At 63.3% G+C, this 55,265-nt stretch carries 60 protein-coding genes (1 of these 60 cut by a window edge); 29 read left to right on the top strand and 31 right to left on the bottom strand.

Annotated features, from left to right (window positions below; translation table 11 throughout):
- Positions 1-98: 98 nt before the first annotated feature.
- Positions 99-722 carry an LOG family protein gene (locus E2A64_RS11385; RefSeq protein ID WP_244598259.1) on the top strand — a complete coding sequence of 208 codons (624 nt, stop codon included), beginning with the start codon at positions 99-101 and terminating at the stop codon, positions 720-722.
- Positions 723-786: 64 nt separating this feature from the next.
- Here the strand turns inward: E2A64_RS11385 and rarD are convergent, their stop codons facing one another.
- From rarD to E2A64_RS11320, 13 genes are all read right to left on the bottom strand, one after another.
- On the bottom strand, positions 787-1,722 hold the full coding sequence (gene rarD, locus E2A64_RS11380) for an EamA family transporter RarD (protein WP_133284608.1): 936 nt from the start codon (positions 1,720-1,722) through the stop codon (positions 787-789).
- 116 nt (positions 1,723-1,838) lie between these two features.
- On the bottom strand, positions 1,839-2,660 hold the full coding sequence (locus E2A64_RS11375) for a carbohydrate ABC transporter permease (RefSeq protein WP_133284607.1): 822 nt from the start codon (positions 2,658-2,660) through the stop codon (positions 1,839-1,841).
- Positions 2,657-3,532: a carbohydrate ABC transporter permease gene (locus E2A64_RS11370; protein ID WP_133284606.1), complete on the bottom strand. Its 876-nt coding sequence runs from the start codon at positions 3,530-3,532 to the stop codon at positions 2,657-2,659. Before E2A64_RS11370 ends, E2A64_RS11375 begins: the two co-directional genes overlap by 4 nt.
- A gap of 75 nt (positions 3,533-3,607) precedes the next feature.
- Positions 3,608-4,252, bottom strand: a complete 645-nt coding sequence (locus tag E2A64_RS11365) for an MSMEG_1061 family FMN-dependent PPOX-type flavoprotein (protein WP_158285748.1) — start codon at positions 4,250-4,252, stop codon at positions 3,608-3,610.
- Between the two features lie 155 nt (positions 4,253-4,407).
- Positions 4,408-5,124 carry a 3-keto-5-aminohexanoate cleavage protein gene (locus E2A64_RS11360; protein ID WP_133284604.1) on the bottom strand — a complete coding sequence of 239 codons (717 nt, stop codon included), beginning with the start codon at positions 5,122-5,124 and terminating at the stop codon, positions 4,408-4,410.
- Positions 5,125-5,148: 24 nt separating this feature from the next.
- Positions 5,149-6,765 (bottom strand): citramalate synthase, encoded by a 1,617-nt coding sequence (gene cimA, locus E2A64_RS11355; RefSeq protein WP_133284603.1) that lies wholly within the window; start codon positions 6,763-6,765, stop codon positions 5,149-5,151.
- A 1-nt stretch (position 6,766) separates the two neighbouring features.
- Positions 6,767-7,726, bottom strand: a complete 960-nt coding sequence (gene pip, locus E2A64_RS11350) for a prolyl aminopeptidase (RefSeq protein ID WP_133285040.1) — start codon at positions 7,724-7,726, stop codon at positions 6,767-6,769.
- Positions 7,719-8,237: a GFA family protein gene (locus E2A64_RS11345; RefSeq protein ID WP_244598258.1), complete on the bottom strand. Its 519-nt coding sequence runs from the start codon at positions 8,235-8,237 to the stop codon at positions 7,719-7,721. The genes pip and E2A64_RS11345 overlap by 8 nt, the downstream gene beginning before the upstream one ends.
- Positions 8,234-8,716, bottom strand: a complete 483-nt coding sequence (locus E2A64_RS11340) for a GFA family protein (RefSeq protein WP_133285038.1) — start codon at positions 8,714-8,716, stop codon at positions 8,234-8,236. Before E2A64_RS11340 ends, E2A64_RS11345 begins: the two co-directional genes overlap by 4 nt.
- Positions 8,713-10,122 carry a cysteine--tRNA ligase gene (gene cysS / locus E2A64_RS11335; protein ID WP_133284602.1) on the bottom strand — a complete coding sequence of 470 codons (1,410 nt, stop codon included), beginning with the start codon at positions 10,120-10,122 and terminating at the stop codon, positions 8,713-8,715. Before cysS ends, E2A64_RS11340 begins: the two co-directional genes overlap by 4 nt.
- Positions 10,123-10,326: 204 nt before the next feature.
- Entirely contained in the window at positions 10,327-10,950 is a 624-nt protein-coding gene (locus tag E2A64_RS11330) for a LysE/ArgO family amino acid transporter (protein ID WP_133284601.1), read from the bottom strand.
- An 11-nt stretch (positions 10,951-10,961) separates the two neighbouring features.
- Complete coding sequence (locus E2A64_RS11325) at positions 10,962-11,744, bottom strand: SOS response-associated peptidase (RefSeq protein ID WP_133284600.1); 783 nt, start codon at positions 11,742-11,744, stop codon at positions 10,962-10,964.
- A 39-nt stretch (positions 11,745-11,783) separates the two neighbouring features.
- Positions 11,784-12,749, bottom strand: coding sequence for a cation diffusion facilitator family transporter (locus tag E2A64_RS11320; RefSeq protein ID WP_133284599.1), 966 nt, complete (start codon positions 12,747-12,749; stop codon positions 11,784-11,786).
- A gap of 81 nt (positions 12,750-12,830) precedes the next feature.
- Here E2A64_RS11320 and E2A64_RS11315 point away from each other — a divergent pair, with 81 nt between their 5' ends.
- The 9 genes from E2A64_RS11315 to E2A64_RS11275 all read left to right on the top strand — a co-directional run bounded on the left by E2A64_RS11315 (position 12,831) and on the right by E2A64_RS11275 (position 18,408).
- On the top strand, positions 12,831-13,244 hold the full coding sequence (locus tag E2A64_RS11315; protein ID WP_133284598.1) for a MerR family transcriptional regulator: 414 nt from the start codon (positions 12,831-12,833) through the stop codon (positions 13,242-13,244).
- A gap of 3 nt (positions 13,245-13,247) precedes the next feature.
- Positions 13,248-13,682, top strand: a complete 435-nt coding sequence (locus tag E2A64_RS11310; protein WP_244598257.1) for an NUDIX hydrolase — start codon at positions 13,248-13,250, stop codon at positions 13,680-13,682.
- 68 nt (positions 13,683-13,750) lie between these two features.
- The gene (locus tag E2A64_RS11305; protein ID WP_244598256.1) at positions 13,751-14,179 is read left to right on the top strand and encodes a TIGR02301 family protein; all 429 of its coding nucleotides are present in this window, start codon (positions 13,751-13,753) and stop codon (positions 14,177-14,179) included.
- Between the two features lie 91 nt (positions 14,180-14,270).
- Complete coding sequence (locus E2A64_RS11300) at positions 14,271-14,540, top strand: hypothetical protein (protein WP_133284597.1); 270 nt, start codon at positions 14,271-14,273, stop codon at positions 14,538-14,540.
- 87 nt (positions 14,541-14,627) lie between these two features.
- Positions 14,628-15,341 carry a hypothetical protein gene (locus E2A64_RS11295; protein WP_133284596.1) on the top strand — a complete coding sequence of 238 codons (714 nt, stop codon included), beginning with the start codon at positions 14,628-14,630 and terminating at the stop codon, positions 15,339-15,341.
- A 79-nt stretch (positions 15,342-15,420) separates the two neighbouring features.
- Entirely contained in the window at positions 15,421-16,257 is an 837-nt protein-coding gene (gene ygfZ, locus E2A64_RS11290) for a CAF17-like 4Fe-4S cluster assembly/insertion protein YgfZ (RefSeq protein WP_133284595.1), read from the top strand.
- A gap of 11 nt (positions 16,258-16,268) precedes the next feature.
- Positions 16,269-16,901 (top strand): YfbR-like 5'-deoxynucleotidase, encoded by a 633-nt coding sequence (locus tag E2A64_RS11285; RefSeq protein ID WP_133285035.1) that lies wholly within the window; start codon positions 16,269-16,271, stop codon positions 16,899-16,901.
- Positions 16,898-17,419: a tyrosine phosphatase family protein gene (locus E2A64_RS11280; RefSeq protein WP_133284594.1), complete on the top strand. Its 522-nt coding sequence runs from the start codon at positions 16,898-16,900 to the stop codon at positions 17,417-17,419. Before E2A64_RS11285 ends, E2A64_RS11280 begins: the two co-directional genes overlap by 4 nt.
- Positions 17,416-18,408 (top strand): NUDIX hydrolase, encoded by a 993-nt coding sequence (locus E2A64_RS11275; protein ID WP_244598255.1) that lies wholly within the window; start codon positions 17,416-17,418, stop codon positions 18,406-18,408. The genes E2A64_RS11280 and E2A64_RS11275 overlap by 4 nt, the downstream gene beginning before the upstream one ends.
- Before the next feature lie 2 nt (positions 18,409-18,410).
- Here E2A64_RS11275 and nadC read toward each other — a convergent pair whose 3' ends face one another.
- The 4 genes from nadC to E2A64_RS11255 all read right to left on the bottom strand — a co-directional run bounded on the left by nadC (position 18,411) and on the right by E2A64_RS11255 (position 24,944).
- Positions 18,411-19,277, bottom strand: a complete 867-nt coding sequence (nadC, locus tag E2A64_RS11270; protein ID WP_133284592.1) for a carboxylating nicotinate-nucleotide diphosphorylase — start codon at positions 19,275-19,277, stop codon at positions 18,411-18,413.
- Entirely contained in the window at positions 19,274-20,881 is a 1,608-nt protein-coding gene (locus E2A64_RS11265) for an L-aspartate oxidase (protein ID WP_133284591.1), read from the bottom strand. The genes nadC and E2A64_RS11265 overlap by 4 nt, the downstream gene beginning before the upstream one ends.
- A 75-nt stretch (positions 20,882-20,956) precedes the next feature.
- Entirely contained in the window at positions 20,957-22,039 is a 1,083-nt protein-coding gene (gene nadA / locus E2A64_RS11260; RefSeq protein WP_133285034.1) for a quinolinate synthase NadA, read from the bottom strand.
- A 181-nt stretch (positions 22,040-22,220) separates the two neighbouring features.
- Positions 22,221-24,944: a DUF2339 domain-containing protein gene (locus E2A64_RS11255; RefSeq protein WP_133284590.1), complete on the bottom strand. Its 2,724-nt coding sequence runs from the start codon at positions 24,942-24,944 to the stop codon at positions 22,221-22,223.
- 212 nt (positions 24,945-25,156) lie between these two features.
- Here E2A64_RS11255 and E2A64_RS11250 point away from each other — a divergent pair, with 212 nt between their 5' ends.
- A complete protein-coding gene (locus E2A64_RS11250) occupies positions 25,157-26,392 on the top strand; it encodes an MFS transporter (protein ID WP_133284589.1) in 1,236 nt (411 codons plus the stop codon).
- A gap of 208 nt (positions 26,393-26,600) precedes the next feature.
- Here E2A64_RS11250 and rpmE read toward each other — a convergent pair whose 3' ends face one another.
- Positions 26,601-26,822 (bottom strand): 50S ribosomal protein L31, encoded by a 222-nt coding sequence (rpmE, locus tag E2A64_RS11245; protein WP_133284588.1) that lies wholly within the window; start codon positions 26,820-26,822, stop codon positions 26,601-26,603.
- A gap of 184 nt (positions 26,823-27,006) precedes the next feature.
- Between rpmE and E2A64_RS11240 the strand changes: the two genes are divergently transcribed.
- The 3 genes from E2A64_RS11240 to E2A64_RS11230 are packed head-to-tail and all read left to right on the top strand — an operon-like array spanning position 27,007 to position 29,426.
- Positions 27,007-28,806, top strand: coding sequence for an ABC transporter transmembrane domain-containing protein (locus tag E2A64_RS11240; protein WP_133284587.1), 1,800 nt, complete (start codon positions 27,007-27,009; stop codon positions 28,804-28,806).
- 49 nt (positions 28,807-28,855) lie between these two features.
- On the top strand, positions 28,856-29,140 hold the full coding sequence (locus tag E2A64_RS11235) for a type II toxin-antitoxin system RelE/ParE family toxin (RefSeq protein ID WP_133284586.1): 285 nt from the start codon (positions 28,856-28,858) through the stop codon (positions 29,138-29,140).
- Entirely contained in the window at positions 29,112-29,426 is a 315-nt protein-coding gene (locus E2A64_RS11230; RefSeq protein ID WP_133284585.1) for a HigA family addiction module antitoxin, read from the top strand. The genes E2A64_RS11235 and E2A64_RS11230 overlap by 29 nt, the downstream gene beginning before the upstream one ends.
- Here the strand turns inward: E2A64_RS11230 and E2A64_RS11225 are convergent, their stop codons facing one another.
- The 6 genes from E2A64_RS11225 to E2A64_RS11200 all read right to left on the bottom strand — a co-directional run bounded on the left by E2A64_RS11225 (position 29,427) and on the right by E2A64_RS11200 (position 34,934).
- Positions 29,427-30,458 (bottom strand): peptidoglycan -binding protein, encoded by a 1,032-nt coding sequence (locus E2A64_RS11225; protein WP_133284584.1) that lies wholly within the window; start codon positions 30,456-30,458, stop codon positions 29,427-29,429.
- Between the two features lie 2 nt (positions 30,459-30,460).
- Complete coding sequence (locus E2A64_RS11220; protein ID WP_133284583.1) at positions 30,461-31,483, bottom strand: MotA/TolQ/ExbB proton channel family protein; 1,023 nt, start codon at positions 31,481-31,483, stop codon at positions 30,461-30,463.
- Between the two features lie 179 nt (positions 31,484-31,662).
- On the bottom strand, positions 31,663-32,457 hold the full coding sequence (locus tag E2A64_RS11215) for an inositol monophosphatase family protein (RefSeq protein WP_133284582.1): 795 nt from the start codon (positions 32,455-32,457) through the stop codon (positions 31,663-31,665).
- 48 nt (positions 32,458-32,505) lie between these two features.
- Positions 32,506-33,069, bottom strand: a complete 564-nt coding sequence (efp, locus tag E2A64_RS11210) for an elongation factor P (protein ID WP_133284581.1) — start codon at positions 33,067-33,069, stop codon at positions 32,506-32,508.
- A gap of 102 nt (positions 33,070-33,171) precedes the next feature.
- Entirely contained in the window at positions 33,172-34,272 is a 1,101-nt protein-coding gene (locus E2A64_RS11205; RefSeq protein WP_133284580.1) for a tetratricopeptide repeat protein, read from the bottom strand.
- A gap of 8 nt (positions 34,273-34,280) precedes the next feature.
- Complete coding sequence (locus tag E2A64_RS11200) at positions 34,281-34,934, bottom strand: thiamine phosphate synthase (protein ID WP_133284579.1); 654 nt, start codon at positions 34,932-34,934, stop codon at positions 34,281-34,283.
- Positions 34,935-35,026: 92 nt separating this feature from the next.
- Here E2A64_RS11200 and E2A64_RS11195 point away from each other — a divergent pair, with 92 nt between their 5' ends.
- The 3 genes from E2A64_RS11195 (at position 35,027) to E2A64_RS11185 (ending at position 37,877) form a co-directional block, all read left to right on the top strand.
- Entirely contained in the window at positions 35,027-35,794 is a 768-nt protein-coding gene (locus tag E2A64_RS11195) for a sulfite exporter TauE/SafE family protein (RefSeq protein ID WP_133284578.1), read from the top strand.
- Between the two features lie 90 nt (positions 35,795-35,884).
- On the top strand, positions 35,885-37,534 hold the full coding sequence (locus E2A64_RS11190) for an acyl-CoA synthetase (protein WP_244598254.1): 1,650 nt from the start codon (positions 35,885-35,887) through the stop codon (positions 37,532-37,534).
- An 85-nt stretch (positions 37,535-37,619) separates the two neighbouring features.
- The gene (locus E2A64_RS11185) at positions 37,620-37,877 is read left to right on the top strand and encodes an ArsR/SmtB family transcription factor (RefSeq protein WP_133284576.1); all 258 of its coding nucleotides are present in this window, start codon (positions 37,620-37,622) and stop codon (positions 37,875-37,877) included.
- 201 nt (positions 37,878-38,078) lie between these two features.
- On the opposite strand, the gene E2A64_RS11180 is transcribed toward E2A64_RS11185, so the two are convergent.
- On the bottom strand, positions 38,079-38,258 hold the full coding sequence (locus E2A64_RS11180) for a YdcH family protein (RefSeq protein WP_133284575.1): 180 nt from the start codon (positions 38,256-38,258) through the stop codon (positions 38,079-38,081).
- Between the two features lie 233 nt (positions 38,259-38,491).
- On the opposite strand from E2A64_RS11180, the gene E2A64_RS11175 reads away from it, so the two are divergent.
- The gene (locus E2A64_RS11175; RefSeq protein WP_133284574.1) at positions 38,492-38,695 is read left to right on the top strand and encodes a YdcH family protein; all 204 of its coding nucleotides are present in this window, start codon (positions 38,492-38,494) and stop codon (positions 38,693-38,695) included.
- Positions 38,696-38,697: 2 nt separating this feature from the next.
- Here E2A64_RS11175 and E2A64_RS11170 read toward each other — a convergent pair whose 3' ends face one another.
- Positions 38,698-39,234 (bottom strand): hypothetical protein, encoded by a 537-nt coding sequence (locus E2A64_RS11170; protein ID WP_133284573.1) that lies wholly within the window; start codon positions 39,232-39,234, stop codon positions 38,698-38,700.
- Here E2A64_RS11170 and purE point away from each other — a divergent pair.
- The 4 genes from purE (at position 39,233) to E2A64_RS11150 (ending at position 41,771) form a co-directional block, all read left to right on the top strand.
- The gene (gene purE, locus E2A64_RS11165) at positions 39,233-39,724 is read left to right on the top strand and encodes a 5-(carboxyamino)imidazole ribonucleotide mutase (RefSeq protein ID WP_133284572.1); all 492 of its coding nucleotides are present in this window, start codon (positions 39,233-39,235) and stop codon (positions 39,722-39,724) included. The two genes, E2A64_RS11170 and purE, sit on opposite strands and share 2 nt — an antisense overlap.
- Positions 39,725-39,727: 3 nt before the next feature.
- On the top strand, positions 39,728-40,837 hold the full coding sequence (locus E2A64_RS11160) for a 5-(carboxyamino)imidazole ribonucleotide synthase (RefSeq protein WP_133284571.1): 1,110 nt from the start codon (positions 39,728-39,730) through the stop codon (positions 40,835-40,837).
- Positions 40,838-40,925: 88 nt separating this feature from the next.
- On the top strand, positions 40,926-41,051 hold the full coding sequence (ykgO, locus tag E2A64_RS11155; protein ID WP_133284570.1) for a type B 50S ribosomal protein L36: 126 nt from the start codon (positions 40,926-40,928) through the stop codon (positions 41,049-41,051).
- Positions 41,052-41,132: 81 nt separating this feature from the next.
- Positions 41,133-41,771, top strand: a complete 639-nt coding sequence (locus E2A64_RS11150) for a tetratricopeptide repeat protein (protein ID WP_133284569.1) — start codon at positions 41,133-41,135, stop codon at positions 41,769-41,771.
- A 12-nt stretch (positions 41,772-41,783) separates the two neighbouring features.
- On the opposite strand, the gene E2A64_RS11145 is transcribed toward E2A64_RS11150, so the two are convergent.
- Entirely contained in the window at positions 41,784-42,443 is a 660-nt protein-coding gene (locus E2A64_RS11145; RefSeq protein WP_133284568.1) for a TetR/AcrR family transcriptional regulator C-terminal domain-containing protein, read from the bottom strand.
- A 312-nt stretch (positions 42,444-42,755) separates the two neighbouring features.
- Here E2A64_RS11145 and E2A64_RS11140 point away from each other — a divergent pair, with 312 nt between their 5' ends.
- Positions 42,756-43,766 (top strand): alpha/beta fold hydrolase, encoded by a 1,011-nt coding sequence (locus E2A64_RS11140; protein WP_244598253.1) that lies wholly within the window; start codon positions 42,756-42,758, stop codon positions 43,764-43,766.
- Between the two features lie 23 nt (positions 43,767-43,789).
- Here E2A64_RS11140 and pyk read toward each other — a convergent pair whose 3' ends face one another.
- Both pyk and E2A64_RS11130 read right to left on the bottom strand, forming a co-directional pair.
- Positions 43,790-45,229 carry a pyruvate kinase gene (pyk, locus tag E2A64_RS11135; RefSeq protein WP_133284566.1) on the bottom strand — a complete coding sequence of 480 codons (1,440 nt, stop codon included), beginning with the start codon at positions 45,227-45,229 and terminating at the stop codon, positions 43,790-43,792.
- Positions 45,229-45,648: a DUF1036 domain-containing protein gene (locus E2A64_RS11130; RefSeq protein WP_133285033.1), complete on the bottom strand. Its 420-nt coding sequence runs from the start codon at positions 45,646-45,648 to the stop codon at positions 45,229-45,231. Before E2A64_RS11130 ends, pyk begins: the two co-directional genes overlap by 1 nt.
- 243 nt (positions 45,649-45,891) lie before the next feature.
- Between E2A64_RS11130 and E2A64_RS11125 the strand changes: the two genes are divergently transcribed.
- Complete coding sequence (locus E2A64_RS11125; protein ID WP_133284565.1) at positions 45,892-46,692, top strand: N-formylglutamate amidohydrolase; 801 nt, start codon at positions 45,892-45,894, stop codon at positions 46,690-46,692.
- A gap of 124 nt (positions 46,693-46,816) precedes the next feature.
- Positions 46,817-47,089 (top strand): DUF2312 domain-containing protein, encoded by a 273-nt coding sequence (locus E2A64_RS11120; RefSeq protein ID WP_133284564.1) that lies wholly within the window; start codon positions 46,817-46,819, stop codon positions 47,087-47,089.
- A gap of 95 nt (positions 47,090-47,184) precedes the next feature.
- Here E2A64_RS11120 and E2A64_RS11115 read toward each other — a convergent pair whose 3' ends face one another.
- Positions 47,185-48,876 (bottom strand): peptidoglycan L,D-endopeptidase MepK, encoded by a 1,692-nt coding sequence (locus E2A64_RS11115; RefSeq protein WP_133285032.1) that lies wholly within the window; start codon positions 48,874-48,876, stop codon positions 47,185-47,187.
- A 355-nt stretch (positions 48,877-49,231) separates the two neighbouring features.
- Positions 49,232-50,758 (bottom strand): sigma-54-dependent transcriptional regulator, encoded by a 1,527-nt coding sequence (locus E2A64_RS11110; protein ID WP_133284563.1) that lies wholly within the window; start codon positions 50,756-50,758, stop codon positions 49,232-49,234.
- A 219-nt stretch (positions 50,759-50,977) separates the two neighbouring features.
- Between E2A64_RS11110 and E2A64_RS11105 the strand changes: the two genes are divergently transcribed.
- From E2A64_RS11105 to E2A64_RS11090, 4 genes are all read left to right on the top strand, one after another.
- Positions 50,978-52,822, top strand: a complete 1,845-nt coding sequence (locus E2A64_RS11105; RefSeq protein WP_133284562.1) for a M3 family oligoendopeptidase — start codon at positions 50,978-50,980, stop codon at positions 52,820-52,822.
- Positions 52,823-52,844: 22 nt separating this feature from the next.
- On the top strand, positions 52,845-53,990 hold the full coding sequence (locus E2A64_RS11100) for an aminodeoxychorismate synthase component I (RefSeq protein ID WP_133285031.1): 1,146 nt from the start codon (positions 52,845-52,847) through the stop codon (positions 53,988-53,990).
- 110 nt (positions 53,991-54,100) lie between these two features.
- Positions 54,101-54,772 (top strand): aminotransferase class IV family protein, encoded by a 672-nt coding sequence (locus E2A64_RS11095; protein ID WP_133284561.1) that lies wholly within the window; start codon positions 54,101-54,103, stop codon positions 54,770-54,772.
- Positions 54,772-55,265 carry the 5' portion of a heme-dependent oxidative N-demethylase family protein gene (locus E2A64_RS11090; protein ID WP_133284560.1) on the top strand. The gene runs 385 nt beyond the window's last position, so 494 of the gene's 879 nt are visible here — the first part of the coding sequence; the start codon lies at positions 54,772-54,774; its stop codon lies off the right edge, out of view. Before E2A64_RS11095 ends, E2A64_RS11090 begins: the two co-directional genes overlap by 1 nt.

Here is a 55,265-nt window from a genome sequence, read left to right as displayed (position 1 = left end):
CTCCTGGGTTTTTCACGCCCTGGCCGGGTCAAATGGCGCAATTGCGGGAGCTTGCGCTTTTGCTTGACGGAATCCTCCGCCTGATGTTCTTTCGCAGCATGAGCATTCCTTCAGATTCCCCCCACACCAGCATCTGCGTCTATTGCGGCTCCCAGTCCGGCAGAAATCCCGCCTATGGCGAGGCCGCCCGCATTCTCGGCCGGACCATGGCCGCCAACGGCATCGGTCTCGTCTATGGCGGCGGCACCAGGGGCATCATGGGCACGGTGGCCGATGCGGTGATGTCGAACGGCGGAAAGGTCACCGGCATCATCCCCGAATTCCTGATGGACAAGGAAGCCACCCGCCATTCGCTGGGCCAGCTCGACGAACTCGTCGTCACCGCCGACATGCATGAGCGCAAGCACCTTATGTTCGATCGCTCCGACGCATTCGTGGCCCTTCCCGGCGGCATCGGCACGCTCGAGGAAATCATCGAGATCATGACCTGGGCGCAACTCGGACGGCATACCAAGCCGATCGTGCTTGCCGATGTGGGCAACTTCTGGAAACCGCTCGAAAGCCTGATCGATCACATGAAGGACCAGGGCTTCATCCACACCGCACATCTGGTGCAGCCGCTGGTGATCAGCGATCCTGCCGAAATCGTGCCCGCAGTGCTGGACCTGCTTGCACGAACTGCGCCTCAGGAAGGCGTTTCGGAAGTGATCGAAAACCTCTGAAAGCCCGGACCGGCTGGATCGCAGCAGCAAAGCCCATGAAGAGCAGGCGGCCTGCGTTTCACCCTCAGGCGCGCCGCGCCCGATGCTGGCGGAACAATGACACGCTGTAGATCGCAAGAGCCGTCCAGATCAGGACGAAGGCCAGAAGCTTCTCCACGCCGAACGGCTCCTTGAAGACGAAGACCGCGATCAGGAAGATCATGGTCGGCGCGATGTACTGCATGATCCCGATCGTCGAGAGCTTCAGCAGCTTGGCGCCGTTGGCATAGACCATCAGCGGGACCGCCGTGACGACGCCGCAGCCCAGAAGCAGAAGCACGTCCGTCGCGCCTGTCGGGCCGAAATGGCTCTGCCCGGTCGCAACCAGATAGGCGATATAGCCGAGCGCCGGGATGGTCAGCAACAGCACCTCGAGAAAGAAGCCCTGATTGGGGCCGACCGGCAACGTCTTGCGGAAATAGGCGTAAAAACCCCATGACAGCGCCAGGCAGATCGAGACCCACGGCAGACCGCCCGCCTCGTAGCCAAGGACGCAGACGGCCAGAAACGCGATTCCGAGCGCGATCTTCTGCAACATGTCGAGCTTTTCGCCCAGAAGAAGCGCACCGAGAAGCACCGACAGCAGCGGATTGATATAGTAGCCGAGCGCTGTCTCCACCGCCCGTCCCGCACCGATCGCCCAAACGTAGATACCCCAGTTCACCGAGATGATCGACGCCGTCAGGAAACCCATGGCAAGCGTCCGCGGCGTCCTGAGCGCGACCTTGATGTCCGCGGTGCGGCCGAGCCAGATCAGCACGATGCCGGCGAGCGGCACTGACCAGATCACCCGGTGGGCAACCACTTCCGACGCCGGAATATGGGCCACAGCCTTCATGTAGAACGGCAGGAAGCCCCATAGAAGATAGGCCGTGAGCGCGAAGGCGAAACCACGCGGGCTGTCATGGTCGCCGATCTGCTTGGGCGGCGGCGTGAGCGAGGTCTCTTCGGCACTGGTCATGAAATCATCCTGTCGGCGGCGGGCGGCATGGCCTTCCGCAAGCCGACAGCTTTATCCCGCCAGGGCATCACCGGCAATGCGCGGCGCGTGATGGATCCATCAACAACGCTGATGGATCACATGCGGATGACAAATCCCTTGGCGAGATGGTTGCGGACGAAATAGATCATCGCCAGCCCCGGCACGAGCGAGAACACCGTCATCGCCATGACGAGCCCGATATCGGTCTGGAACCCGAAAAGGCTGTTGATCGCCATGGTGATCGGCTTGCCCGCAGTCACCGTCAGGATGCGCGCGAACACCACCTCGACCCACGAAAAGACGAAGCAGAAGAAAGCCGCCACGCCGATACCGGGCGTGATTGCGGGCAATAGCTGGGTGAGAAAGAAGCGCGGCACGGAATAGCCGTCGAGGAACGCTGTCTCGTCGAGCTCGCGCGGGATCGCGGAGATAAAACTCTCGAGAATCCAGATGGCGATCGGGATGTTGAAGAGACAGTGGACGAGCGCGATCCCGACGGGCGAATTGATCAGGTTGAACTTCGCGAACAGAATGAAGACCGGCAGCGACAGCACCACCGGCGGCGTGATCCGGAAGGCGAGCAGCAGGAAGAAGATGTGCCGGTCGCCGACGAACTGGAACCGCGAAAAGGCGTAGGCCGCGGGCAGCGCCGCGATCAGCGTGAGAGCGACGTTGAGCGTTACATAGAGGATCGAGTTGAGGATCGACGAGGTCAGCGCGTCGGATCGGAAGATGTTGAGATAGTTGATCAGGCTGAACTCGCCCTCCGCAAGCCCCTCTCGCGGGATGGTGTTCATGAAGGACAGCATCACCGTCTGGGCGAGCGGCGTCAGGATGAAGAGCGCCAGCGCCAGATAGGCGAGACCGCGTAGGAGCGCACCGCGGCCCGTGCGCGTCCGGGTGACGGGATTGCTCATGCGATCGCCTCGCTCGATGCCCTGCCCCGCCGGTCCATAGCCGTGCGGAAGGCCCAGGCGATCGTCAGCACCATGAGGAAATAGATCACCGAATGGGCCGCCGCCGAGCCGTAGCTGAAACCGTTGATCGCTTCGCCGAGATCGAGCGACAGGAAGGTCGTCGCATTGTCCGGTCCCCCGGCATTGATCCGGAACGCCTCGATATAGATCATGAAACTGTCCATGAAGCGCAACAGAAGCGCCATGAACATGACGTCGGCGATCTTCGGCAGTTCGATATAGCGGAACACCTGATAGCGCGACGCCCCATCGATGGCGGCGGCCCGGTAATAGGCCGGCGGAATCCCCGACAGCCCCGCATAGGCGAGTACGGCCACGAGACCCGTCCAGTGCCACGTATCCATGGCGACAAGAACGATCCAGGTGTGAACGGCATTGAACTTGTAATCGAAGCCGATGCCGAGCTTGGCAAGCGCCATGCCGAGAAGCCCGTTTTCGGTGTTGATGAGGCTTAGCCACATGGTCGGGATCATGTTCCATGGCACCACCAGGGGAACTGCGAGGAGCATCAGAACGAATACGCTCACCCGGCCCGAGCGCCGCAGCAACAGCGCGATGCCGACCCCGAGCGGCATCTGTACCGAAAGCACGATGAGAGAGAACAGGAGACTGCGCCCGAGGCTCGCGTAAAAGCGCTCGGAAGACAGGATTTCACGATACCATTCTCCGCCGATCCAGAAGGCGGAATCGAGCGTGAAGATATCGAAGAAGGAATAGTTGAAGACGGCCACGAGCGGCACGACGCCGGCAAAGCCGAGGATTGCCAGGGCCGGCACAAGATAGAGCCATGCGCCGTTGTTCTGCGGTTTCATCGATACAATCCGGAAAGGGAAACGGGATCGCCGGCCGGCAACCGGTCGGCGGGAGGAACAGGCCGTCAGCCAGGGCTAATAGAGCGTCGTCCTGTTGGCGTTGTCGACATAGGTTTCGAGATCCGGCAGCGGATCGTCGATGGCGCAATGCGCCTTGAGCATCTCTGCCAGGCTCGGAACGTCACTCGCGTCCGGCCAGGCTTCGGGATACCAGGCCCTGGAACGCATGAACGCCTTCGGGCAGTGGCTGAGGAGACGCTGGACGCGCACAAGCGTCACGAGCCCTGCCGGACGGCCGTCGACGGCGAGTTCCTCCGACAGTCTTTCGTCGCGCACGACCGCCCCCTGCCCGCTCACACGCACCGTGTCGTCGACACCCGGGATCATGAAGAGAAGACCAATCGCGCCGTCGGTGAGCACGTTCTCGATATTGTCCATCCGGTTGTTGCCCGGACGATCGGGAATGGCGAGCGTCCTGGAATCGAGAACCTTGACGAAACCGGCCGGATCGCCTCGCGGGGTGAGATCGACACCGCCATCGGCGCGGCGCGTGGCGAGCACGACCAGAGGCGAAGCCGCAATAAACCGCGCAGCCGTCTCGTCGACATGGTCGATCACCTTGCCCGAAGGAAGGCGCCCCGGTGGCGGCACCTGCTCACGCAGCTCCTCGACGGAAGCGATGCGCTGGCCCACCTCCCGGCCAAATACGGTTGTACTCACGGCGTCCTCCTCACGCGCTTCGCTCATAGAGCCAGCATGCGCCGAAATGGATCGCGGTCAAGTCCGCCCGCTGCCCAAAGGTCCCCGCCTCGCCGTCTTTACCCGGATCGCACCTGCGCCCGCGCGCGGTGCCGGACCGCGGGCCGTGACGGGTTTCACTGCCCGCGGCAGATCGCGATTGCCGCCGCGACGAGTGCGCGATTACCCGATGCCTGGCTGCCGTCCGGCATGTGCTTGCCGTCCTCCAGACCGATACGCGTCGACCAGTTGCAGCGCCGTGCCATGCGGACGAGATCCCAGATGGTGGCGTCGAAGCCGTGCAGCAGGATCGGCCTGTTCACCTGGCTGCGGGCGAGAACGGCGGAAATTTCCTCCGCAAGCGCCAGCGCATCGGGCGGGTTCTGCTCGTTGATCTCGATAAGGATGCGCAATGCCGGACGCTGCCGCGCGAGGGAAACGAAGCGCTCGGCGCCCTCGACGGTCGCGATTCCTGCCTCGATGCCCACACCGATCCGGTCCAGAATGTCCATGACGGCAGGCGCATCCGGTTCGGACAGATTAACCGACGCATAATCCGGCAATTCCGACCAGCCGGAAATCAGATCCCGGGTGCGGGCCGCGTCCTTCTCGATCCACGCACCGGTGGAGACGCCGACGAGCGTTCCGGGACAGGCTGCGCGCACCGACGGAATTGTCGCGTTGATGGCCCCCAGGCTTTCAGCCAGATCGGGCCCACGCGGATGGATGTGCAGTTCATTGGCGCCGGTGGCCACGCAAATGGCGGCATCACGGGCAATCGCCTCCGGCGTCAACGGCAATGCGGGATGGTAGCCGGCCGTCCTTGCGCCGTTGAGGCAAGCCTGCACGATCATGGTGCCCTCCCGCTATCCCTTCACTTACTCCGCAGCCACGCGCCCCGCCAGGTCGCGGTTCTTCATCAGCTTGTAGACGATGGAATCCTGCAGCGCCTGGAACGAGGCGTCTATGATGTTGTCGGAAACGCCGACGGTCCACCAGCGCGCACCGGTGCCATCGGAGGATTCGATCAGGACCCGGGTGATCGCCTCGGTGCCTCCGTTGAGGATACGCACCTTGTAGTCGGCAAGCTCCAGATCGGCGATCTCCGCCTGATAGGCCCCCAGATCCTTGCGCATGGCTATGTCGAGCGCATTGACCGGACCATGGCCTTCGGCCACCGACATGTGCTCGGCTCCATCGACCATGATCTTGACCACGGCCTCCGATACCGTGCGCAATTCACCCCTGGCGTCGAACCGGCGCTCGACCATGACCCGGAAGCTCACCACCTCGAAGAAATCCGGCACGCGACCGAGCGTGCGGTGGGCGAGCAGTTCGAAGCTCGCATCAGCGCCCTCATAGGCATAGCCGGTCGCCTCGCGTTCCTTGACGATCTCGATCAGCCGGTCGAGTTTCGGATCGTCCCGGGAAACCGTGATGCCGCGGCGCGCCAGCGCATCGACGAAATTGGACTTGCCGCCCTGATCGGACACCATCACCTTGCGGTAGTTTCCGACGCTTTCGGGCGTGACATGCTCGTAGGTGCGCGGATCCTTGAGAATGGCGGAGGCATGGATGCCGGCCTTGGTCGCAAAGGCCGAAGCACCGACATAGGGCGACTGCGCACCCGGCGACCGGTTCAGCATCTCGTCGAAGGCGTGGCTGAGCGCGGTAATCTCCTTGAGCTTGTCCTGGGAGAGACCGGTATCGAACCGTTCGGCAAAATAAGGCTTGAGCGCAAGCGTCGGGATCAGCGTGATCAGGTTGGCATTGCCGCAGCGTTCACCGATGCCGTTGAGCGTGCCCTGCACCTGCCGCACGCCCGCTTCGATTGCCGCAAGCGAATTGGCGACAGCCTGTCCGGTATCATTATGCGCGTGAATGCCCAGATGATCGCCCGGAATGCCCGCCGCGATCAGCGTCTTGACGATCCCGGCGATTTCGCCCGGCTGCGCGCCGCCATTGGTATCGCACAGCACCACCCAGCGCGCGCCGGCTTCATAGGCTGCCCTGGCACAGGCGATCGCGTAATCCGGATTGGCCTTGTACCCATCGAAGAAATGCTCGCAATCGAGAAGCGCTTCCTTGCCGGACCTGACCACCGCCTCGACGGATTCCCGGATCGAGGCGAGATTGTCCTCATTGGTGATATTGAGCGCGACCTTTACGTGATAGTCCCAGCTCTTGGCGACGAGGCACACCGCATCCGCCTTCGACTGGATGAGCGCGGCAAGCCCCGGATCGTTGGACGCCGACACCCCTGCCCGCTTGGTCATGCCGAAGGCCGTGAAGGATGAATGGCCGGTACGTTTCTTCGCGAAAAAGGCCGTATCCGTCGGGTTTGCGCCCGGATACCCGCCTTCGACATAGTCGATGCCGAAATTGTCGAGCAGCGCCGAAACGGCAATCTTGTCCTCGAGCGAAAAGTCTACCCCGGGGGTCTGCTGGCCGTCGCGCAGGGTGGTGTCGAACAGATAGATGCGCTCCTTGCTCATTCTATTGCGCTCCCTTCGCAAAACGTTCAGTCGCGCGGATCAACTGGTCGAGAATGCCCGGTTCCGAGAACGCATGGCCGGCGCCCTCGATCAGGTGAAAATCCGCCTTCGGCCACGCCTTGTGCAGCTGCCAGGCATATTTTGCCGGGCACGGCATGTCGTAACGGCCATGGACGATCACGCCGGGAATATCGGCAAGCTTGTGCGCGTCGCGCAGCAATTGTCCATCCTCGAGCCAGCCGCCGTGAACGAAATAATGGTTCTCGATCCGCGCGAAAGCGAGCGCAAACCCGTCTTCGCCGAAGTGATCGCTCGTCTGCGGCTCGGGCATGAGCGTGATGGTTTCCCCCTCCCACTTGCTCCAGGCGAGCGCACAGCGCAATTGCTCTGCCGGATCGTCACCCACCAGACGCTTGCGATAGGCCGCCATCAGGTCGCCGCGTTCGCCCTCCGGGATCGGCGCGATGAACTTCTCCCACTTGTCGGGGAACATTTCCGAGACGCCGAACTGATAGTACCAGGACAATTCCGCTTTCGTGAGCGTGTAGACACCGCGCAGGATGAGTTCGGAGACACGCCCGGGATGGGCTTCCGCATAGGCGAGCGCCAGCGTCGAGCCCCAGGAGCCGCCGAAGACCAGCCATTGCTCGAAGCCTGCCATCTCGCGCAGCCGCTCCATGTCGGCGACCAGATGCCAGGTCGTATTGGCCTCCAGCGAGGCATGCGGCGTCGATTTTCCGCAGCCGCGCTGGTCGAACAGGATCACGTCGTAGAGATCGGCGTCGAACAGCCGGCGATGCTGCTCGCTGAAGCCGCCGCCGGGCCCGCCATGCAGGAACACGGCAGGCTTGCCGCCCGGCGTCCCGACGCGTTCCCAATAGATGAAATGCCCTTCTCCCGTATCAAGATGGCCGGAATCGAACGGCTCGATTTCCGGATAAAGGCCCCGCAATTCAGTCATCGGCTTGGACATCTGTCGTCTCATTCTCCTCCGGCCAGCGATCCGTGTCGTGATCGGGATGCTGGTAACTTTGAACTGAGGCGAAGAAAGCGCTCATCTCTTCGCTCTCGAAGGCCGGCTTTTCGAACAGCCTGTCGATCCACGGCAACCGCTGGCGATGGTTGACCTGCACTTGCGGCTCGAACAGCTCGGGATGATCGAAGGAACCGATGCTCAGTTCAAGACCGCCGGGATGGCGATAGGCAAGCGGCGTGCCGCAGTTCCTGCAGAAGCCGCGATGCACCTTCCGGGAGGAGCGGAACCAGGCCGGCTGGCCGCGGGTCCACTGAAGATGCGCCTGGTCCGCGGTCACGAAGGCGCCGAACAGGCTGCCGAACTGTTTCTGGCACATGCGGCAGTGACAGATCGACGGACGCCCCAACCCGCCGGCGCGAAACCGGACCGAGCCGCATTGGCACCCGCCGCTGTGAACCGTTCCGGCGGCCCGCGATGTCTGGGTGTCACCGCTCACGCATTGTCCTCCGTTGGCCACTCGGCGGTATCGCGATCGGGATGCTGGTTGTTGACGAGTTCTGCCAGGAACGGCGCGGCCTCCTCGTCCTCCATTGTATGGCGTTCGGGTAGCGACGGCACCGAATCGCACCAGATCCGCTTGCCCTCGACGCCATAGGCGACGACAGGCGGAAAGCGGTCCGGATCGTCGAAGGCAAGAACGGAGAGCGCCAGCCCGTCGGGCGCCTCGTAGGCCAGCGGCGTGCCGCAGGCGCTGCAGAACCCGCGCCGCGCCGCGTTCGAGCTCTGGAACCATGCGGGCCGGCCGCGCGTCCATTCCACCTCGAAACCACGCACCGAAACGAGCGCCAGAGCGTGGGAAGCCGAGGCCTTCTGGCACATGCGGCAATAACACACCGAGGAATCGGCCGGTGTTCCCTGCACCCGGAACCGCACCGCTCCGCACTGGCATCCGCCGCTATGCGTTTCGGACGTCACCGCTTCATCTCCCACGTCGTCGTCCGCTCGCCGGTTTCCGGATCCTTTCCGTCCTTCAGCTGGATCCCCTTGGCAGCAAGATCGTCGCGGATCTTGTCCGCATCGCCCCAGTTCTTCGCCTTGATCATCTCGAGCCGCATGTCGACAAGCGCGCCGACGGCTTTCGCCAGATCGTCGTTCACCTCGACCTGTGCGGGCAGAACACCGAGCAGCGCCGCGCTGGCGGCAAATTCGGGCGCACCGGAGGTCGCCAGATGATGCAGGGCCTGGATGGCGGCCACGGTGTTGAGATCGTCCGCAAGTGCTGCGATCACGCTCGGATGCACACCAGCCGAGGCATCCCCGCCCGCGGGCCATTTGGCGAGCATGCGTTCGGCCTCCTCCAGCCGCTTGGCGGAAAAGTCGATCGGCTCGCGATAATGCGTCATCAGCATGGCAAGGCGCAGCACCTCGCCCGGCCATTTCCGGCCCGCGAAGGTCTCCGTCTCCAGAAGCTGGGCGATGGTGTAGAAATTGCCGAGGCTCTTGGACATCTTCTGCCCTTCGACCTGCAGGAAACCGTTGTGCATCCAGACATTGGCCATCCGGCTGTTGCCATGGGCGCAGGTCGACTGGGCAATCTCGTTTTCGTGGTGCGGGAAGATCAGGTCCAGCCCGCCGCCGTGAATGTCGAAGGTCTCGCCCAGATGCGCTTCGCTCATCACCGAGCACTCGATGTGCCAGCCGGGACGGCCATGGATGGCGACTGCCTTGCCGCCTTCCGAGAAGGCGCCTTCCCAGCCCGGCTCGTCGGCGGCGGATTCCTTCCAGAGCACGAAGTCCGCCGGGTTCTTCTTGTGCGCCTCGATGGCCACCCGCGCCCCGGCCTGCTGGTCTTCCAGCTTGCGGTTCGACAATTTGCCGTAACTCGGCATCGAGCCGACGGAGAAGAGCACCTCGCGCCCTTCCTTGCCCTCGGCCAGATAGGCATGGCCGCGCTCGATGAGCGTCTGGATCATCCCGACCATGCCGGCGATATGGGCTGTTGCCCGCGGCTGCACGGTGGGCTCCAGGCAGCCGAGTGCGGTGACGTCGGTCATGTACTGCTCGGCGGTGCGGCTGGTGACTTCCGCAATCGCGTCATTGAGCGGCAGGTTGGGGTGATCGCGCAACGCCCGCGCATTGATCTTGTCGTCCACGTCGGTGATGTTGCGCACATAGGTCACATGATCCGGGCCATAGACGTGGCGCAGCAGCCGGAAGAGCACGTCGAAGACGATCGCCGGGCGCGCATTGCCGATATGGGCATAGTCGTAGACGGTGGGCCCGCACACATACATGCGCACGTTCTCGCGATCGATGGGGGCAAAATCCTCCTTCGTCCGTGTGAGCGTATTGTGGAACCTGAGCGTCGGTGTCTCGGTCATTTCTGACATAAATCCCCTAATGCCGGCCTCCCGCTGGCCGGGTCGGTTTTCATGTCGAACGAGGAGACGAAAACGGCCGAGCCAGCGATGGGGCTAGCTGATAATGATCCGGCAAATGCAGATGGCAGTGGCGCCAAACGTTTTCATGCTCGTCTTATGGCGCGTCGCTGCTGAACGGTCAAGATGTCTGCAAGACCCGGCTTGTCAACCGGCGAAGAAGCGGTGGACGAGCGAGGCGGAAAGCCCAGCCATGACGAGCGCGATGACCAGATCGAGCACCCGCCAGGCTGAGGGCCTGGCAAACAGCGGCGCGAGCAGCCGCGCCCCGTAGCCCAGGCCGAAAAACCAGACGAAGGATGCCGTCATGGCACCGATCGCATAGGCCAGACGCGCCTCCCCTTCGAAGCGCGCCGACAGACTGCCAAGAAGAAGAACGGTGTCGAGATAGACATGCGGGTTGAGAAAGGTGAAGGCGAGACAGGTGGCGATTGCCGCCTTGAGCGAGAGGCCGTCTTCATTGGCCGCCTTCATCGCTTCGGGGTGGAGCGCGCGGCGAAAGGCCAGAACCGCGTAGCATGCCAGAAACACCGCGCCCCCGAGCGTGACGACGGCAAGCAGAAGCTTCGATCCCGCGATCAAGGCGCCCAGGCCGGCAACCCCGAGCGCGATCAGGAAGGCATCCGAGAGCGCGCAGATGAAGCACAGGATCAGGACATGCCGCCGCAACAGCCCTTGCCGCAGGATGAACGCGTTCTGCGCACCGATGGCGATGATCAGGGATGCGCCGAGCAGAAAGCCGGAAAGCGCCGGGGAGAGAAGGACTGGCATGGAGACTTCGATCAGAAAAGCTTGAGTTGATCGGGCGGACTGGCTGGCTTGACGGCCCTGGGTTCCGCTCTGCTATCGACCGGTTTGCGGCTCTCGGCAACCCGTTCCTGCAAATCCGGGCCTGCATTGACGACCTTGTTGACCCGGTCGGACACCTCGATCGCCTCGAAGAAGCCCTGATCCGCGGGCTTCAGAAGATCGGCCACATCGCGAGGTTCACCCGTCTTGCAATCGAGCCAGCGCTCGAAATCCTGCGGACCGATCACCACTGGCATGCGGTCGTGGATGGGCGCGATTGCCGCATTGGCGCCTGTCGTCAGGATCGCGCCGGTATCGATCTCGGCGCCGTCCGGTGTCATGTAGGTCTCCATCAGCCCGGCGAATGCAACGATGCCGCCTTGCGCCGGGCGGATCCAGTAGGGAACCGGCTTTTCCTTCAGCTCCTTCGGCGGGCGATGCCACTCGTAAAAGCCCGAAGCCGCGATCAGCACACGGCGATGACGCATGGCCGCGCGGAACGAGGCTTTCTCCGCCGCCGTTTCCGAGCGCGCATTGATGAGAAGCGGAAACTTTTCCAGATCCTTGACCCATGACGGGATCAGCCCCCAGCGCACCAGGAGCGGCCGACGATTCGAGCGGTTGTCGCCCGGTGCGCGCGAAATGTCCCCGGCGATGATCAGGATCGGCTGCGTCGGCGCGATGTTGTAGCGCGGCGGAAAGTCATCGACCGCTTCGAGATCGAAGAAATCCGCCACCTCCTCCGGCGAAGCCGTCAGCGAAAACCGTCCGCACATCGCCTCTCGTCCTTCTCCGCTTACGCAGTCTTCGCCTGCTCAGTGCTCATGGTCATCATGTCCGCCATGGGCAGAACCGTGCGCGTGCGCTCGCGGATGACCTATCAGCTGCGTGTTTTGACAGGCATGGCGCGTGCGCTCAAGCTCGAAGGTCGTGTGCGAGACTTCAAACCGCTCGGCCAGCACGTCCCTCGCCTGGGTACGGATCTGCTCCGCCTCGTCCCACAGATGGTCGGCGATCACCAGATGCGCGTCGAGCGCGACCTCGTGTTCCTGCATCTGCCAGAAATGCATGTGATGGACATCGTGCACGCCATCGACGTCGCGCAGGGCTTCGACCAGCTCCATGCTTCGGGTCTCCGGCGGGCTGCCCAGCATGAGAATACGGATCACCCCGCCGATTTCGGCGAAGGATTGCCAGAGAATGTAGCCCGCAATCAGCAGCGTGACGGCCGGATCGATCAGCCGCCAGTCATAAAGGAGGATAAGCGTGCCCGCGAAGATGACCGCAACCGAGCCAAGCGCATCGGCAACATTGTGCAGAAAGGCGGCGCGGATGTTCACGCTCGATTTCGACATGGCGAAGGTGAGCGCGGCCGTCACGAGATCGATGATCAACGCAACGACGGCGATGATGACGACGAGCCAGCCGTCCACGTCCTGCGGACTGAAGAAACGCTCGATCGCCTCGAAGGCAAGATAGAGCCCGATCACGATGAGCGTCGTGTAGTTGACGAGAGCCGCCACCACTTCGGCCCGGCCATAGCCGAACGTCATGGTTTCATCTGCCGGACGCCGGGCGATCTTGCGCGCGGCAAACGCGATGATCAGCGATATCGCATCGGAAAAATTGTGAAGCGCATCGGCGATGAGTGCGAGACTGCCCGCGAAGATGCCGCCGACGGCCTGGGCTACCGTGAGTGCCATATTGACGACGATCGCCCAGAAGACACGTGCGTCTCCGGCATCAGGATCGACGTGATGGTGATGATGGTGGCCGCCCATGGGGAATTCCTTCGCAGCTATTGAATACACTTCGCGCCCCTTGTAATTCCTCTAGCCACTAGAGCTTCAAGGGGATGTGCGATGTTTTCCATCGGCGAGGTGTCCAGGCGGACCGGCATCAAGGTTCCGACCGTCCGATACTATGAACAAATGGGGCTGATCGCCGCGCCGGAAAGGTCTTCCGGCAATCAGCGACGCTATGACCGGAACACCCTCCGGCGCCTCGAATTCATCCGCCATGCTCGCGAACTCGGCTTTTCGCTCGACGATATCCGCGATCTCCTGCGCATGAGCGAGGGCGCCGGCACGCCCGCCCATGACGACGTGCACCGCATCGCCGGGGAACATCTCCGCGCCGTTCGCGCACGCATCGAAAGGCTCAAGCGGCTGGAGGCCGAACTGACGCGCATCTCGTCCTGCAAGGCCGGGACATTGTCGGACTGCGCCGTCCTCGAGACACTGTCCGATCACGCCCTGTGCATAGGCGAGCATTAAGCCATGACCGAGATCGAGGTTCCCCTGAACACAGAGACCCCACGCGCGGTCTCGGCCATCGTCCGTCGCGGCGAGCACTACCTGCTGGTCTTGCGCGCCAACCCGCCGGCCCGCAACATGTACGCCTTTCCGGGGGGACGGGTCGATCCGAACGAGGATGCAAAGACCGCGGCGATGCGCGAGCTGGCCGAGGAGACGGGGATCATCGCCACCGAAGCCCGCGCCTACGCGACCTACGACCTGACCGCGGATCGGCAGGCGGATGAACCGCACTACCATCTCACCGTGTTCGAGGTGACCGAACCCGGGACGGTCGAGCCGGTGGCGATGGATGATGCGGCCGCCCTCGGCTGGTTTCGCATCTCCGAGACCGGGAAGCTTTCCATGCCCGCTTCGATGCATGCCTGTTTTGCCAAGCTCGCCGCCGGCCGGGTGTGAGCGAAAGAGCCACAATCACCTTAATCCTGACCATTCCGCTGATCCGCGAACTGGTTTATACGGCATGCATGAGTACACGGGTTTTCAGCGCCGCGGCAGCGCTCGGCATGTTTGCGTTCGTCGGCATCGGCGTTGTCGATGCGGCGAAGGCACAATCCGTTTCCACCGCCACCCCGGCCGAAGTGACGGGTGCTACCCGCTACGACAAGAAATTGCTCCGACTTGCGGAAATCCTCGGATCACTTCAATATCTTCGCAATCTCTGCGGCGAAACGGGGGAGTCGGTCTGGCGCGAGACGATGGAGAAGCTTCTGGATGCCGAGGCGCCAGATGATGAACTTCGTCACGAACGCCTGACGGCCGGCTACAATCGGGGCTTCAGGACATTCGCATCGGTCTACACCAGCTGCTCGGATGCAGCGGTCGAAGCCGAGGCCAGATACCGCGGCGAAGGTGAATCGCTGACAGCAGACATTGTGGCCAGATATGGCAATTGAGCCTCTGTTAACCATTTGTGCGACGACGCGTGCCGGTTTCGCACAACTTGTGTTAGGCTCGTTAACGATAAGGTAAGAATCGGCAGGACGCATGACCCAGAACACACACTATCCCGCCGGGGATCTCGACGAGCTGATCGTCCAGGAAAAGATGCAGGTCGCTCTGGAATACCAGACCGATGCGTGGGCCGAAGGTGTCGCCGAAGGGATCGAACCCGAGATCCTCGCCGATGCCGCTGTGACGATGGCGCTCAAGGAAACGGTGCGGCTGCTCGGTGAAGAGCGGGCAGACCATCTGATTTCGGAAATGCGACAGCGTGTTCTTTCCGGCGAGTTCTCCCCGGACCGAACCCTGCAATAAACTCTGACGGAGGCTGCGGTGGCCCGCCCGTGTCGTGCGACATCTGTTGTGATTCGCGCCCTCCCTGCCCTTTTTGCCTGCCTCGTGATGACGGCAGCTCCAATCCCTGCATTCGCACTTTCGGAAATCAAGCCGTCGAAACCGGCCGCTGACGAGGCGGCGCCGCTCGGCGAAGCCGTCGACCGTCCCGCCGAAGCCCCTGCGACACCCAGGCCGTTGCCGCCGCTGGAAGGTCCCGAATCCGGTCCCGATGGCGGATTGCCTGATCCCGCGCCGGCCATACGCCGCCTGCCGGGCGACGACGACACGCTGGTCACCGAACAGGAACGTCCGGCCTACGAGGTTCTCCGCGATTTGGCCGAACTGCCGGCGCCGACCGCGCGGATGCGCGAACTGATCATCCAGGCGGCAAGGACCGGCGACATCGAGCGCCTTCGCGCGCTCCTGGGCACTGGTTCCTCGGCCACGCAGCTGAGCATTTCGGGGACCGAGGAGGACCCGATCCAGTATCTCAAGTCGATTTCGGGCGACGGCGACGGCATCGAGCTTCTCGCCATCATGCTCGACGTCCTCGATTCAGGCTTCGTCCATGTCGACGAGGGCGGCGCCAACGACCTCTATATCTGGCCCTATTTCGTCGCCAGCGATCTCAACGCGCTGACGCCCGAGGAGACCGTGGACCTGTTGCGCATCGTCACGGCGGGTGACCTGGAGGACATGCGGAACTTCGGTGCCTACAACTTCTTCCGTGTCGGCATCTCTCCGGACGGCGAGTGGCGCTTCTTCATCTCGGGCGACTGATTTCGGCGCATCCGCCGACCTTGCCCGGGATCGCGATTGTCCCTACGTAGGGCTTCAAACCGCCTGAGGAGATTCCGCTTTGCCCACCGTCCATTTGACCGAGCGCAGACTGATCGAGATCGGGGGCGAGGAAGCCACTGATTTTCTTGAACGTCTGGTAACCGCGGACGTCGAGGGACTGGGCGAAGGCAAGGCCCTCGCCTGTGCGCTCCTGACGCCGCAGGGCAAGATCCTGTTCGACTTCGTGATCTCGAAAGCCGGCGGGGTTTTCCTCGTCGACATCCGTGCCGATCAGGTCGCCGATTTCATCCGCCGTCTCACCCTCTATCGCCTGCGCGCGAAGGTGACGTTCGACGAAAAGCCCGGCACCGGCGTCTATGCGATCTGGAACGAGGACGGACGCGATGGCGCAATAGTCGACACGCGCTTTCCGGAACAGGCCGGGGTTGCCCGCGCTTATGGCGAACTTTCCGCCGACGCCTCCCTCGCCGACTGGAACCTGGTGCGCATTTCCCACGGCGTGGCCGAGTCTGGCAGCGACTACGAACTCTCCGACGCCTTTCCGCACGACGTGCTGATGGACCTCAACGCGGGTGTCGACTTCTCCAAGGGCTGCTTCGTCGGCCAGGAAGTCGTCTCGCGCATGAAGCACCGCAAGACCGCGCGCCGCCGGGTGGCGATCGTGACCGGCGACGCGCCTCTTCCGGCTTCCGGCACGTCCATCGAGGCGGATGGCAAGCCGGTCGGCACCCTCGGCACGGTCGAGGGAAACAAGGCGCTCGCCATCGTCCGTATCGATCGGATCGCGGATGCCCTGGCCGAAGATCTGGCCATGACCGCCGATGGCGTGGCTGTTTCGGTGACACTTCCCGAATGGTCGGGCCTGACCTTCGAAGCCCAGAGCGGCGGAGACTGAGAATGGCCAGAATGCCCACCGACGCCCGAGCCTGGCAGCGCATGCTCTCGGGCCGCAGGCTGGACCTGCTCGACCCGTCGCCCGTCGATGTGGAACTCTCCGACATAGCCCACGGGCTCGCCCGGGTGGCACGCTGGAACGGCCAGACATCGGGCGATCACGCCTTCTCGGTCGCCCAGCATTCCCTTATGGTCGAGGCGATTGCCGCACGCATCTGTGGCGACTACACGCCGGATATCGCCCTTATGACCTTGCTCCACGATGCCCCCGAATATGTGATCGGCGACATGATCTCGCCCTTCAAGGCGGTCGTCGGCGGCGGCTACAAGGATGTCGAGGCGCGGCTGACCGGCGCGATCCACATCCGCTTCGGCCTGCCGGCCGTCACCCCGGCGAAGATCAAGACGATGATCAAGAAGGCCGACACGATCTCCGCCTATTACGAGGCGACCGAGCTTGCGGGCTTCACCTCGAAGGAAGCCCAGACCTTCTTCGGTCAGCCGCGCAACATCACCCGCGACATGCTCGACATCGACCCGATGCCGACGCGTGAAGCCGAAACCCGTTTCCGGGACCGCTTCAACGAGATCGAGGCCTTGCGGCTGGCCAGGACCGCCGAAAGCAAGGGAGCGGCCGGCAAATGAGCTATCTTCTCGTATGTCGTCTGGATCAGATTGCCGAAGCGGCGGTCAGGCATGGCGCCCGCGAGATGATCAGCCTCATCGCCCCCGGCCAGAACTTTCACCGTCCCGCGGTGATCGACCCGGAGCGGCACCTCAATCTCGCCGTCAACGACATTGCCGCCGAAACCGACGGGCTCGTCGCTCCCGCAATGCGCCATGTCGAGCGCGTGATCGATTTCGCCAGGAACTGGGACCGCGCCTCGCCTCTTCTCATCCACTGCTGGTTCGGCATCTCGCGCTCGCCCGCGGCAACGATCATCGCCTCTCTCGCCCTCGCCCCGGATCAGGATGACGCGGCCATTGCCCGCCGCATGCGCGCCGCCAGTCCCTATGTGACACCCAATCCCGGCATCATCGCGATCGGCGACGAACTGCTCGGCCGCAGCGGGCGGCTGATCGCAGCCGTTGAGGCGATGGGGCGCGGCGCGGAAACGAGCCAGGGCGACATTTTCCGTTTCGACGTCACGGAAGCCGGGTGACGTCGGTGGTCAGGAGCTTTTCGACCCCGGTCAACATCGCGCTCAATGCGGCCATAGTCACGGTGACCGATGCCTCGCCACGTATTCTCTGCATGCCCGGCAGACCCGAGACCGGCAACAGCGACGGCCTTCCCTTCGGCGCCTTCGACCCGGCCAGCCATCGCACCTTCGAAAGCGGCCTGCGCGAGAGCGTGGAAAGCCTCACCGCCCTCACCCTGGGCTATGTCGAACAGCTTTACACATTCGGCGATCGGGGGCGTCACCGGGTGGACGGCGGCGAAGGCGGCCATCCGGTTTCGGTCGGCTATCTCGCCCTGACCCGCATCGACAAGCAGGCGGCCGAAGCGATCTCCGGCACCGGTGCGCGCTGGCGCGGCTGGTACGACTTCTTTCCGTGGGAAGACTGGCGGTACGGACGCCCCGAGCTTCTCGACACGCTCATCCTGCCACGGCTGAGCGCCTGGGCGGTGGACGCCCAAAGCCTGGAGATGACCAGCCGACATCAGTCGCGCATCCGCCTCGCCTTCGGCATCGGCGATTTTCCCTGGGACGAAGAGCGCGTGCTCGACCGCTACGAACTTCTCTATGAAGCGGGTCTCTTGGAGGAAAGCGTCGCCGACGGACGCTACGCGACGACCGGCCTTGTCCGCCCCCTCGGCGGGCAGATGCAGTATGACCACCGGCGCATTGCCGCGACCGCCATCGCCCGGCTGCGCGCCAAGATCAAATACCGTCCGGTGATCTTCGAATTGATGCCGCCCGAATTCACCCTGACCGAGCTGCAGACCACGGTGGAGGCGATTGCCGGACGGCATCTGCACAAGCAGAATTTCCGCCGTCTGGTAGAAGGTGCCGAACTTGTCGAAGCCACCGGCGAAAGCTCGTCGCGTACCGGCGGACGTCCGGCGGCGCTCTATCGCTTCCGCTCGCAGATTCTCGAGGAACGCCCCGCCCCGGGCCTGCGCTTCGGCGGACGCGCGGGCAGCTGACCTCAGCCGATCTCGATATCGAGCCCGATGTCGAGCGTGGGTGCTGCCATGGTGATCTTCGAGGTCGAGATGAAATCGACCCCGGTCTCGGCGATGGCGTGAATGGTCGAGAGGTCGACATTGCCGGAGGCCTCCAGCACCACCCGGCCATTGTTCATCTCGACAGCCCTGGCAAGCAGTTCCGGCCCCATATTGTCGAGAAGCACGACATCGGCGATACCGGCGTCCAGCACCTCGGCAAACTGGTCGAGCGTATCCACCTCGATCTCGATCTTGACCAGATGCCCGGCAAAGGCGCGGGCCGAGGCAAGCGCCTGGCGAACGCCGCCGCAGACCGCGATGTGGTTGTCCTTGATCAGGATCGCATCATCGAGCCCGTAGCGGTGCGACGAGCCGCCCCCGCAACGCACGGCATATTTCTCGATCGCGCGGAGCCCCGGCAGCGTCTTGCGCGTACAGGTCACCTTTGCGGCCGTGTCAGCGATCAGGTCGGCGAAACGCGCCGTATGCGTCGCCACGCCCGACATGTGCATGAGGTAGTTGAGCGCCACGCGCTCGCCCGAGAGAACTGATCGGGCCGGCCCCGAAATCCTGGCGATCGCCGTTCCGGCAACCACACGGTCGCCATCGGCAACCAGAGCGGCGAACTCGATCTTCGGATCGACGAGCCGGAAGGCCGTGCGCGCCAGTTCGATACCCGAGATCACGCCCTCCTCGCGGACATTGGCCATGCAGGTGGCAGTCCTGTCCGGACCGATGGTCGCCTGGCTGGTGATATCGCCGGCACGGCCGAGATCTTCCTCGAGCGCCGCGCGTATCTGCGCCTCCACCATCAGCGCAGGCAGTTCCGGAAGAAAAGCTTTCGTCATGCCGGGGTCCTCTCGGAAAGTTCGGCAACCACCCGGTCGGCCTCATCGAGGGTCAGATAGGTACGGTGCTCCCAGGCCGGCACCGGATCGGGGAAGTCCGAACGGTAATGCCCGCCCCGGCTTTCCTCGCGCAAGTAGGCACCGACGGCGATCAGCTTGGCGGTCGTCGCGATGTTGGAGAAACGGATGCGGGTATTCGACCGCTCGAGTTCGGCAATCTCGCGGATGGCCGCAGCAAGTCCCTCGCGATCGCGGATGACGCCGACATGATCGCTCATGATGTGGCGCAGCCGCTTGAGTTGCGGGCTGTCTTCGAGCGTCACCAGATCGTCGGATTCACCCTGCGCGTTGTGCCAGTCGGTGAGCTTGGGCATCGGCATCAGGCCCTGGATGTTCTCGGCGATGCGGCCTGCGAAGACTACCGCCTCAAGAAGCGAGTTCGATGCCAGCCGGTTCGCCCCGTGAACGCCTGTCGAGGTGACTTCGCCCGCGGCCCACAAGCCGTCGAGCGATGTCCGTCCGTCGGCATCCGTGAGCACGCCGCCCATATGATAGTGCACGGCCGGAATCACGGGGATCGGCTGCCTGACGGGATCGATTCCCGCCGACATGCAGGAGGCGTAGACCGTCGGGAACATGTCCGGGAAGTGGCTGCCCACGGCGTCGCGGCAATCCAGGAATGCGCCGCGCCCGGATTTGACTTCCGCAAAGATCCCGCGCGCCACGATATCGCGTGGTGCGAGCTCGGCGTCCGGGTGGATGTCGGTCATGAAACGGTGTCCGACGGAATTGATCAGCGTGGCGCCGTCACCGCGCAACGCTTCCGTGGCGAGCGGTGCCGGGTCGCGGCCGATGTCGATGGCGGTCGGATGGAACTGCACGAATTCCGGGTCGGCGATGATTGCCCCGGCCTTGGCCGCCATGCCGGTGCCCGCGCCCCGCGCCTCGGCGGGATTGGTGGTGACCGAATAGAGGTGTCCCACGCCGCCCGAGCAGAGCACCACGGCGCGCGCGGGAAACAACACCCGCTTTTTCGATTGCCCTGCGTCGGGCCGCGCGACGACGCCGGAGACATAGCGGCCTTCGGTCTGCAACTCCTCGACGACATAGCCTTCCATCACACGAATGGACGGCGTGTTGCGCACGGCGGCGACGAGCGCCTCCATGATCGCCTTGCCGGCCATGTCGCCCTTCACCCGCACGATCCTGCGTTCGGAATGCGCGGCTTCCCGCGAAAGCGCCAGCTTGCCTTCCAGATCCCGGTCGAAGGGCACCCCGTACTCAAGGAGATCGAGAATGCGTGACGGGCCTTCCGTCACCATGAGCCGGGCGATCTTTTCGTCGACCGTGCCCGCACCGGCGACAAGCGTGTCAGCCATATGCTTTTCAGGCGTATCCCCGTCGCTCATCGCGGCGGCGACACCGCCCTGCGCCCAGGCCGACGAGGCACCCTGCCCGATGGGAGCGGCAGCGAGCACCGTCACCGGCCGCGGCGCCAGCTTGAGGGCACAGAACAGGCCGGCAAGACCGCCGCCGACGATGACGACATCATCGATACCGGACCAGGATGTGGGAGGATGGATGTGGGTGGCCGTTGTCGGCATGGGGATCACTTTCCGAAATGAAAGCAGTCGCGTCAGGTGGAGCGGGGCCGGAATGGCTCCGGCCCCTCGCCCCGGTCAGTTCTTCAGGTTGATCATCCGCTCGACGGCGAGACGCGCCCGGTCTGCAATCGCCGGATCGACGATGACTTCCTCGGTCATGTTGACGAGGCTGTCGAGGATCTTCGGCAGCGTGATCCGCTTCATGTGCGGGCAGAGGTTGCAAGGTTTGACGAAATCGACATCCGGCACCTCGCTCTCGATGTTCGACGCCATCGAGCATTCGGTAACCAGCAGCACCCGCGAAGGCCGCGTGTCCTTGACATAGTTGATCATGCCCGAGGTCGAGCCGGAATAGTCGCAGACCGCGATCACGTCCGGATGGCATTCCGGGTGCCCGATGATCTCGATCGTCGGATCGGCCTCCTTGTAGGCGAGCAGCTCGGCGGCGGTGAAGCGCTCATGCACCTCGCAATGGCCCTTCCAGGTGAGGATCTTCTTGCTCGTCTGCTTGGCGACATTCATCGCCAGATATTCGTCCGGAATGCAGAGCACGGTATCGGAATCGAAGCTCTCGACCACAGCCACCGCATTCGACGAGGTGCAGCAGACATCCGTCTCCGCCTTCACGTCGGCGGAGGTGTTCACATAGGTGACAACCGGCACGCCCGGATAGCGTTCCTTGAGGAGCCGCACATCGGCGCCGGTGATTGATTCAGACAGCGAACAGCCTGCCTTAACATCCGGTATCAGAATGGTTTTTTCCGGATTCAGCAGCTTCGAGGTCTCGGCCATGAAGTGCACGCCGCACTGGACGATGATCTCGGCGTCGACCAGCGTCGCCTCGCGGGCGAGCTGCAGCGAATCGCCGACGATGTCGGAGACGCAGTGAAAGATCTCCGGCGTCTGGTAGTTATGCGCCAGGATGACCGCGCCGCGCTCTTTCTTGAGTCTGTTGATGGCATGGACATAGGGCGCGTAGACCGGCCATTCGAAGGCCGGAATATGGTCTTTCACGCGCTCGTAGAGATGAGCCGTCGCTTCGGCCACTTCAGGCGTGTAGGTGAGGTCCGGACGCTCCACGACGCCGAAGCGTTCGGCGGCAGTCGGCCCGCCGTGTGCCACATGGGCCGAAGCCCGGCTGCGCGTTTGGTCTTCCATGAGAGCCATGCCGCCTCTCCCTTCCATTTCCGCTTTTGCTCAAATCGAGCATAACGGCCTCCAAAATAAACCGGCGTTAGCCGGATGTCGATGAAATAGGGTCTCCCGCCCCCGATTGCAAGTCACCGGCGCGGGAGGTCGCGTTCACATTCGCGCAGGAAGCGATAGACGCTGTGAGCCGTCAGCCGCCGTCGGGCCGCGGCTCCTCGGACCCGGGCACCGGCAATTCGGGCGGCTTCCGCGGCGCGCCGTCGTTCCTCCCTCTCAGCAGGATACGCTGATAGAAACGCCCGATCGCGACCAGCGCCAGACCCAGCCCGATGAAGGAAAAGGCGCGGAGCGCGCCGGTAAGTGCCGACATGTCGATGATGAAGACCTTGGCCACCGTGAGCAGGATGACGGCGGCGGAGGCGATGCGCATCGGCAGCGAACGGGTACGGAGCCCGGCCGCCAGCAATGCGCCGCCAAGCATCAGCCAGACGATGGAATAGGTCCAGACCTCGGCGTCGCTCGACGACCGGAGAATGCCGAGCCGGCCGCCCTGAAAACCGTGACGGACCATCAGGGACGCATAGAGGAACAGGAGGATGCCGGCCGTCGCACCATAGCCGATCCGGTACCAGCGCGGCCGCACGCCGGTCGAGAGCCGGGTGACGACGGCCGCCATCAGGCCAGTCACGAGATAGGCCGGCATCAGCAGGTTGAATACCCTGCCCTCGCCGACATTTTCCGAACTCAGCAGCGGGTTGAAGGCGAGGCCGAGACCGAAGAGCAGCATGGCCACGCCGAGCGCACCGGCGACCAGCGCCGCGACATCGTAGACAGCGCCCGCATTGCGCCGCGCGAGGAATTGCAGCCCGATGGCGAAGCCAAGTGCCGCAATCGACTGCACGGCCATGTCGGCAAGGCCGAAGGACGGCGAGCCGATTGCTCCGCCGGTGATGAAATGGCGCAGTTCGAGCGCGACGAACAGGGCCAGAAGCGCAAGCCCGACAGCGGTTTGAAGCGACGCCCAGAGACCGGCACCGCTGCGCCGCATCCATTTTCCACCGAGAAGAAGGGCGGCAGCCGGAAGGCCTGCGATCAGGATCAGCTTGTTGAGGAACGGCGTCGTGCCGATTGTCTCGCCGTCGAACGGAATGTTGAAAAAGAGGCCCGAAAAGGCAAGGACCGACAGAACAACCGCCACGACAGGCAGCGCAGCAAAGGGGCGGCTGCGATGAACCCAGGCGACACCGGCGCTCGTCAGCGCCATGCCGAGCGGCAACCAGAGTTTCGTGGTCACCACCCCCATGGCGAGCGCCAGCGCCGCAATCGCCGTCACGGCGAAGACCGCGGGTGCGGGAGCCTTCCAGTCGCCCGGACGCAATTTGCCGAACTGTTCGGTGAGGCCCACGCAGACCACCGCAAGCACCAGCGCCGCGAACCCGGTTCCAAAGCTTGTTTCCCAATCCGAAATCCGGAGATAGATGGCAATCAGACCGAGCAGCGCAACCAGCGCAAACGAAATCGCCAGATAGCCCGATGTCCGGGGCGCATGCCGTCCCGTACGCCACGAGGTCCACAGCGCGACGAGCGCCACGGGCACTAGCGGCACCAGGCAGGCGGTCAGGAAGGCCGGGATGTCCGGCGGGATCGGTGGCGTGCCGTTCGCGAGATCGTCGAAGATTGCCGGGTCGTCGATCCGCCCGAGATAGAGCGCGCCGGCGAGGAAGGTCGTGGGAACCGCAGCCCATGGGGCCAGCGGCGCCATGCCCGCGAACCGGAAGGCGGAAAGAACGAGAATACCCCCCGTCGCAAGCGCGATTGCCGAATTGGCGGGCGCTTCCAGCGAGAACTCGTAAACGCCTGCGATCAGGGCCAGAACAGCCAGACTTGTGATCGCCACATGGTTGGTCGGTTGGCCTACGGTCTCGGCTGGACGTTCCTGCCCCCAGCCGAAACCGATGACGAGCACGATCGCCACCGCGATCACGTGAAAGGCGACAAACCATTCATCCGTGTAGGGAATGACGCCAATGAGCGCCGCGGTCCAGCCGAGGGAACCGACGGCTCCGCCGATCAGCACCCACTTCCATTGCCGGATCCGGCCGACCGACATCACGCTGGCGGTGACGGCCAGGACATGCAGCGTCATGGCCAGCATATTGGGCGTGCTCGAATGGACCAGCAACGGCGCACCATAGGCGCCGAGCAGGCCGATGGCGGCAAGTTTCGGCCCATGGACAGAGGCAAGAAGAAGGCTCGCGAGACCGATGAGCGTCAGCAGGGGAAAGGCGATACCCGCGCCGATAAAGCCGTAGAGCGCATGGGCGGCATATGTCGTACCGAAAGCCGCAACCGCGCCGGCTCCGGTCAGGATGCCTGGAATGTCCGCGCTGGTGAAGGACGGCAGGTTTTCGCGCGTGTCCCTGCGACGGAGCCATTCTCCGCCCGCGAACAGTCCGATGGAAAGGCATATGCCGCCGGTGACCCGCGCCCCGGGCCCGAGAAGCCCGGCTTCGATCGAGTAACGCACCAGGAACAGCGAACCCAGCGCTATGGCCACGCCACCCAGCAAGACGGACCAGCGCCCGCCGATCGCGCTTTCGAGGTCGAAGCCGCCTCGGGCCTCGGTGTCTTGCGCGGCTTGTGCCGGCGGAAGCGGCGGCGGCACGGCGGCGGCGACCTCCGGTTCGGAGGCAGACGCTTTATCGCTCTGCGTGCGGGCAGCAGCCGCTTCGGACAGTTCGGAATGGGGATCGGCCTCCGGCGCGGGCTGCATCCCCGATATCCCAAGCTGCGCCAAACGCTCTTCCACGGCTTGCAGATCGCGCTCGAGCGCCCGAACCCGTTTCTTGAGGGAGAGGAAGCCGAAGAGAGCGAGAAAGACGACGCCGAGGATGAACAGGCCGATAATATCCAAGCAGAATTCCTTCCGAAATCCATTTCACGGAATACTTATCGACCGAATGGGATGGGTACAATACCGCGCGCCGGGCCTGTGGAAGAGTTGGCCTCTCGCCGGAAGTTCAACGAATTTGATAGTATGATCGGAATTATGAACTTGTGTGCGGCAAAGGATCGCATAGCTTCTGTCGATCCGCGCAATGGCGCCCGCCCCTGGAGATCCGAGCAATGACCGACACTTCCGCAACAAGTCGATCCCCGGCGCTTCCTCTGCTGATCATCGCTTCAGGCTGCGCCATCGCCATGCTCACCTTCGGGCCGCGCTCGGCCATGGGCTTCTTCCAGCTGCCGATGCTCGCCGAAAAGGGCTGGGACCGCACGACCTTCGGCCTTGCCATGGCGCTGCAGAACCTCGCCTGGGGTATCGGACAACCCTTCTTCGGCGCGCTCGCCGACAAATACGGCACCTGGCGCGTTCTGGCACTCTCGGGCCTCATGTATGCAAGCGGCCTGGTGATCATGTCGGTCGCACCTTCGCCGATCTGGCTTCACGTGGGCGGCGGCATGCTGGTCGGCCTTGGCGTGGCGTCCGCCTCCTTCGGCATTATCCTTGCAGCCTTCGCCCGCAACGTCGCGCCCGAGCAGCGCTCGCTCGCCTTCGGCATCGGCACGGCGGCCGGCTCGGCCGGCATGTTCGTCTTCGCACCGCTCGGCCAGGGCCTGATCGACGCCTTCGGCTGGTCCGAAGCGCTGATCTGGATGGCCGCGCTGATGTTGCTGGTTCCCCTTCTGGGCATTCCGCTGCGCGGCAACTCGTCGTCCGGCAGCCAGTCGCGCGACGAGATCGCCCAATCCGCCGCCGAGGCGCTCAAGGAGGCGCTGGGTCACCGCAGCTACATACTGCTCGTCAGCGGCTTCTTCGTCTGCGGCTTTCAGGTCGCCTTCATCACGGCGCACTTCCCGGCCTATCTCGGCGATATCGGGATCGACGCCTCCTATGCGGTGATCGCGCTCGCGCTGATCGGCTTCTTCAACATCATCGGCTCGCTCGCCTCGGGCTTTATCGGACAGCGCCACTCCAAGCCGCATTTCCTGGCCTGGATCTACATTGCCCGCTCGGTCGTGGTGACGGCCTTCCTGCTGTTGCCGCAGACCGGCCTCTCGGTGATCGTCTTCTCGATCGCCATGGGGCTGCTGTGGCTGTCCACGGTGCCTCCCACGAACGCACTCGTGGCCATCATGTTCGGCACACGGCATCTGGGCATGCTGGGCGGCATCGTCTTCCTCAATCACCAGATCGGCTCATTCCTCGGCGTCTGGCTCGGCGGCTACCTCTACGACCATTTCGGCAGCTACGATCCGGTCTGGTGGCTCGGCGTCGTTCTCGGCCTCTTCGCCGCCGCCGTGCACTGGCCGATCCGCGAGAAGGCCGTCGAGCGCCCTGCCCTGATCCCGGCGGAATAGATCGGGCCTTCTTTCATCGGCCATCCGAAGGCGCGATGCATAGGGCCCGCCCGCTCCGTGCGACCTGTGCCCCGTCGGCGAGAGCCATACCCCCGAAGCGACAGGCAAAAATACAGGGCCTTGCGGGAAGCGGTTCCCCGCCAACAAAAAACCCCGCCGGATCGGCGGGGTTTTCGTATGCCGGCTGCCCGGCGAGATTTCGGTCGGCTTAGAGGCCGAGACCTTCGAAGCGCTTCTTGAACTTCGAGACGCGGCCGCCGCGGTCCAGCATGTGCTGGTTGCCACCGGTCCAGGCCGGGTGCGAGGTCGGGTCGATCTCGAGGTTCATGGTTTCGCCTTCCGAGCCCCAGGTCGAACGGGTCGTGTACTCGGTGCCATCGGTCATGACGACCTTGATGGTGTGGTATTCGGGATGGATGTCTGCCTTCATCGATCTGTCCTGCCGTTATCTGTAGGCCTCGCCCGGCAAATGGATGCGGCAAATCGGCCTGATGCGTGAATGAAGCCGCAGAGCACCTGCCCTACGGCTTCCAAATTCGGTGTCGAGCCTATACATGAAGCGCACCCGCGATACAAGGCCCACATTCGATACAGCATAGCCGTTAGGACAAAGTGTGACCGATCAGCCGTCCGAGAGCAGCGCCAGGCGCCGTTCGATCAAGCCCCTCGCCCGCCTTTTCCCCTATCTGGGCCGCTATCCGCGCCTGATTCTCGGCGCCCTCGTCTTTCTCGCGCTTGCTGCGGGCACGACGCTCACGCTGCCGATGGCGGTGCGCCGAATGATCGACAACGGCTTCACCGGCGGCGATTCCGGCTTCATCAACACCTATTTCTCGATGCTGCTGATTCTGGCCGGCGTACTGGCCGTCGCCTCGGCCGGGCGCTATTACTTCGTCATAACGCTTGGCGAACGGGTTGTCGCCGATATCCGCCGCGACGTCTTTGCCCATGTGACCGGCCTCTCGGCATCCTTCTACGACGCCAATCGCTCCGGCGAGATCGTCTCGCGCCTGACCGCCGACACCACGCAGATCAAGTCGACCGTGGGCGCGACGTCCTCGGTAGCGCTCAGGAACATCATCCTGTGCACCGGCGCCATCGGCATGATGTTCATCACCTCGCCGAAACTGTCGCTCCTCGTGGTGGCGGCCATTCCGCTGATCGTCTTTCCGATCGTCGGCTTCGGCCGCAAGGTCCGCAAGCGGTCACGCGAAGCGCAGGACACGCTGGCCGAAGCCATGACGCTGGCCGGCGAGACCATCGGCGCCACCCGCACGATCCAGGCCTTCAACGCCGAAAGCCTTGCCCGGTGGCGCTTTACCAATGCCGTCGATTCGTCCTTCCGCGCCGCCCGCGGCGCCATTGCCGCCCGTTCCGTCCTGACCGGCTTTGCCATCGCCATCGCCTTCGGCAGTGTCGTCGGCGTTCTCTGGTACGGCGCCCATTCGGTGCTCTCCGGCGAACTGACCGCCGGCACGCTCGGCCAGTTCCTGCTTTACTCGGTATTTGCCGCCGGCGCGCTCGGTGCGCTTTCGGAAGTCTGGGGAGAAATCTCGCTCGCTGCCGGCGCTGCCGAACGGATCGGCGAACTCCTCGACGAGGAGCCTGCGATCACCGCGCCCGCCTCCCCCACGCTTCTCCCCGTCCCCGCTGCGGGCCAGGTCACCTTCGATTCGGTGTCTTTCGCCTATCCGCAGCGCCCGGACCTTCCCACCCTTCACGACGTCTCCTTCGACGTCAAACCGGGTCAGACGGTCGCTATCGTCGGCTCCTCGGGTGCGGGCAAGAGCACTGTCTTCTCGCTCATCCTGCGCTATTACGATGCGCTGACCGGCAGGGTGCTGATCGATGGGGTGGATGTGCGCGAAGCCGACCCGGCAGCGCTGCGCGATCGCCTGGCGCTGGTGCCGCAGGACGTGACGATTTTCGCGGCCACGGCGGCCGAGAACATCTCGCTCGGCCGTGACGACGCGACGCCCGAAATGATCGAGGCCGCGGCCCGCGCCGCCCAGGCTCATGAATTCATCATGTCGCTTGAAAACGGTTACGACACCCAGCTCGGCGAACGCGGCATCACGCTGTCGGGCGGCCAGCGCCAGCGCATCGCGATCGCCCGCGCCATCCTGCGCGACGCCCCGATCCTGCTTCTCGACGAGGCGACTTCGGCCCTGGATGCCGAGAGTGAGACCATGGTCCAGACGGCCCTCGAAAAGCTGATGGAAAACCGCACCACGCTGGTGATCGCCCATCGTCTCGCGACCGTGCTCAAGGCCGACCGCATCCTCGTTCTCGACAAGGGTAGGATCGTCGAGGACGGCAATCACGAAAGCCTGGTGCGCAAGGACGGCCTCTACGCCCGCCTCGCCCGCTTGCAGTTCGAAAGCGGCGCGGAGGCACTGGTGGCGGCTAAGTAGCCTGTCACAACGCATTGCGTTACATAACGGGTCGCGTTATACTTGGAACATGATCCGCAGCTTTGCTGACCGGGAAGCCGAAACGATCTGGAACGGCAGGCGTAGCCGCAAGCTTCCCGTCGACATCCAGGCGGTCGCCTTGCGCAAACTTCGTCTGCTCAATCAATCCCGGACGATTGAGGACACGCGCATACCGCCTGGAAACCGCCTTGAAGCGCTGAAAGGCAACCGGAAAGGCCAGTTCAGCATTCGGATAAACGAGCAGTGGCGGATCTGCTTCAAATGGAATGAAGGAGGGCCGGGAGATGTCGAAATCGTCGACTATCATGACTAACGAGCTTCCCAATCCACACCCGGGAGAAATTCTTCTGGCAGAATTTCTTGATCCGCTGGAGATCAGTCAGAACGCTCTGGCGCGCGCCATCAACGTACCGCCGCGCCGCATCAACGAAATCGTGCTCGGCAAACGCTCTGTGACGGCCGATACAGATCTGCGGCTGGCCCGCTATTTTGGGCTTTCAGAAGGCTTTTTTCTGGGTCTTCAGGCCGACCACGATCTGATGGAGCGTCGCCGCCAGATCGGCGGCGACCTCTCGGCGATCAAACCGCGCGCGGCCTGATCACCGCTCCGTCAGCTTCAGCTCGATACGGCGATTGGTGGCACGCGCCTCGGGACTGTCGCCCTCGGCAATCGGCTGGAATTCACCAAATCCGGCCGCCACCAGACGATTGGCCGGCACGCCTTGCGAGATCAGATATTTGACCACCGATGTCGCGCGCGCCGAGGACAGTTCCCAGTTATCGGCATACTGACCATTGCCGGAAAGCGGCACGTTGTCGGTATGGCCGTCGACCCGCAGAACCCAGTTGATCTCGTCGGGAATTTCCTGAGCAAGCTCGAGAATGGCACTTGCGAGCTGCGACATGGCCTGCCGTCCGGCAGGGTTGAGTTCGGCCCCGCCCGAGGGAAACAGCACTTCGGACTGGAAGACGAAGCGGTCGCCCACCACGCGCACGTCGTCGCGGCCGGCAAGAATTTCGCGCAGGCGGCCGAAGAAGTCGGAACGATAGCGATTGAGTTCCTGCACCCGCTGGGCCAGGGCCACGTTCAGTCGCTTGCCCAGATCGGCGATCTTCGCCTGACTTGCCTGATCCTTGGATTCGGATGCCTCGAGCGCATCCTCCAGCGCCGCCAGCTGGCTGCGCAATGCGGAGATCTGCTGGTTGAGCAGTTCGACCTGGCTCAGCGCGCGGGCGGAAACCTGTTTCTCCTCATCGAGAGAATCCGTCAGCGCGCCGATCTTCTGCTGCGCCGCATCCGCCGTGCCGCTGCCTGAATCGAGAAGCTGCTGGAGCCTGCTTCTCTCGGCCTCTGCGGAAGAAAGCGAGGCCTGCATATTGGCCAGCGCGTCCTCGAGATCCTGCTTGGAGGATTTTTCCAGCGCCAGCAGCTGGGTCAGTTCATTGATCTGGCTGTTGAGGCGGTTGAGCACCTGATCACGGCCGGAAATCTCGCGGCTGAGGAAGAACTGCGCCAGCACGAAGACCGTGAGCAGGAACATGATGGCAAGCAGCAGCGTCGACAGAGCATCGACGAAGCCGGGCCAGTAATCCACACCGCCTGCGCGGCGGCGATTGCGCGCGAGCGCCATCCCTACTTGTCCCCTATCTTGTCGGCGAGCTTGTCGAGCGTTTCACGCATCTTCCGGGATTCTTCCTGCTGCGCCTCGATCCAGTCGCGCAGCATCTGCTGCTCGTTGCGCATGTTCTTCACCAGCCCCTGAATGCCCTCGGCGAGGCTGGCCATGGCAGCGGTCGTCCGCTGTGTCGAACCGCCTTCCGAGGAGATCTTCTGCAGCTTGTCGGAGAGAACCTTGATCTCTTCCGAAGTCCCCTCGCTCAGGGCGTGACCGCCGACTTCCGACCCCAGATCGGTCATGCTCGAAAGCCAGTTTTCCAGTTCGGTGTAAAACCGGTTCTGCGCACGCCCCGCCTGGAGGTCGAGGAAACCGAGTACCAGCGAACCGGACAGACCGAAGAGCGACGAGGAAAACGCCGTGCCCATGCCGTCGAGCGGTGCGGCCAGACCGGTCTTGAGCGCGGAAAGAACATCGTTCGTGTCGCCCGAACCGGGATCGAGCGACTGGATGACCTGGTTGATGGAGCCGATGGTGCCGAGCAGGCCCCAGAAGGTACCCAGCAGGCCTAGAAAGACGAGAAGCCCGATGAGATAGCGCGAAATATCGCGGGATTCATCGAGCCGTGTCGCGATCGAATCAAGGATCGAGCGCAGCGAACTCGTCGACAGCGCCATATCGTGACGCCGGCCGATCAATGCACGCATCGGCGCCAGCAGGACGGGTTCACGCCCCACCTTGTCCGCACTCCCCGCCGCCCGGAAGGAATTGACCCAGCGCACCTCCGGACGAAGCCGCAGAACGTGGATGAAGACGAGAACGCAACCGACCGCCAGAACACCGAGAATGAGGCCGTTGAGCCCCGGATTCGACATGAAGGCGGCCTGGATCTGACGGTAGAGAATGGCGGCGACGAAGCCTGTGAGGATCAGGAAGATCACCATGCTCCAGAAAAAGACCATGGGGCTCGACAATTTGTGCGGATCTGCGCCGCCGTCATCGTCGGATATGCCCCAGCCGGACATCGATACTTTCTCCATACGCCAATCATTCCCAGTTGTTTGCGGCCAAGGGCGCCGCATGCGTTTCAATACAGAAACACAAGCCGCGCCAGCCGGTTCCGGGAAAGAACCTAACCGAAAATTAAGTCAAATTGAAAGCGTTGGCTGATCGAATTACCGGCGCCGTCGCGAAGGCGGCACCGGTTCGCAAGCCTTGATCAGGAGACAGGCTTCTTGAGAACGTCGAGAAGTGCCTTGTGGATATGCTCGTTGCCGGCAACGATGCTGCCGCTTTCGAGCACGTCGCGCCCGCCCGCCTTGTCGCTGGCGAAACCGCCCGCCTCGCGAACGAGCAGAAGTCCCGCCGCGATGTCCCAGGCATTCAGCCCTTCTTCCCAGAAACCGTCGACGCGACCGGCTGCCACGAAGGCGAGATCGAGCGCCACCGAGCCGAGCCGGCGGATGCCCGCCACTTCGCCCATGACGTTGCGCAGTTCCACGAGATACTTGCCGTGATGGCCCCGGCCGAGATGCGGTACGCCGGTCGAGATCACGGTATCCGAGAGCACGCGGCGCGCGGCCACGCGCAGGCGGCGGTCGTTCATGAAGGCGCCGCCGCCCTTTTCGGCGGTGTAGAGTTCGTCCATCGCCGGGTTGTAGACGACGCCGGCGACGATCTCGCCATTGCGTTCGAGCGCGATCGATACCGAAAAGATCGGTATGCCGTGCAGGAAGTTGGTCGTGCCGTCGAGCGGATCGACGATCCAGCGATGCGCGCCGTCGGTGCCCTTTTCCTCTTCGCTTTCCTCGCCGAGGAAACCGTAGGTGGGCCGCGCGCGCATCAGCTCGTGGCGGATCGTCTGCTCGGCCTTGCGATCGGCCTGGCTGACATAGTCGCCCGGCCCCTTGAGCGAGACCTGAAGGTTCTGCACTTCACCGAAGTCGCGCGACAGGCCCCGGCCGGCTTTCACCGCCGCCTGGACCATCACATTGAGAAGGGCGGAACGCGCCATGTCAGTATTCCTCGAGGAGCTTCATGTACCTGCCGGGAGCCAGATGGCTCAGTCGGCGCGGCGAAGATAAGTCAGTTCGTTGGTGTCGACGACGATCTTCTCGCCCGACGAGATGAAGGGGGGCACCATCACGCGCACGCCGTTTTCGAGAACGGCCGGCTTGTAGGAGGATGCCGCGGTCTGGCCCTTGACCACCGGATCGGCTTCGGCGATCTCGAGGGTCACCTGATCGGGAAGCGAAATGCCGATCGGCTTTTCCTCGTACAGTTCCACCGTCACCATCATGCCGTCCTGCAGGAAGGCGCGGCGGTCGCCGACGAATTCCTTGAGGAGTTCGAGCTGCTCGTAGGATTCGGTATCCATGAAGACCAGCATCTCGCCCTCTTCGTAGAGGAACTGGAAGTCCTTCTGCTCGAGGCGCACGCGCTCGACGGTTTCCGATGCACGGAAGCGCTCGTTGAGCTTGGTGCCGTCGATGAGATTCTTCATTTCGACCTGGTTGAAAGCGCCGCCCTTGCCGGGCTTGACCGCATTGGTCTTCACCACCGCCCAGAGGCCACCATTGTGTTCGAGCACGTTGCCCGGCCGAATTTCGTTTCCGTTGATCTTCATGAAACTTGTCCGCGATTGGAGTATTGCGACCGACCTTCGGCCTTGATGGCGGCCTCAAGACCATAATTGCCGGTCTTTTTCAAGCCTGCCCGACCGGCCTGATTAACGCCGGGCGAATTTGTTGGCCCGTTCTATGGCCGCCTTCTGCTGTTCGGCGGTCAGCCCCTGGTAGAAATCGTCGAGCCCGGGATCGTTGAATCCGGCACGCTTGGAGATGATGTACCATTTCGCCGCCTCTTCCGGGTCCGGCCGGGTACCGATGGCATTGACGTAGAGAATGGCGAGCCTGTTCTGCGCCACCACATTGCCGCGATTGGCCGCGATTTCCATCCATTTGAAACCGCGGTCGTAATCCTTGTCTCCGCCGACGCCGTCGATCAGCCAGATGGCGAGATCGAGCTGCGCGGTATCGTAACCGGCCAGCGCCGCCCGCTGCATCCAGCTGCGGGCCTGATCGCGCTTTTCCTGCGTAATTCCGAGCGAATTCATGTAGATCTGCGCCAGGGCATATTGCGCATCCGCCACGCCCTGCCTGGCCGACTTTTCGAAATAGGGCAGCGCCTTCTGGATCCCCGCATCCCCGGGATGCCGGGCGACCAGCGACTGCGCATGATTGAACTGCGCGAAAGCATTGCCGGCATCGGCCGCCTTCAGCATCAGCTCCTTCGCCTCCGCCTCGTCGCGGGAGACATATTTCCCTTCGAGCAGCATGATCGCATATTTGAACTGCGCCGAGGAATTGCCGTTGTCCGCAGCCTGCTTGTACCAGAAGGCCGCCTCTTCCATGTCGCGCGCCACACCCAGGCCTTCGGCAAAGAGCTCGGCCACCAGGGTCTGCGCCGCCGGATCGCCGATCTGTGCCCGGCTCAGCGCGAGTTCCATGGCCGTCAGATAATAGCCGCGCTGATAGGCGCTGTAAGCGCGCTTGGTGGCATCGATCGCGGTATCCAGAAGCGGAAGTGCCGGATCGTCCGTCGGCGCACGCAGCACCTGGCTGCCTTGCGGCTTGAGATCGAGTTCCTGGGCAAGCGTCTTGTATTCATCGTCGCCTTCGCCGCCACCGGCAGGTGGTCCGGCTTCAGCCTCCTGGGCTGCGGCCGCTTTGGTCTCCTGCGCATGGACGGGCGCGATGAAACACGAAAGAACCGCCGCGAGAGCGGCTGTGGCAGCGACTAGTCCGGCTTTGCGAAGGGCGTGTTCCATAAGCGCCCTTAATCCTCAAACCGTGGCGCTTTTTCGTCAAGATCTGCATTGATGCGCGAAACGACCGCTTCCGGGCTGTCTTCCGCGTCGAAAACGGCTTTTCCGAAAGCAATGAACTCCGCGCCGGTCTGCGCCAGCTCGACCGCATGCGACGCGTCCGAACCGCCCATCAGGATACAGGGAATGTCGACCATCGAGGCCCACCATTCGGCGAGCGCGGTATTCTTCTTGTGGGGCTCGGGCTTGATGTCGCCATCGAGCTTGCCGAAGAAGATGAAGTCCGGCTCCGCCTCGCCCATGGTCAGCGCCGGATGGCGCTCCTTGGCGTTCCCGCCGCCCACGATCATGGCAGGCGCATGCTTCTCGACAGCCTCGCGAAGCTCCTCGACACCGCCCGTCACGAAGATGCCATCGGCCTTCACGCGGCCGGCGACGCGGGTATCGCCCGCAACGAGTGCCGCAGCCCCCGCCTTCTGGATGACCGGCACCGCAACGGCGCAGTGATCCTGAAAGCTCTTGTCATCGAGTTCGCGCTGGACCAGCACCACCGAGGCGACATCGCCGCCTGCAAGCGCTGTTTCGAGCTGCCCCGCCAGCGCCTCGGCCGTATCGGTTGCAGGCGCGATCAGAACCAGGCGGCATCTTTCCGACACGTCGGACATTGGATCTCTCCGAATATGATGTGACCGGCCGGTCTGGCCAAGTCGATGCCGACGGGATAGACCGGGAGCCCACCAGGTTCAACTGTCCCCTCATGATTACCGATCCATTCTTCTATTTTGTCGCCGTTCCGGCGGTATTTCTCGTCGGCCTGTCAAAGGGCGGGCTCGGCGGCGCCATGGCGGTGATCGCGGTTCCGCTGATCGCGCTTGCCATCCCCCCGGTCCAGGCGGCAGCCATCATGCTGCCGATTCTGATCGTCATGGATCTGGTGAGCCTCTGGGCCTGGCGGCATCACAACGACCGCCGCACGCTTACCATCATGATTCCGGGCGCGATCATCGGCATCGCCATCGGCTGGTTCACGGCCGCCTGGGTGACCGAGACGCTGATCAAGCTGATCGTCGGGATCGTCGCCCTCGCCTTCTCCCTGCAGTATTTCTGGAAGACGTTCAACGACCGGCGCAAGGACGAGAAGACCCCGCCGCGCGGACATCGGCCGATCTGGGGTGCGATATGCGGCACGCTTTCGGGCTTCACCAGCTTCGTCTCCCACGCAGGCGGGCCGCCCTACCAGCTCTACACCCTTCCGCTCGGGCAGGATCCCAAGACCTATACCGGCGCATCGGTGCGCTTCTTCGCCATCGTCAACGCGATCAAGGTCATTCCCTATTTCGCGCTCGGCGAATTCGACGCGACGAACCTCAAGACCGCCGCCGTACTCGCCCCGATCGCCCCGCTTGCCACCATCATCGGCGCGCTGATCGTCAGGCGGATGAAGCCCACGGTCTTTTATCCGGTCATGTATGTCATGGTGCTGCTGACATCGTTCAAGCTGATCCATGACGGCATCGTCGGCTGACAGGTCACTTTCCTCAGACCAATTTCCGGCGTGACAAGGACACCTCCCGGTGGTCATATGCGCGCAATTTCGGGACTGAAACGGGGAGGAATGCGCGTGACGAACCCTTACGAGACGAACCTCGATCCCAATCCGGCCAATTACCAGCCGCTTACGCCGCTGACCCATCTCGAGCGCGCGGCCCTCGTCTTCCCCGATCACGTCGCCATCATCCATGGCAACATGCGCCTGACCTATCGCGACTTCTACGAACGCTCGCGCAAACTGGCGAGCGCCCTTTCCGCAGAAGGCATAGGCAAGGGCGACACCGTGTCGGTGATGCTGTCGAACACGCCCGCCATGCTGGAAGCCCATCACGGGGTGCCGATGACCGGCGCGGTGCTTCACTCGCTCAACACCCGGCTCGATGCGGCGATCATCGCCTTCCAGCTCGACCACGCGGATTCGAAGATCTTCATCGTCGACCGCGAATTTTCCGGCATCGTGAGCGAGGCGCTGAAACTCGCCACCGTCAGGCCGCTCGTCATCGACTATGACGACACGGAATTTCCCGACGATGCCCCCTTCCCCAAGGGCGATCGGATAGGCAGCAGGGACTACGAGGAATTCCTCTCCTCCGGCGCGGCCGATTTCACTCGCGACGGACCCGCTGACGAATGGGAATCGATCTCCCTCAATTACACCTCGGGCACCACAGGCAATCCGAAGGGCGTCGTCTACCATCACCGCGGCGCCGCGCTGATGGGCTACGCCAACGTGATCGCGTCCGGGATGGGCCGCCATCCGGTCTATCTCTGGACCCTGCCGATGTTCCACTGCAACGGCTGGTGCTTTCCCTGGACCCTTGCCGTGGTCGCGGGCACCCATGTGTGCCTGCGCTGGGTCCGCGCGAAAGCGATGTACGATGCCATTGCCGATCACGGCGTCACCCATCTCTGCGGCGCGCCCATCGTGATGTCGACATTGCTGAATGCGCCGGAGGCCGAAAAACGCGATTTCGAGCAGACCGTGAGCTTCAACACCGCTGCAGCGCCTCCGCCCGGAAGCGTGCTCGCCGGCATGGCCGAGGCCGGCTTCGAGGTCGTTCACCTCTACGGCCTGACGGAAACCTATGGCCCGGCGGTGGTCAATGAATGGAAAGCGGAGTGGGATGCCCTCGACAAGGCGGCCCGCACCACCAGGAAGGCCCGCCAGGGGGTGCGCTATCCGTCACTCGAGGACCTGTCCGTCCGCGATCCCGAAACCATGGAAGCCGTGCCTTCGGATGGCGAGACGATCGGCGAGGTCATGTTCCGCGGCAACATCGTCATGAAGGGCTATCTGAAAAACCCCGAAGCAACCCGCAAGGCCTTCGAAGGCGGCTGGTTCCATTCCGGCGATCTCGGCGTCATGCACCCGGATGGTTATATCCAGCTCAAGGATCGCTCGAAGGACATCATCATTTCGGGCGGCGAGAACATTTCGTCGATAGAGGTGGAGGACGCGCTCTACAAGCATCCCGCGATCGCCACCTGCGCCGTGGTCGCCTATCCGGACGAGAAGTGGGGGGAAACCCCCTGCGCCGTCATCGAACTCAAGCCCGGCGCCACGCTGACGGAAGCAGAGGTGATCGCCCATTGCCAGGGCCTGCTCGCCCGCTTCAAATGTCCGCGGAAGGTCGTCTTTCGCGACGTTCCCAAGACATCGACCGGAAAGATACAGAAATTCGCGCTGCGCAACGAGATTGCCGGCAAGGCTTGACCGTAAGGCACCGTGAACCGTGCCCCCTGCGCTGCAGCGCACAAACTGCTTGCCGCCTGTGGTCGAATGCCATAGCGTCACCCGCATGGGTATAGACGCGTTTGCTGCCATTGCGGATCCGAACAGGCGTTACCTCCTCGAGGAATTGCGCCGCCGCCCCTGCACGGTCAACGAGCTTGCCGAGGGCCTGCCCATCTCCCGCCCGGCCGTCTCGCAGCATCTCAAGGCATTGCTGGACAACCGTCTGGTCAAGGTCAATGCGCGCGGCACCCGTCGGATCTATTCGATCGACGACGAGGGCTTTACCCATCTCAATATCTGGCTGGATCAGTTCTGGTCCTGAAGACCGAGACTTGCAGAAAACCTAGACTTGCAGTGGCCATGTGCTTTCGACGGCCACTTTACCGCCCTTGAAAAACCAAAGCCGTCCGCCCCGGGATGTGACCGGGCGAACGGCGAGTGTGTGATTTCGACTTTTCAATCGATGCGCGCCGGGTTTGCCGGTTTCGGGCCCACCCTGTCACGCGGCTGTCATGTCAGCGGGTTAATGCCGTACCACCTCATCCTTGAGGCGAACGATTTCATCCTTGAGACGCAATTTGCGTCGCTTGAGCTCAGCGATGGCACCATCGGCTGCAGAGGGACTCCCTAGCTCGTTGCGGAGTTCCTCTTCCAATTGTCCGTGCTTCTTCTCGAGCGATTCAAGATGCGCTTGTACCGACATGGGCAACTCCTTCTGTTGGCGTCGCACCGGTGACTTCACCAGCACGACTGGTTGAGAGGCAGGTACCACTCTGCCACCATTCCCTTTCCATGTCGAAGGCGAATTCTTGTCCCTGGGTAACTTCCAGTTAATGCGTGTTCATGATAGATCGTCCGGCACGAGTCCGTCGCCTGATCGACGGAGATGACGCGCAGCCTGGCAGGCTGCAGCGGATAGATATGGGGTAAGCTCGCATGTCCGATCAGGAACAGGCGGAATTGAGAATGATGGTGGCGCGTTTGCGTCATGAACACGAAGATTTCGATGCGGCGATCAACGCCATGATCCAAGTCGGCTGTGACCAGTTGCGCATCCAGCGCATGAAGAAGAAGAAGCTTGCGATCAAGGACAAGATGTCCAAGCTCGAAGATCAGATCATCCCCGATATAATCGCCTGATTTTATTCACTCTCGGGCATTGCAGGATGCGGCACGGCCCGTCCCGGCCGCGCCGGAGAGAGCAGATCTCCAGCGCTTGCATTGCCGCATTCGCGCGGCAGGACGATCATGGACATGACCACCTGGCCGGAGCCCGGCCGTTTCTCCGCAAGCGCCCGGCATCCCATGCCGGCCTGCCGATCTGCGACACACCGGAATGTGTCCGGAGCAGGATGGGGAATCCGGCTGGCGGCGGACAAGGGAGACGGCATTTTTGCTGCACCAATCACCGCGTTCAGAAACCATGACAAAGAACCGCAGGCGATTGTTGACACCCCTGATTTCACGGTGCGGATCCGAGGCGCAGACGGGGGATAAACTGTGGATGGCGCAACGGACGATTCGCGATCATCGAGTTCTTCGAAGCCTTCGATTTCGCCCTCACCCGGCACTCCTCCCCCGCCGCGACCCTGCACGCACTTGCATTGCGCGGTTCGATGAGGAATGAAGACCCAGAGTTTGAGACGAAATCCCTCACACCGGGAGACCTGAAGCGCCATGAGCACGCCCCCCGTCGCCATCATCATGGGAAGCCAGTCCGACTGGCCGACGATGAAGCACGCAGCCGACATTCTCGACGAACTCGGCATCGCCTATGATGCGCGGATCGTCTCCGCGCATCGCACCCCCGACCGCATGTACGAGTTCGCCAAGGGCGCGAAGGCCGAAGGCTTCAAGGTCATCATCGCCGGCGCCGGTGGTGCAGCCCACCTTCCGGGGATGACAGCCGCGCTCACGCCCCTCCCCGTCTTCGGCGTTCCGGTTCAGTCGCGCGCGCTCTCGGGCGAGGACAGCCTTCTCTCCATCGTCCAGATGCCCGCAGGCATCCCGGTCGGCACGCTTGCCATCGGCAATGCGGGCGCCTCCAACGCCGCCCTTCTGGCCGCCGCGGTTCTCGCGCTTTCCGACGATGCACTCGCCGAAAAGCTCGACGCATGGCGCGCCGCGCGCACCGCTGCGGTGGCTGAAAAACCGTCCAACGAGGGCTGACACATGACTGCAACGCCCCTCGCGCCCGGTTCGACGATCGGCATTCTCGGCGGCGGCCAGCTCGGACGCATGCTCGCCATGGCCGTTGCCCGTCTCGGCTACCGCACGGCGATCTACGATCCGGACGAGCAGGCGCCGGCCGCGCAGGTCGCCAACCGGCATTTCGCGAACGCCTGGAACGATACCGGGGCCCTGGACCAGTTCGCCGGAATGTGTGACGCGGTCACCTATGAATTCGAGAATGTGCCCGTCGAAACGGTCGAGCATCTCGAACGCCTTGTCCCGGTCCGTCCGGGGTCGAAGGCGCTGCGCACCGCGCAGGACCGGCTTCTGGAAAAGGCGCTCGCCCGCAAGCTCGGAGCCGGGACCGCGGAATTTGCGGCCGTCGAAACCCGCGCCGATCTCGATGCCGCAATCAGCAAGACCGGCCTTCCGGCTGTCCTGAAGACCACCCGGCTCGGCTATGACGGCAAGGGCCAGGCCCGGATCGCGGTTGAAGCGGATGCCGATGCAGCCTTCGCCGCGATGAAGGGCGCACCGGCGATCCTCGAATCATTCGTGCATTTCGATCGCGAAGTCTCGATCATCGCCGCCCGAGGCCTCGATGGCAGCATTCAGGCTTTCGATCTGGTGGAAAACGTTCACCGCCATCACATCCTCCACACCTCCACCGTTCCTGCCCGGATCGAGCCCGCAGCAATGGACGGCGCGCTCGCCATCATCTCCTCCTTCCTCGAAACGCTCGATTATGTCGGCGTTCTGGCGGTGGAATTCTTTGCCGTGCGCGATGGGGACCGGCACCGGCTGCTGGTCAACGAAATCGCCCCGCGCGTTCACAATTCCGGGCACTGGACGGAGGCCGCCTGCACGGTTTCGCAGTTCGAGGCCCATATCCGCGCCGTTGCCGGCCTGCCGCTGCCGGATTTCGCCCGTCACTCCGATTGCGTGATGCAGAATCTCATCGGCGACGAGATCGACGAACTTCCCCGGCTTGCCGGGGAGCGGGGCGTGCTTGTCCACCATTACGGCAAGGCGGAAGCCCGCCCGGGCCGGAAAATGGGGCATTTCACCCGCCTCACAGGCGCCGCCGGAGTTGACAGCTCCGGGCTTTGACGGTACATGCCACCCAACTGTTGAGCGCGCCCCTGCGGCGCGCTTTTGATTGATCAGGCCAAAAGCCAAAAGACTGCGGACCGGAACAATGAAGATCAAGAACTCACTCAAGGCTCTCAAGGCACGTCACCGCGACAACCGTATGGTTCGCCGCAAGGGCCGTATCTACATCATCAACAAGCTGAACCCGCGCTTCAAGGCCCGCCAGGGCTGAGTGACGCGGACAGTGGATGTGCGCCGCATCGGCAGCACGTCACTGTTTTGTGTGTTTGAAAAAAGCGCATGACGGGCTATTTTGCCGTCATGCGCTTTTTTTGCATTTGCAGTTCAGGCGATTCTCCTGACCGGACTGGTCGCAGCCCTCCCCCCGCACGTGCGCGCTGAAACGCCACCGGTGACCGAGCCTGCCGACGAATCGTCGCCCGCAAAGACGCCGGAAGCAGCGCCCCGCGCCGAAATCACGGTGGACACGCTGCTTGCGGACCTGAAACGCGAGAGCGATCCTCGGAAAGCCAAGCGGATTTCTGCAGACATCGTTCAGCGCTGGACCGATTCGGGCAGCGCGACGGCAAACCTGCTCATGCAGTGGTCGCACAAGGCGGTCGAGGACAAGAAGCAGGCGCTCGCCCTCGATTTTCTCGATCAGGTCACGACGCTCTTTCCCGACTATGTCGAAGGCTGGAACAGGCGTGCCACGCTTCACTTCCTGCGCGGCAATCTCGGCGCGTCCATGGCCGACATCAACAGGGTTCTCGCGATCGAGCCCCGGCACTTCGGCGCATTGTCCGGCATGGCCGCCATTTTTGAAGCCGACGAGAATGACGAACTGGCTCTCAAGGCATGGGAAAAGGTATTGGCGGTTTACCCCGCCAACCGGCAGGCGCAGGAAAAGGTTGGCGATCTGGCCGACAAGCTCGCCGGCCGCGGGATCTAGAAGCGGTAAATTCTAGCGCCGTGCCTGCGCTTCGATCGCGTCGAGCAGCAACTCAAGTCCGAAGCGGTATTCCGGCTCGCCCGTGCGACGCAGCAATTGCGGTGCGGCGGCAGCGACGTTCGGCAAATGAGCCATGGCGATGGCCTGCGCATGCCGGTCCATCTTCTCTCTGGTGACACCGGCTGCGGCATCCGGATGCACCTCGCGCAACAGCGCGCCCATCACATAGGAGAGGATCGCCCGCGCCGCATAGACCGAGCGCTCCGTGTCGAGCCCTGCCTGCTGGAGCGCCGCAAGCACGGCATCGGTGAGGGTCAGAACGCCGGTGGTGAAAACCTGGCGGGACAGGAGAATGGTCGCCACATTCGGGCTGCGGACGGCGACCGCGCGAAAATCCGCGGCGATGGTCCGTATATCGGCCTTCCAGTCCCCGGAGGGGGCCGGCGGCTCTATCTTTTGCACCAGGCGGTCGACCACGGCATCGACCAGCTCGTCTTTCGAGGACACATGGTAGTAGAGCGACATCGCCTCCACGCCGAGACGCGCAGCGAGCTTGCGCATGGACAAGGCGCCGACACCGTTTCTCTCGATCAGTGCCACTGCCGCATCGAGGATCATCGGCCTGGAGAGGGAGGCCTTGCGTCCCCTCTTGCGTGTGACTGTTTCCGACATGTTCCGTGGCGCCCGTCCTGCATTGGTCGACAGCTTCGTCGCTTATCACCAGACTTGCAGCGCAAGTCAAAGCTATCCGGGCTCATTGCCGCACGCTATCGCCGGCGGGAAGCGTTCATTTCCGAGGTGATATTCGAGTAAACGGCGCCCCGAAAATTCGGGCTCCGGCCCAACCGCCTGGGTGGGAGCTGTGCAAGACAAACAGTTCCGGGCGGTTGAAACCGTTGGCATGGGATGCACGTATGCTAGGAAATAGCCTCAACCATCCCGCAATCACATGTCCCTGCCCTTTTGCCGATGTTCCGAGTTTTCATGACAAGCCTTCTCGTCCTCCTGGCCGCGATCCTCCTCGCAGGCTTTTCCTTCACCTATATCAAGGCGCGCGGCATTTCTGAACGCTATCCGCCGCTCGGCACATTCAGCGAGGCGGACGGTATCCGTATGCATGCCGTCCATATTCCCGCCGGCGAGACCGCCGATCTGCCCCCGCTCATCTTCATCCACGGCGCGTCGGGCAATCTGCGTGACCAGTACGAAGCCTTTGCCGCAAGGCTCCAAGGCCGCGCCGAGATGCTGTTCATCGATCGCCCCGGCCACGGCTGGTCGGAACGTGACGGCCAGGCCTATGACACACCCGGCGGACAGGCGCGCGCCATCGCCGCGACAATGAAGAATTACGGCATCGAGCGCGGGATCATGATCGGCCATTCCTATGGCGGGTCGGTGATTGCAAGCTTTGCGCTCGCCCACCCGGAGATGACCCAAGGCCTCCTGTTCCTGTCGCCGGCCACCCATCCCTGGCCAGGCGGCGTCGCGTGGTACAACGACCTCGCCTCCGTTCCGGTAATCGGCCGGTTCTTCGCCGAGACCCTGACGCTTCCCGCGGGGCTGAACATGGTGAAGACGGGCGTCGCCTGCGTCTTCGCGCCCAATCCCGTACCGGACGGCTACATCGAGAAAACGGGCGCTGAAATGGTTCTTCGTCCGACGGAGTTTCGCGCCAACGCCCGCGACCTGACCCAACTCAACGCCTATCTCCGGGAAGTTGCGCCACGCTATACCGAGATCAATGCGCCGACCGTCGTCATCACCGGCGACAGCGACGATGTCGTGGCGCCCGAAATCCATTCGGCCGGGCTGAAGAGGGAAATTGACGGCGCGGAACTTGTGACGGTGCGCAATCTCGGCCACAAGCCCGACTATATCGCCAATGACCTTTCGATCGCCGCGATCGAAAAGCTCGGCGGAGTGGACCGCGACCTGCAGGCGCTGGCCGAAAACGTATCGCAGCGCATCGCCGAGAACGACGTGCGCTGCGATTGATCAGGACCGGATAGGTACCGCGCTCAGTGGCCGCTCATGCCGTCGGAGCCGATATAGGCAATGCGGAGCATGTTGGTCGAACCGGGCGTGCCGATCGGGATGCCGGCGGAGATGATGATGCGGTCGCCCGGCTTGCCGAATTCCTCGCGATAGGCAATACGGCAGGCGCGATCGACGAGATCGTCATGATCCTTGGCGTCATCGGTCACAACGCAGTGCAAACCCCAGACAACCGACAGGCGACGCGCCGTCTGGATGACCGGAGACAGGGCGATGATCGGCACCTGCGGGCGCTCGCGCGCGGCGCGCAATCCTGTCGATCCCGACGAGGTGTAGGTGACGATAACCGAGAGATTGAGCGTTTCCGCGATCTGCCGGGCAGCCAGCGAAATGGCGTCCGAACCGGTGGCTTCCGGCTGCGGGCGCTGGGCATAGATGATGCCCGTATAGTTCGGATCACGCTCGACGCGCCGGGCGATCGCCGCCATCGTCGAGACCGCTTCCACCGGATAGTCGCCGGCAGCGGATTCGGCCGACAGCATCACGGCATCGGCACCCTCGAACACGGCGGTCGCCACGTCGGAGACTTCCGCACGGGTCGGTACCGGCGCGGAGATCATCGATTCGAGCATCTGGGTGGCCACGACCACCGGTTTGCCTGCCTTGCGACAGGCGCGCGTGAGCTGCTTCTGGATACCGGGAACCGATTCAAGCGGCATTTCCACGCCGAGATCGCCGCGCGCGACCATCAGCGCGTCGGACAGCTCGATGATCTCGTCGATGCATTCGAGCGCCTGCGGTTTCTCGATCTTCGACATCAGGCCCACGCGGCCGCGCGCGATCTTGCGGACCTCCGCCAGATCGTCGGGACGCTGGATGAAGGACAGCGCCACCCAGTCGACGTCATCGACGGCGAGAACGGCATCGAGGTCCTTGCGGTCCTTCTCGGTCAGCGCGCCGACACCGAGCGTCGTATCGGGCAGGCTGACGCCCTTGCGGTCGGAAATCTTGTTGCCGTTGACCACCACGCAGGTGATGGACTTGCCGTCGGTCTTCTCGGCGCGAAGCTGCAGCCGTCCGTCGTCGATGAGAAGGCGGTGACCGGGCTGGACGGCCTCAAGAATTTCGGGATGTGGAAGGTAGACGCGGGTGTTGTCGCCCGGCTCGTCCTTGTTGTCGAGCGTGAAGGTCTGTCCGATTTCGAGCTGTTCCGTGCCGTTCTTGAACTTGCCGACGCGCAGCTTGGGACCCTGCAGGTCGCACAGAACGCCGATCGGGCGGCCCGAGCGCTCCTCGACCGCGCGGATACGCTTAACCAGCGTGCGCATGAGCTCGTGGCTCGAATGGCTCATATTGATGCGGAAGAGGTCCGCCCCGGCCTCGTGAAGCTTCTCGATCATGTCCTCCTCGGAAGAGGCGGGACCGAGTGTGGCAAGAATCTTGACCTTGCGAAGTCGTTTCATCAGTTCTGACTTTCCCCCGGAGCCGGCGCGTCCGAAAGCTGGACCATCCAGCTGCGTTGCCGCCCGGTATCGTATTCCTTGAATCCGGCGCGCTGGAAACCGCGAGCAAAGCAGTCCTTCACGCCGACGATGCGGTATTCGTTATCGGCGACGCACATGTTGATATCGCCGCCCCAGCGCCCCCCGCCGCCGGCATCCTCCGCATAAAGATAATAATACCGCGACTGCAGCGGCCCCTCGATCAGGGTCGCGCAGGAATTCGCGGGGATCTGCCACCACCCTTCGGTCACCCAGCCCTCGGAAGTGCGGTAGCCGATCGAGCCCCCGACCAGGGTCTGGGTCGCGTTGCAGACGCGAAAATCTGCGTGAGCCTTACCGGGAGCGAAGACGTATGCGCCGGCCAATATCGCGAGAAACATCCCCCATTTACGCAAGGACACTTCTTTTCCGGGGAGCAATTCGTCGCGCATCGTTTCCGGCAAACTCCAGTTGCGGTCAAATCACCGCTGTTTTGCGATGCCTGCCCTGGGATGTCAACGCGCGATAAGGCCCCATCCGCCGAGCGCGCCCCTCTGCCCACTGATTGCGGGCTGCCGATACGTCAGCGTTGTCACGCCCGCCTCTCCATGCGATGGATGCAAAGATAGAAAAGATGCTCCGCCATGCCTCAAAGCTTCGAAATTCTCCCCGGTGATTCGACCAGCGCGCTCGTGCTCCTCGCCGACCACGCGATGAACGTCGTGCCTGAACCCTATGGGACTCTCGGCCTCCCCGGCAGCGCCTTCTCCCGCCACATCGCCTACGACATAGGCGTGGAGAGTTTGACGCGCGGACTGTCAGAGCGGCTCGGCGTGCCGGCCGTCATGTCCACTTTCTCGCGCCTGCTGATCGATCCAAATCGCGGCGAGGACGATCCGACGCTGATCATGAAGCTTTCGGACGGGGCAATCATTCCCGCCAATCACCCGCTCACCGCAAGCGAGCGGGAAAGGCGGCTCGAGAACTGGCATCGCCCCTATCATCGCGCCGTCGAAAATACGATTGCGCAGGTCGAGGAAGCCTCCGGACGAACCGCCCTCGTTATCTCCATCCACTCCTTCACACCCTACTGGAAGCAATATGCGCGTCCGTGGCACGCCGGCCTGTTGTGGGATTCCGATCCGCGCGCGGTCATTCCTTTTCTCGAACTCCTGAGGCAGGATCCTGCGCTCGTCGTCGGCGACAACGAGCCTTATGACGGCGCATTGAAGAACGACTGCATGTATCGTCACTGCACCGCCAGGGGCCGTCCGCACGCGCTTCTGGAGGTCCGCCAGGATCTGATCGGCGACGAGGCCGGTATCGCCGCATGGGTCGAGCGCCTCGTCCCCATCCTCGAAAGGCTCAACGCCCGTTCAGAACTGCACCAGACCCTCGTGCACGCCAGCCGCGCCGATTGCGACAATCCCCCGCTTCCGATGTAGGAGGCCGGCCGGGTTCCTCACGGTCCGGCAGTCGAATTTGCGGATTTGGCGACTTCCCGCTTGACCCCGTGACCATCCATGAGGCAGGTGTCTGCCACGTCTCAAAACCTTCAAGGAGAGTACCATGTCCGATGCCGGCGGAGTCGCCCGGGACCAGCTTCGTGCCTTTGTCGAACGGATCGAACGGCTCGAGGAAGAAAAGAAAACCATCTCCGACGACATCAAGGATGTCTACGGTGAAGCCAAGGCCATGGGCTATGACGTGAAGGTCATGCGCAAGGTCGTTGCGATCCGCAAGCAGGATCAGAACGAGCGTCTCGAACACGAGGCGATTCTCGACACCTACCTGCACGCGCTCGGCATGGCGCTCGATCCGCAGGATGGCGAGTCCGAATAAGGCCGGCGCAGTACCGCCTGGCGCAGTACCGCCTCAAATCAAATAGCCCGCCGGATCGGCGGGCTATTTTTTTGTCATGCGTGAAATGTCTCGTATCAGCTCGACGGACCGAAGCGGGCGACCTGGATGAAATGGACGGCCGATCCGGTGAACCTGTTGTGCGGCTGGCTTCCCCCGTCGGGGACGAAACCTTCGGCATACACTTCCCTCGGCGCCACCTTCAGCTGATCGGCGACGAAGCGTTCGCCGCGAACCTTGGCCGGATCCGACGTTTCCCTCGCTGCGCGATCGCGATCCAGTGCCCATCCGGCGATGATCTTCTCGGTGAGCTTGGGCGCGGTCGTGCGCGTCGAAATCTGTCCCCTGCCCGCATCGTCGGCACCGGGGCGAGCGCCCTTGCGAGGCTTCGCGGCGGGGGCGAAGGATTCGGCGATACGGCCACCCTGCAAGGCCGAGGCTTCAGGCGCGAGCGAGGCAAGCTCGACCGGGGAATCGGTCTCGGTGGTCGTCACCGCGAGTTTCGGCATGGCCGGCGTTTCCGCGACTTCGGCAGTCAGTTGCGCGCCGCCGGCGTCCCAGTCACCCGGACGGCGGATCGGCAGCGGAACGAAAGCATCCGTCGTCAGCGTGGCCGTATCGACGGCGGCAACTTGCGTGGCGTCCGACGCGGCAATTTCCGGCAACACGGCGCGATCGGCGAGAAGCTGCGGCACCGGCACTGAAAGCGATGCAAGATCCGGAACGGCTGCAGCGTTTGCAGCCAGAGGCGCACCCGGCACGGCAGCCGCGGCTGCGGCGGCAAATGCATTGACCTGCTCCTGGGCCGGAACGGTGGCCTGGGGAGCGACGAGTGCAGTCTCCGTGCTGATCTCCGGCGTCAGAGACGGACGGGAAACGGGAAGCGGTGCGTTGACGGGCAGCTGGGCGATCAGCGCGGGCGCTTCGCCCGGCACCGGCGCGTCGATACCCGGCAGCGCTGCAACGGCGGTCTGCGGCGCTGAAGGCGCAGGCACGGGAGCGGCTGCGGTTGCCGGTGCGGAATCGTCACCTTCGTCCTCGTCACCACCACCGAACAGCGCAGCAAGCAGGTTGCCGCCGCCCTTCGAGCCGGAGGAGCCGCCGCCGGAGGTAATCGCACCACCACCACGCGCCTTGTACTCGGCGAGCGCCTGATTGTATTTCGGCAAAGGCTTTCCATCCGGCGGCAGGTGCATGGTCTTGCCGTCGGGGAAAATCTTCACCAGTTCCTGGCGGCTCATGCGCGGCCAGGCGCGCACCGAGCCGACATCCAGGTGAACGAATGGCGAGCCCGACTTCGGATAGTAGCCGACGCCGCCGCCCTGCACTCTCATGCCGATCTCGCGCAGCGTGGCGAGCTTCACGCCGGGAATGAAGAAGTCCATGGCCTTGCCGAGCATGTGCTGGCTCTTCTTCGCCTGGCCGCCGCGTGTCCGGCGCAGCATCTCGTTGGTGGCCGGCGAACGATAGGCGCTGATGACGGTGATGTAGTTGCGCGAGCCGGTCTGCCTGTAGACCTCCCAAATGAGATCGAAAAGCCGCGGATCCATCTTGGTGGGCTCGTTGCGGCGCCAGTCGCGCAGGAAACGGTTGAGCTTGTTCAGACCGGCCTGATCGTAACGTCCGTTGCGCTTGAAGACGATCTCGGCCTTCTCACCGGTATGCGTGTAGTAGAGCTTGAGCGAGCGGGTTTCCGCCTGCGCGGCAGAACTGAAGGCGGCCTGGAAAGCAAGCGCGAAGAAAACGGCGGCCGCGAGATTGCGCGCCAGGGAGAGGCTGCGGGTGCGGCCTTGCGGGGCCGTCTGGCCGTATCTGGAAGTGTAACCTGCGTTCAAGTTGGCTTTCCCGATTGTCCTGACAGTTGCCTGTTCCGCCCCCGGCAACGCGGATCTTGCAGCGCTCTATGAGCGAGAAATGCGGTAACACAATGGCAAACCGCCTCTCCTGCGACCCTCGTCCAGCAAGCTGAACCTGATCGTTTTATAGTAAACAACCTCCTAAGGAGATATGAACTAAGTCAACCCGGTAATCGTTTTTTACAGAAATTGATCACGGCGGACCTTCGACAAGGCCCGCCGTGCAATTTTCTCGATATTCGACGCAATCGAGATCAACCGCCGATCTTCACGCCGCCGTCTTCAGCGGCTTGCCGGGATCGATCGCATAATCCTTGAGCTTGCGGTACAGCGTCGACCGCCCGATGCCGAGCCGCCGTGCCACCTCGCTCATCTGCCCGTCGTAGAATGAGAGCGCGAAACGGATCAGCTCCTCTTCCACTTCCGCCAGCGGACGTATCTGGCCGTTGGAGGCGATGGCGTTCAGAGCGCCTTCCGGTTCATGGGTCTGGACCGCTCCCTGGTCTTCGAAGCCGATCATGGCCGGCCCCTGATCCTTGACCGGATCGAACTCGATCGACGGGACCCACGACATTTCTTCCAGCGCACCCGAATGACGGCGGGATGCGAGGTCATAGCCCGGCATCTGGGCCGCGATCTGGGGAAACAGGTCGGCGCCGAGCGTTTCGGTCTCGCACAGCACCACGGCGCGATGAACTGCATTCTCGAGTTCGCGGATATTGCCGGGCCAGTCGTGCGCGGTCAGAAGCGCCAGCGCTTCGGGAGCCAGATTGATATGCGGCGACCGGGCGGTCGATTGCGCGTATCGGCGCACGAAATGGCGGGCGAGTTCGGGAATGTCTTCCTTCCGCTGACGCAGCGCCGGAACATGGATCGGGAACACGTTGAGACGGTAGTACAGATCCTCGCGGAAACGCCCGGCCTTGACCTCCTCGATCAGATCCTTGTTGGTCGCCGAGATCAGGCGGATATCGACCTTGCGAACGTCGCGCGCGCCGACGGTCTCTATTTCTCCGCTCTGCACGGCGCGCAGCAGCTTGACCTGGACTTCCGGCGGCAGGTCGCCGACTTCGTCGAGGAACAACGTGCCGCGATCGGCTTCCACGAACTTGCCGGTATGGTTGTCGACGGCACCGGTGAAGGCGCCCTTCTCGTGACCGAACAGGATGCTCTCGACCAGGGAAGCGGGAATGGCGCCGCAGTTGACCGTGACATAGGGCCGGGCGCGGCGGGCGCTTTCCATCTGGATGGCGCGGGCGATCATTTCCTTGCCGACGCCGGACTCCCCTTCGAGAACGACCGGAATGTCGGAGGCAGCCGCGCGCTTGGCGAGCGACAGGATACGGTCCATGGCGGGGCTCGCGACGACGATGTCGGCGAAGCCACCGGTGATCTTCACGCCACCGCCCGAAGCTCGCTCCTTGGTTCCTGCCTTGCGGGCATGACCGATCGCGGTGATCAGACGCTCCGGCGAAACCGGCTTGACCACGAAATCGAACGCGCCGGCGCGCATGGCCTTCACCACGGTTTCGATGCCGCCGAGGCCGGTCTGCACGATGGCCGGCGTGCCGTGGCCGTTCTCCGCCATCCAGGCGAGCACGGACAACCCGTCCATGCCCGGCATGACGAGGTCGAGAACCACCGCGTCGTAAGGTTCTTCGGCATTGGCTATCAGCTTGACAGCCTTGGTTCCATCGTCCGTGGCATCGGCCGTCATGCCGGCGCGCTCGACGGCCCCTTTCAGCAGGCGGCGCTGAACAGGATCGTCGTCAACGATAAGTATACGAGCAGACATAATGTCTCCCTTCCACGCAAAGATCATTGCGGAGATTGCATTGAACCGGGATCGGCCGGCACCGTTGTGTTGTTTTGAAGCATCGTGGCACAAAAGCCTGAAAGCACGATTGCCGGAAACGATTGCATTTTAGGTTTCAGTGCCCCACAACCCGACAGGTGCCCGAATTGGGCCCGAACTGGCTATGAATGACGACCTAGAGCCCGAAAGGACCGGTTGATGAAATACGGTTGGAGCCGTCACCAAATCGCGCATGCAGAGGTACGGGGCGGCGCAGCTGCCGAACTCGGCGATCTCCCCGGCTGGAACCTCGCCGATCTCTATGACGGCATTTCCGATCCCTCCCTGAAGGCCGACATCGCTGCCGTCTCCGATGACGCGAAGGCCTTTGAAGCGCAGTGGGCCGGCAAGCTTGCAGATGCGGCGACACTGACAGGCGGCGATGGTCTCGGCGCGGCGATCGCACGCTTCGAGGAGATCGAGGAGGTCATGGGCCGCATCATGTCGTTCGCGGGCCTGAACTACTTCTCGGACACCACCGACATGTCTGCGGCGAAATTCTACGGCGATGCCCAGGGCGCGATCACCGACGCTTCCTCGCACCTTCTGTTCTTCCCGCTCGAACTCAACCGGCTCGATGACAAGCTGGTGGAAACCTGCCTGGCCAACGACGCAAAGGCCGCGTACTACAAGCCATGGATCCTCGATCTGAGGCTCGACCGCCCGCACCAGCTGGAGGACCGGATCGAAAAGCTCTTCCACGAAAAGTCGATCACCGGGCATGCGGCCTGGAACCGCCTCTTCGACGAGACCATGTCCTCGCTGAAATTCAACGTCGACGGCGAGGAACTGCAGATCGAGCCGGCGCTGTCGCTGCTCCAGGAGCCCGACCGCGAAACCCGCCACAAGGCCGCGAAGGTGCTGTCCGAAACCTTCGGAAAGCACATCCGCACCTTCTCGCTGATCACCAACACGCTGGCCAAGGACAAGGAAATTTCCGACCGCTGGCACGGTTTCGAGGACATCGCCGACAGCCGTCACCTGGCCAACCGCGTCGAGCGCCCGGTGGTCGATGCGCTGGTTGAGGCAGTCACCGAGGCTGCCCCGCGTCTCTCCCACCGCTATTACGCGATGAAGGCACGCTGGCTCGGCCTCGACAAGCTCGAATTCTGGGACCGCAACGCGCCGCTTCCCGAAACGCCCAAGCGCGTCATCCCCTGGAGCGAGGCCGAGGAAACCGTTCTCAAGGCCTATCACGGCTTTGCACCCGAAATGGCCGAGATTGCCGGCCGTTTCTTCCGTCAGAACTGGATCGACGCGCCGGTGCGCCCGGGCAAGGCATCGGGCGCCTTCGCGCATCCGACGGTTCCCTCGGCGCATCCCTACGTGCTGGTCAACTACATGGGCAAGCCGCGCGACGTGATGACCCTCGCCCACGAACTGGGCCACGGCGTCCACCAGGTTCTCGCCGGCGGCCAGGGCGCGCTGATGGCGTCCACCCCCCTGACGCTGGCCGAAACCGCCTCCGTCTTCGGCGAAATGCTGACCTTCCGCCGGCTGCTGGCCGAAACCCGCGATCCGCGGGAGCGCAAGGCCATGCTCTGCCAGAAGGTGGAGGACATGCTCAACACCGTGGTCCGCCAGATCGCGTTCTACCAGTTCGAGCGCAAGGTCCACACGGCCCGCCGTGAGGGCGAACTGACGTCGGAAGATCTCGGCCGCTTCTGGATGGACGTTCAGGCCGAGAGCCTCGGCCCCGCGGTCAACCTGTCGGAAGGCTACGAGACCTTCTGGGCCTACATTCCGCACTTCATCCACTCGCCCTTCTATGTCTACGCCTATGCGTTCGGCGACTGCCTGGTCAACTCGCTCTATGCCGTCTACGAAAAGACGCCGGATGGCTTCCAGGACCGCTATTTCGACATGCTGAAGGCCGGCGGGTCGAAGCATCATTCGGAGCTTCTCGCCCCCTTCGGCCTCGACGCCTCGGACCCGGAATTCTGGGCGCGCGGCCTCGGCATGCTCGAAGGCTTCATCGACGAAATCGAACGGCTGGATGCCTGACGGCCATCCAGTCCTTCCGCCCATGCCGCCCCGCCGCTACGTTCTGTTCCGCGATGACCTGCAGGCGCGCTCGACGCTGTTCGCCGAGCCGCGGGAAATTCTCGTCGCCAGAACCGGCGCCGAACTGGCGCACGCGCTCGACAGGCTGGAAGAGGCCCGGCGGGACGGATTCTGGTCAGCCGGCTATCTTGCCTATGAGGCCGGCTACCATCTCGAACCGGCGCTCGCCGACCTGTCGGGCGACACGCTCGCAACGCCACTCCTGAATTTCGGCATTTTCGATGCGCCCGTTGACGAGCGGGACCATCCCGAACTGATCCGCCCTGCCGCGGATCGCGAGGCACAGCTTCGCGACTTCGCGCCAGAGTGGGATTTCAAGACCTACAAGGACCGCTTCGACCGCCTGCACCGCCATCTCATGCAGGGCGATATCTACCAGGCCAATCTCACCTTTCCGATCCGGGCGCGCTGGGACGGCAGGCCGCTGGAACTCTTCGACGCACTGACCGCGCGCCAGCCCGTGCGCTACGGCGCCTGTATCGAGCTCGACGGACCGGCAATCGTCTCCCGTTCGCCCGAACTCTTCTTTCGTGTCGATGAGGAAGGCTTTGTCGAGACCCATCCGATGAAGGGGACGGCGCCGCGCCGCACGGATCCTGCGGCCGACGCGCTCGAGATCGAACTGCTGCGCAGCTCGGAAAAGACGCTGGCGGAAAACCGGATGATCGTCGATCTTCTGCGCAACGACATTTCGCGGATTTCCCGAACGGGTACGCTTCACGAGCCCTCGCTTTTCGAGGTCGAGACTTATCCGACGCTGCACCAGATGATCAGTCGCGTGCGCGCGCGGCTGCTGCCCGATCTTGGCATTCGCGACATCTTCGCCGCCCTCTTCCCCTGCGGTTCGATAACCGGCGCACCGAAGATCTCGGCCATGCGCATTCTGCACGATTTGGAGCGGAAACCGCGCGAAGCCTATTGCGGCGCCATCGGCTTCATTGCGCCTGGCGGCACCATGCGCTTCTCCGTGGCCATTCGGACGTTGAGCCTTTTTGAGAACCGTCGCGCCGTCTTCAATGTCGGTGGCGGTATCGTGCTCGATTCAGACGCTCGCGCCGAATATGAGGAAGCGCTGCTCAAGGCCCGCTTTGCAGGATTTGTTGCGTAACATCGCCTGGCCTGTTGTCGAGAAGCGCGCGCCGTAATAATTCGCCTTCCCAAAACCGCGATCACAGTCTTGAATGCGGTCCCATAGCGATTCCAGTTGTGGCGAACACGATGGCCAGACCGAAGCGCGCTGCGCGCAACGAACCGACAGAATTTTCCCTGATCGAGACCATGCTCTGGCAACCGGATTCCGGTTTCGTCCGCCTTGAGCGTCACATGATGCGGCTGTCGCGCTCGGCGGACGCCCTCGGCTTCCGCCTGCCGGTAAAGGCGATGAATGCGCTCGAGGACGCAGTCTCGGGCGACGTCCCGTTGCGCGTTCGTCTGGTCTCGAGTTTCCGCGGCAAGGTGGAAGTCACGACAGCGCCGTTCATGCCGGTTCCCGAAGGCACGATCTGGCGGCTCCGCATCGCCGTGGCCGCGAGGCTCGATTCCAGCGACACGCTCTACCGCCACAAGACGACGCGGCGCGAACCCTACGACGCCGCCCGCGCCGAATTCACGCCGGAGGACGCCGATGAGGTTCTGCTCCTCAACGAGCGCGGCGAAGTCTGTGAAGGGACCATCACCAACCTCTTCGTCGAGGGCCCGGAGGGTCTCCTCCTCACGCCACCGCTCTCCTCCGGCGTCTTGCCGGGCATCTTGCGCGGCGAACTGATCCGCGAGCGCAAGGCGACGAACGGCGTCCTCACACCCGCCGATCTCGAAGGCGGTCGCAAGGTCTTCGTCGGCAATTCCCTGCGCGGGCTGATCCCGGCCGAACTCGTTGTCGATCCCGGCTGATGGGAGAAGCATGGCCGGCAACCCCCTTCGCCATCGGCCTGTCGCCACTCGGGGAGCGCCCCTGGCTCATCGCAAGTGACCGCCTGCCGGATTATCTGGCGGAAAAGCACAGGCTCCATGCCGAAAGGCCTGACAGGGTGTTTGTCGCCGAGCCGGGCACCCGCGCGGCGCAGGAAGAAACCCTGCAGCGGGTCGCGAACTGGCAGACGGCACACTCCCCCGACCGCTTCAGCCGTGAGGAAGGGTCGATCCGTATCGAAGGCATGGAAACACCGGTCGAGCTTGAAGGCAGTGATGCGCCGCTTCTGACCGCGGCCTGGCTGTGCGCGGAGGATCTGGTGCTGATGCGCCGTGGCGAGGACGGGTGGCGGCTGGCCGCGGCCTCCCTCTCCTTCCCCTCGTCCTGGCGGCTGGCCGAGAAGTTCAGGCGCCCGATAACCGCGATCCACAAACCGGTCCCGGGTTTCTCGCACGGCACCCGAAAGGCGCTTCT

It is taken from the genome of Pseudohoeflea suaedae (assembly GCF_004354915.1).
Taxonomy (GTDB): Bacteria; Pseudomonadota; Alphaproteobacteria; order Rhizobiales; family Rhizobiaceae; genus Pseudohoeflea; species Pseudohoeflea suaedae.
The sequence above is the reverse complement of the archived record's forward strand: the minus strand, read 5'-3'. Positions and strand labels throughout refer to the sequence as shown.

Excerpts from the sequence above, each read along its gene's own strand:
- E2A64_RS11385 (WP_244598259.1), top strand. The coding sequence starts at position 99 with ATGAGCATTCCTTCAGATTCCCCCCACACCAGCATCTGCGTCTATTGC.
- rarD (WP_133284608.1), bottom strand. The coding sequence starts at position 1,722 with ATGACCAGTGCCGAAGAGACCTCGCTCACGCCGCCGCCCAAGCAGATC.
- E2A64_RS11375 (WP_133284607.1), bottom strand. The coding sequence starts at position 2,660 with ATGAGCAATCCCGTCACCCGGACGCGCACGGGCCGCGGTGCGCTCCTA.
- E2A64_RS11370 (WP_133284606.1), bottom strand. The coding sequence starts at position 3,532 with ATGAAACCGCAGAACAACGGCGCATGGCTCTATCTTGTGCCGGCCCTG.
- E2A64_RS11360 (WP_133284604.1), bottom strand. The coding sequence starts at position 5,124 with ATGATCGTGCAGGCTTGCCTCAACGGCGCAAGGACGGCCGGCTACCAT.
- cimA (WP_133284603.1), bottom strand. The coding sequence starts at position 6,765 with ATGAGCAAGGAGCGCATCTATCTGTTCGACACCACCCTGCGCGACGGC.
- pip (WP_133285040.1), bottom strand. The coding sequence starts at position 7,726 with ATGACTGAATTGCGGGGCCTTTATCCGGAAATCGAGCCGTTCGATTCC.
- cysS (WP_133284602.1), bottom strand. The coding sequence starts at position 10,122 with ATGACCGAGACACCGACGCTCAGGTTCCACAATACGCTCACACGGACG.
- E2A64_RS11330 (WP_133284601.1), bottom strand. The coding sequence starts at position 10,950 with ATGCCAGTCCTTCTCTCCCCGGCGCTTTCCGGCTTTCTGCTCGGCGCA.
- E2A64_RS11325 (WP_133284600.1), bottom strand. The coding sequence starts at position 11,744 with ATGTGCGGACGGTTTTCGCTGACGGCTTCGCCGGAGGAGGTGGCGGAT.
- E2A64_RS11320 (WP_133284599.1), bottom strand. The coding sequence starts at position 12,749 with ATGGGCGGCCACCATCATCACCATCACGTCGATCCTGATGCCGGAGAC.
- E2A64_RS11315 (WP_133284598.1), top strand. The coding sequence starts at position 12,831 with ATGTTTTCCATCGGCGAGGTGTCCAGGCGGACCGGCATCAAGGTTCCG.
- E2A64_RS11310 (WP_244598257.1), top strand. The coding sequence starts at position 13,248 with ATGACCGAGATCGAGGTTCCCCTGAACACAGAGACCCCACGCGCGGTC.
- E2A64_RS11305 (WP_244598256.1), top strand. The coding sequence starts at position 13,751 with ATGAGTACACGGGTTTTCAGCGCCGCGGCAGCGCTCGGCATGTTTGCG.
- E2A64_RS11300 (WP_133284597.1), top strand. The coding sequence starts at position 14,271 with ATGACCCAGAACACACACTATCCCGCCGGGGATCTCGACGAGCTGATC.
- E2A64_RS11295 (WP_133284596.1), top strand. The coding sequence starts at position 14,628 with ATGACGGCAGCTCCAATCCCTGCATTCGCACTTTCGGAAATCAAGCCG.
- E2A64_RS11285 (WP_133285035.1), top strand. The coding sequence starts at position 16,269 with ATGCCCACCGACGCCCGAGCCTGGCAGCGCATGCTCTCGGGCCGCAGG.
- E2A64_RS11280 (WP_133284594.1), top strand. The coding sequence starts at position 16,898 with ATGAGCTATCTTCTCGTATGTCGTCTGGATCAGATTGCCGAAGCGGCG.
- nadC (WP_133284592.1), bottom strand. The coding sequence starts at position 19,277 with ATGACGAAAGCTTTTCTTCCGGAACTGCCTGCGCTGATGGTGGAGGCG.
- E2A64_RS11265 (WP_133284591.1), bottom strand. The coding sequence starts at position 20,881 with ATGCCGACAACGGCCACCCACATCCATCCTCCCACATCCTGGTCCGGT.
- nadA (WP_133285034.1), bottom strand. The coding sequence starts at position 22,039 with ATGGAAGACCAAACGCGCAGCCGGGCTTCGGCCCATGTGGCACACGGC.
- E2A64_RS11250 (WP_133284589.1), top strand. The coding sequence starts at position 25,157 with ATGACCGACACTTCCGCAACAAGTCGATCCCCGGCGCTTCCTCTGCTG.
- rpmE (WP_133284588.1), bottom strand. The coding sequence starts at position 26,822 with ATGAAGGCAGACATCCATCCCGAATACCACACCATCAAGGTCGTCATG.
- E2A64_RS11235 (WP_133284586.1), top strand. The coding sequence starts at position 28,856 with ATGATCCGCAGCTTTGCTGACCGGGAAGCCGAAACGATCTGGAACGGC.
- E2A64_RS11230 (WP_133284585.1), top strand. The coding sequence starts at position 29,112 with ATGTCGAAATCGTCGACTATCATGACTAACGAGCTTCCCAATCCACAC.
- E2A64_RS11225 (WP_133284584.1), bottom strand. The coding sequence starts at position 30,458 with ATGGCGCTCGCGCGCAATCGCCGCCGCGCAGGCGGTGTGGATTACTGG.
- E2A64_RS11220 (WP_133284583.1), bottom strand. The coding sequence starts at position 31,483 with ATGGAGAAAGTATCGATGTCCGGCTGGGGCATATCCGACGATGACGGC.
- E2A64_RS11215 (WP_133284582.1), bottom strand. The coding sequence starts at position 32,457 with ATGGCGCGTTCCGCCCTTCTCAATGTGATGGTCCAGGCGGCGGTGAAA.
- efp (WP_133284581.1), bottom strand. The coding sequence starts at position 33,069 with ATGAAGATCAACGGAAACGAAATTCGGCCGGGCAACGTGCTCGAACAC.
- E2A64_RS11205 (WP_133284580.1), bottom strand. The coding sequence starts at position 34,272 with ATGGAACACGCCCTTCGCAAAGCCGGACTAGTCGCTGCCACAGCCGCT.
- E2A64_RS11200 (WP_133284579.1), bottom strand. The coding sequence starts at position 34,934 with ATGTCCGACGTGTCGGAAAGATGCCGCCTGGTTCTGATCGCGCCTGCA.
- E2A64_RS11195 (WP_133284578.1), top strand. The coding sequence starts at position 35,027 with ATGATTACCGATCCATTCTTCTATTTTGTCGCCGTTCCGGCGGTATTT.
- E2A64_RS11190 (WP_244598254.1), top strand. The coding sequence starts at position 35,885 with ATGCGCGTGACGAACCCTTACGAGACGAACCTCGATCCCAATCCGGCC.
- E2A64_RS11185 (WP_133284576.1), top strand. The coding sequence starts at position 37,620 with ATGGGTATAGACGCGTTTGCTGCCATTGCGGATCCGAACAGGCGTTAC.
- E2A64_RS11180 (WP_133284575.1), bottom strand. The coding sequence starts at position 38,258 with ATGTCGGTACAAGCGCATCTTGAATCGCTCGAGAAGAAGCACGGACAA.
- E2A64_RS11175 (WP_133284574.1), top strand. The coding sequence starts at position 38,492 with ATGTCCGATCAGGAACAGGCGGAATTGAGAATGATGGTGGCGCGTTTG.
- purE (WP_133284572.1), top strand. The coding sequence starts at position 39,233 with ATGAGCACGCCCCCCGTCGCCATCATCATGGGAAGCCAGTCCGACTGG.
- E2A64_RS11170 (WP_133284573.1), bottom strand. The coding sequence starts at position 39,234 with ATGGCGCTTCAGGTCTCCCGGTGTGAGGGATTTCGTCTCAAACTCTGG.
- E2A64_RS11160 (WP_133284571.1), top strand. The coding sequence starts at position 39,728 with ATGACTGCAACGCCCCTCGCGCCCGGTTCGACGATCGGCATTCTCGGC.
- ykgO (WP_133284570.1), top strand. The coding sequence starts at position 40,926 with ATGAAGATCAAGAACTCACTCAAGGCTCTCAAGGCACGTCACCGCGAC.
- E2A64_RS11145 (WP_133284568.1), bottom strand. The coding sequence starts at position 42,443 with ATGTCGGAAACAGTCACACGCAAGAGGGGACGCAAGGCCTCCCTCTCC.
- E2A64_RS11140 (WP_244598253.1), top strand. The coding sequence starts at position 42,756 with ATGACAAGCCTTCTCGTCCTCCTGGCCGCGATCCTCCTCGCAGGCTTT.
- pyk (WP_133284566.1), bottom strand. The coding sequence starts at position 45,229 with ATGAAACGACTTCGCAAGGTCAAGATTCTTGCCACACTCGGTCCCGCC.
- E2A64_RS11130 (WP_133285033.1), bottom strand. The coding sequence starts at position 45,648 with ATGTTTCTCGCGATATTGGCCGGCGCATACGTCTTCGCTCCCGGTAAG.
- E2A64_RS11125 (WP_133284565.1), top strand. The coding sequence starts at position 45,892 with ATGCCTCAAAGCTTCGAAATTCTCCCCGGTGATTCGACCAGCGCGCTC.
- E2A64_RS11120 (WP_133284564.1), top strand. The coding sequence starts at position 46,817 with ATGTCCGATGCCGGCGGAGTCGCCCGGGACCAGCTTCGTGCCTTTGTC.
- E2A64_RS11110 (WP_133284563.1), bottom strand. The coding sequence starts at position 50,758 with ATGTCTGCTCGTATACTTATCGTTGACGACGATCCTGTTCAGCGCCGC.
- E2A64_RS11105 (WP_133284562.1), top strand. The coding sequence starts at position 50,978 with ATGAAATACGGTTGGAGCCGTCACCAAATCGCGCATGCAGAGGTACGG.
- E2A64_RS11100 (WP_133285031.1), top strand. The coding sequence starts at position 52,845 with ATGCCGCCCCGCCGCTACGTTCTGTTCCGCGATGACCTGCAGGCGCGC.
- E2A64_RS11095 (WP_133284561.1), top strand. The coding sequence starts at position 54,101 with ATGGCCAGACCGAAGCGCGCTGCGCGCAACGAACCGACAGAATTTTCC.